Annotated in this window: 51 protein-coding genes (2 of these 51 running past the window's edge); 24 read left to right on the top strand and 27 right to left on the bottom strand. The window is 68.0% G+C overall.

Annotation, left to right across the window (positions count from 1 at the left end; all coding sequences use genetic code 11):
- A protein-coding gene (locus tag QTH86_RS10645; RefSeq protein ID WP_286644721.1) for an ROK family protein crosses the window boundary here: on the top strand, positions 1–1,132 show its 3' portion. The gene continues 119 nt to the left of window position 1, outside the view; the window shows 1,132 of its 1,251 coding nt (coding positions 120–1,251); the start codon falls outside the window, past its left edge; it ends in the stop codon at positions 1,130–1,132.
- 3 nt (positions 1,133–1,135) lie between these two features.
- Here QTH86_RS10645 and QTH86_RS10640 read toward each other — a convergent pair whose 3' ends face one another.
- Both QTH86_RS10640 and QTH86_RS10635 read right to left on the bottom strand, forming a co-directional pair.
- Positions 1,136–2,518, bottom strand: a complete 1,383-nt coding sequence (locus tag QTH86_RS10640) for a phospholipase D-like domain-containing protein (protein WP_286644722.1) — start codon at positions 2,516–2,518, stop codon at positions 1,136–1,138.
- Positions 2,515–3,183: a glutathione S-transferase family protein gene (locus tag QTH86_RS10635; RefSeq protein WP_286644723.1), complete on the bottom strand. Its 669-nt coding sequence runs from the start codon at positions 3,181–3,183 to the stop codon at positions 2,515–2,517. Before QTH86_RS10635 ends, QTH86_RS10640 begins: the two co-directional genes overlap by 4 nt.
- Before the next feature lie 250 nt (positions 3,184–3,433).
- Between QTH86_RS10635 and QTH86_RS10630 the strand changes: the two genes are divergently transcribed.
- The 6 genes from QTH86_RS10630 (at position 3,434) to QTH86_RS10605 (ending at position 8,510) form a co-directional block, all read left to right on the top strand.
- Complete coding sequence (locus tag QTH86_RS10630; RefSeq protein ID WP_286644724.1) at positions 3,434–4,612, top strand: ABC transporter substrate-binding protein; 1,179 nt, start codon at positions 3,434–3,436, stop codon at positions 4,610–4,612.
- 121 nt (positions 4,613–4,733) lie between these two features.
- Positions 4,734–5,606: a branched-chain amino acid ABC transporter permease gene (locus QTH86_RS10625; RefSeq protein WP_286644725.1), complete on the top strand. Its 873-nt coding sequence runs from the start codon at positions 4,734–4,736 to the stop codon at positions 5,604–5,606.
- The gene (locus QTH86_RS10620; protein WP_286644726.1) at positions 5,606–6,577 is read left to right on the top strand and encodes a branched-chain amino acid ABC transporter permease; all 972 of its coding nucleotides are present in this window, start codon (positions 5,606–5,608) and stop codon (positions 6,575–6,577) included. The genes QTH86_RS10625 and QTH86_RS10620 overlap by 1 nt, the downstream gene beginning before the upstream one ends.
- Entirely contained in the window at positions 6,574–7,332 is a 759-nt protein-coding gene (locus tag QTH86_RS10615; protein WP_286644727.1) for an ABC transporter ATP-binding protein, read from the top strand. The genes QTH86_RS10620 and QTH86_RS10615 overlap by 4 nt, the downstream gene beginning before the upstream one ends.
- A complete protein-coding gene (locus QTH86_RS10610) occupies positions 7,325–8,032 on the top strand; it encodes an ABC transporter ATP-binding protein (RefSeq protein WP_286644728.1) in 708 nt (235 codons plus the stop codon). Before QTH86_RS10615 ends, QTH86_RS10610 begins: the two co-directional genes overlap by 8 nt.
- Before the next feature lie 82 nt (positions 8,033–8,114).
- Positions 8,115–8,510: a hypothetical protein gene (locus tag QTH86_RS10605; protein ID WP_286644729.1), complete on the top strand. Its 396-nt coding sequence runs from the start codon at positions 8,115–8,117 to the stop codon at positions 8,508–8,510.
- Between the two features lie 23 nt (positions 8,511–8,533).
- Here QTH86_RS10605 and QTH86_RS10600 read toward each other — a convergent pair whose 3' ends face one another.
- The gene (locus QTH86_RS10600; protein WP_286644730.1) at positions 8,534–9,016 is read right to left on the bottom strand and encodes an Lrp/AsnC family transcriptional regulator; all 483 of its coding nucleotides are present in this window, start codon (positions 9,014–9,016) and stop codon (positions 8,534–8,536) included.
- Positions 9,017–9,137: 121 nt separating this feature from the next.
- On the opposite strand from QTH86_RS10600, the gene hppD reads away from it, so the two are divergent.
- Complete coding sequence (gene hppD, locus QTH86_RS10595; protein WP_286644731.1) at positions 9,138–10,226, top strand: 4-hydroxyphenylpyruvate dioxygenase; 1,089 nt, start codon at positions 9,138–9,140, stop codon at positions 10,224–10,226.
- A gap of 2 nt (positions 10,227–10,228) precedes the next feature.
- Complete coding sequence (gene phhA, locus QTH86_RS10590) at positions 10,229–11,125, top strand: phenylalanine 4-monooxygenase (RefSeq protein ID WP_286644732.1); 897 nt, start codon at positions 10,229–10,231, stop codon at positions 11,123–11,125.
- A 16-nt stretch (positions 11,126–11,141) separates the two neighbouring features.
- Here phhA and QTH86_RS10585 read toward each other — a convergent pair whose 3' ends face one another.
- The 3 genes from QTH86_RS10585 to dnaG all read right to left on the bottom strand — a co-directional run bounded on the left by QTH86_RS10585 (position 11,142) and on the right by dnaG (position 17,080).
- The gene (locus QTH86_RS10585) at positions 11,142–12,374 is read right to left on the bottom strand and encodes a multidrug effflux MFS transporter (RefSeq protein ID WP_286644733.1); all 1,233 of its coding nucleotides are present in this window, start codon (positions 12,372–12,374) and stop codon (positions 11,142–11,144) included.
- Between the two features lie 71 nt (positions 12,375–12,445).
- A complete protein-coding gene (gene rpoD, locus QTH86_RS10580; protein WP_286644734.1) occupies positions 12,446–14,806 on the bottom strand; it encodes an RNA polymerase sigma factor RpoD in 2,361 nt (786 codons plus the stop codon).
- Between the two features lie 306 nt (positions 14,807–15,112).
- On the bottom strand, positions 15,113–17,080 hold the full coding sequence (dnaG, locus tag QTH86_RS10575) for a DNA primase (RefSeq protein ID WP_286644735.1): 1,968 nt from the start codon (positions 17,078–17,080) through the stop codon (positions 15,113–15,115).
- A gap of 236 nt (positions 17,081–17,316) precedes the next feature.
- Between dnaG and QTH86_RS10570 the strand changes: the two genes are divergently transcribed.
- A complete protein-coding gene (locus QTH86_RS10570; RefSeq protein WP_286644736.1) occupies positions 17,317–18,201 on the top strand; it encodes a YihY/virulence factor BrkB family protein in 885 nt (294 codons plus the stop codon).
- Between the two features lie 109 nt (positions 18,202–18,310).
- On the opposite strand, the gene QTH86_RS10565 is transcribed toward QTH86_RS10570, so the two are convergent.
- Entirely contained in the window at positions 18,311–19,069 is a 759-nt protein-coding gene (locus QTH86_RS10565) for a 3-hydroxyacyl-CoA dehydrogenase (RefSeq protein WP_286644737.1), read from the bottom strand.
- Positions 19,070–19,184: 115 nt separating this feature from the next.
- On the bottom strand, positions 19,185–19,742 hold the full coding sequence (locus QTH86_RS10560) for a phasin family protein (protein ID WP_286646719.1): 558 nt from the start codon (positions 19,740–19,742) through the stop codon (positions 19,185–19,187).
- 220 nt (positions 19,743–19,962) lie between these two features.
- Here QTH86_RS10560 and QTH86_RS10555 point away from each other — a divergent pair, with 220 nt between their 5' ends.
- A complete protein-coding gene (locus tag QTH86_RS10555; RefSeq protein WP_286644738.1) occupies positions 19,963–20,403 on the top strand; it encodes an acyl-CoA thioesterase in 441 nt (146 codons plus the stop codon).
- A 65-nt stretch (positions 20,404–20,468) separates the two neighbouring features.
- On the opposite strand, the gene QTH86_RS10550 is transcribed toward QTH86_RS10555, so the two are convergent.
- Positions 20,469–20,873, bottom strand: coding sequence for a hypothetical protein (locus tag QTH86_RS10550; protein WP_286644739.1), 405 nt, complete (start codon positions 20,871–20,873; stop codon positions 20,469–20,471).
- A 52-nt stretch (positions 20,874–20,925) separates the two neighbouring features.
- Positions 20,926–21,159, bottom strand: a complete 234-nt coding sequence (locus QTH86_RS10545; protein WP_286644740.1) for a CsbD family protein — start codon at positions 21,157–21,159, stop codon at positions 20,926–20,928.
- Positions 21,160–21,360: 201 nt separating this feature from the next.
- Between QTH86_RS10545 and pncB the strand changes: the two genes are divergently transcribed.
- From pncB to QTH86_RS10520, 5 genes are all read left to right on the top strand, one after another.
- Positions 21,361–22,560 carry a nicotinate phosphoribosyltransferase gene (pncB, locus tag QTH86_RS10540; protein ID WP_286644741.1) on the top strand — a complete coding sequence of 400 codons (1,200 nt, stop codon included), beginning with the start codon at positions 21,361–21,363 and terminating at the stop codon, positions 22,558–22,560.
- Between the two features lie 26 nt (positions 22,561–22,586).
- The gene (locus QTH86_RS10535; RefSeq protein WP_286646720.1) at positions 22,587–23,999 is read left to right on the top strand and encodes a sodium:proton antiporter; all 1,413 of its coding nucleotides are present in this window, start codon (positions 22,587–22,589) and stop codon (positions 23,997–23,999) included.
- A 16-nt stretch (positions 24,000–24,015) separates the two neighbouring features.
- Positions 24,016–24,993: a 2-hydroxyacid dehydrogenase gene (locus QTH86_RS10530; protein ID WP_286644742.1), complete on the top strand. Its 978-nt coding sequence runs from the start codon at positions 24,016–24,018 to the stop codon at positions 24,991–24,993.
- A 93-nt stretch (positions 24,994–25,086) separates the two neighbouring features.
- A complete protein-coding gene (locus QTH86_RS10525; protein ID WP_444813805.1) occupies positions 25,087–26,367 on the top strand; it encodes a DNA recombination protein RmuC in 1,281 nt (426 codons plus the stop codon).
- Complete coding sequence (locus tag QTH86_RS10520) at positions 26,364–27,539, top strand: MFS transporter (protein ID WP_286644744.1); 1,176 nt, start codon at positions 26,364–26,366, stop codon at positions 27,537–27,539. The genes QTH86_RS10525 and QTH86_RS10520 overlap by 4 nt, the downstream gene beginning before the upstream one ends.
- Here the strand turns inward: QTH86_RS10520 and QTH86_RS10515 are convergent.
- Both QTH86_RS10515 and efp read right to left on the bottom strand, forming a co-directional pair.
- Positions 27,517–28,383, bottom strand: a complete 867-nt coding sequence (locus QTH86_RS10515; RefSeq protein WP_286644745.1) for an LOG family protein — start codon at positions 28,381–28,383, stop codon at positions 27,517–27,519. The genes QTH86_RS10520 and QTH86_RS10515 overlap by 23 nt on opposite strands.
- Positions 28,384–28,471: 88 nt before the next feature.
- Positions 28,472–29,026 (bottom strand): elongation factor P, encoded by a 555-nt coding sequence (gene efp / locus QTH86_RS10510; protein ID WP_286644746.1) that lies wholly within the window; start codon positions 29,024–29,026, stop codon positions 28,472–28,474.
- Positions 29,027–29,201: 175 nt separating this feature from the next.
- Between efp and QTH86_RS10505 the strand changes: the two genes are divergently transcribed.
- Positions 29,202–29,975, top strand: coding sequence for a fumarylacetoacetate hydrolase family protein (locus QTH86_RS10505; protein WP_286644747.1), 774 nt, complete (start codon positions 29,202–29,204; stop codon positions 29,973–29,975).
- 463 nt (positions 29,976–30,438) lie between these two features.
- On the opposite strand, the gene QTH86_RS10500 is transcribed toward QTH86_RS10505, so the two are convergent.
- The 12 genes from QTH86_RS10500 to QTH86_RS10445 form a co-directional block, all read right to left on the bottom strand.
- Complete coding sequence (locus tag QTH86_RS10500; protein WP_286644748.1) at positions 30,439–31,380, bottom strand: N-carbamoyl-D-amino-acid hydrolase; 942 nt, start codon at positions 31,378–31,380, stop codon at positions 30,439–30,441.
- The gene (gene hydA, locus QTH86_RS10495) at positions 31,377–32,846 is read right to left on the bottom strand and encodes a dihydropyrimidinase (protein WP_286644749.1); all 1,470 of its coding nucleotides are present in this window, start codon (positions 32,844–32,846) and stop codon (positions 31,377–31,379) included. The genes QTH86_RS10500 and hydA overlap by 4 nt, the downstream gene beginning before the upstream one ends.
- Positions 32,846–33,625 carry an SDR family oxidoreductase gene (locus QTH86_RS10490; protein WP_286644750.1) on the bottom strand — a complete coding sequence of 260 codons (780 nt, stop codon included), beginning with the start codon at positions 33,623–33,625 and terminating at the stop codon, positions 32,846–32,848. Before QTH86_RS10490 ends, hydA begins: the two co-directional genes overlap by 1 nt.
- Positions 33,626–33,631: 6 nt before the next feature.
- The gene (locus QTH86_RS10485; protein WP_286644751.1) at positions 33,632–35,071 is read right to left on the bottom strand and encodes an NAD(P)-binding domain-containing protein; all 1,440 of its coding nucleotides are present in this window, start codon (positions 35,069–35,071) and stop codon (positions 33,632–33,634) included.
- Positions 35,068–35,829, bottom strand: coding sequence for an SDR family oxidoreductase (locus QTH86_RS10480; RefSeq protein WP_286644752.1), 762 nt, complete (start codon positions 35,827–35,829; stop codon positions 35,068–35,070). The genes QTH86_RS10485 and QTH86_RS10480 overlap by 4 nt, the downstream gene beginning before the upstream one ends.
- Positions 35,826–36,821, bottom strand: a complete 996-nt coding sequence (locus QTH86_RS10475) for an NAD-dependent epimerase/dehydratase family protein (RefSeq protein ID WP_286644753.1) — start codon at positions 36,819–36,821, stop codon at positions 35,826–35,828. The genes QTH86_RS10480 and QTH86_RS10475 overlap by 4 nt, the downstream gene beginning before the upstream one ends.
- Entirely contained in the window at positions 36,818–38,497 is a 1,680-nt protein-coding gene (locus QTH86_RS10470; RefSeq protein WP_286644754.1) for a dipeptide ABC transporter ATP-binding protein, read from the bottom strand. Before QTH86_RS10470 ends, QTH86_RS10475 begins: the two co-directional genes overlap by 4 nt.
- The gene (locus QTH86_RS10465; protein WP_286644755.1) at positions 38,494–39,342 is read right to left on the bottom strand and encodes an ABC transporter permease; all 849 of its coding nucleotides are present in this window, start codon (positions 39,340–39,342) and stop codon (positions 38,494–38,496) included. The genes QTH86_RS10470 and QTH86_RS10465 overlap by 4 nt, the downstream gene beginning before the upstream one ends.
- Positions 39,339–40,370, bottom strand: a complete 1,032-nt coding sequence (locus QTH86_RS10460; RefSeq protein ID WP_286644756.1) for an ABC transporter permease — start codon at positions 40,368–40,370, stop codon at positions 39,339–39,341. Before QTH86_RS10460 ends, QTH86_RS10465 begins: the two co-directional genes overlap by 4 nt.
- Position 40,371: 1 nt before the next feature.
- Entirely contained in the window at positions 40,372–41,985 is a 1,614-nt protein-coding gene (locus QTH86_RS10455) for an ABC transporter substrate-binding protein (RefSeq protein ID WP_286644757.1), read from the bottom strand.
- Between the two features lie 41 nt (positions 41,986–42,026).
- A complete protein-coding gene (locus QTH86_RS10450; RefSeq protein WP_286644758.1) occupies positions 42,027–42,962 on the bottom strand; it encodes a dihydrodipicolinate synthase family protein in 936 nt (311 codons plus the stop codon).
- 194 nt (positions 42,963–43,156) lie between these two features.
- The gene (locus QTH86_RS10445; RefSeq protein WP_286644759.1) at positions 43,157–44,110 is read right to left on the bottom strand and encodes a LysR family transcriptional regulator; all 954 of its coding nucleotides are present in this window, start codon (positions 44,108–44,110) and stop codon (positions 43,157–43,159) included.
- Positions 44,111–44,241: 131 nt separating this feature from the next.
- Between QTH86_RS10445 and QTH86_RS10440 the strand changes: the two genes are divergently transcribed.
- From QTH86_RS10440 to QTH86_RS10430, 3 genes are read left to right on the top strand one after another with little or no spacing between them, the layout of a single operon-like run.
- Positions 44,242–44,910 carry an aspartate/glutamate racemase family protein gene (locus tag QTH86_RS10440; RefSeq protein ID WP_286644760.1) on the top strand — a complete coding sequence of 223 codons (669 nt, stop codon included), beginning with the start codon at positions 44,242–44,244 and terminating at the stop codon, positions 44,908–44,910.
- Between the two features lies 1 nt (position 44,911).
- The gene (locus tag QTH86_RS10435; protein ID WP_286644761.1) at positions 44,912–46,330 is read left to right on the top strand and encodes an FAD-binding oxidoreductase; all 1,419 of its coding nucleotides are present in this window, start codon (positions 44,912–44,914) and stop codon (positions 46,328–46,330) included.
- The gene (locus tag QTH86_RS10430) at positions 46,327–47,100 is read left to right on the top strand and encodes an HpcH/HpaI aldolase family protein (protein ID WP_286644762.1); all 774 of its coding nucleotides are present in this window, start codon (positions 46,327–46,329) and stop codon (positions 47,098–47,100) included. The genes QTH86_RS10435 and QTH86_RS10430 overlap by 4 nt, the downstream gene beginning before the upstream one ends.
- Here QTH86_RS10430 and earP read toward each other — a convergent pair.
- Positions 47,063–48,160 (bottom strand): elongation factor P maturation arginine rhamnosyltransferase EarP, encoded by a 1,098-nt coding sequence (gene earP / locus QTH86_RS10425; RefSeq protein ID WP_286644763.1) that lies wholly within the window; start codon positions 48,158–48,160, stop codon positions 47,063–47,065. The genes QTH86_RS10430 and earP overlap by 38 nt on opposite strands.
- A 76-nt stretch (positions 48,161–48,236) precedes the next feature.
- Entirely contained in the window at positions 48,237–50,225 is a 1,989-nt protein-coding gene (locus tag QTH86_RS10420; RefSeq protein ID WP_286644764.1) for a gamma-glutamyltransferase family protein, read from the bottom strand.
- A 129-nt stretch (positions 50,226–50,354) separates the two neighbouring features.
- On the opposite strand from QTH86_RS10420, the gene uvrC reads away from it, so the two are divergent.
- From uvrC to QTH86_RS10405, 3 genes are read left to right on the top strand one after another with little or no spacing between them, the layout of a single operon-like run.
- Positions 50,355–52,307 carry an excinuclease ABC subunit UvrC gene (gene uvrC, locus QTH86_RS10415; RefSeq protein ID WP_286644765.1) on the top strand — a complete coding sequence of 651 codons (1,953 nt, stop codon included), beginning with the start codon at positions 50,355–50,357 and terminating at the stop codon, positions 52,305–52,307.
- 47 nt (positions 52,308–52,354) lie between these two features.
- Entirely contained in the window at positions 52,355–52,921 is a 567-nt protein-coding gene (gene pgsA / locus QTH86_RS10410) for a CDP-diacylglycerol--glycerol-3-phosphate 3-phosphatidyltransferase (protein WP_262077433.1), read from the top strand.
- On the top strand, positions 52,918–53,829 hold the full coding sequence (locus QTH86_RS10405; RefSeq protein WP_286644766.1) for a DMT family transporter: 912 nt from the start codon (positions 52,918–52,920) through the stop codon (positions 53,827–53,829). Before pgsA ends, QTH86_RS10405 begins: the two co-directional genes overlap by 4 nt.
- Before the next feature lie 20 nt (positions 53,830–53,849).
- Here QTH86_RS10405 and QTH86_RS10400 read toward each other — a convergent pair whose 3' ends face one another.
- A complete protein-coding gene (locus tag QTH86_RS10400; RefSeq protein WP_286644767.1) occupies positions 53,850–54,836 on the bottom strand; it encodes a Bug family tripartite tricarboxylate transporter substrate binding protein in 987 nt (328 codons plus the stop codon).
- Between the two features lie 144 nt (positions 54,837–54,980).
- On the opposite strand from QTH86_RS10400, the gene QTH86_RS10395 reads away from it, so the two are divergent.
- Positions 54,981–55,502, top strand: partial view of an isocitrate/isopropylmalate dehydrogenase family protein gene (locus QTH86_RS10395; RefSeq protein ID WP_286644768.1) — the 5' end (the start) only. It continues 567 nt past the right edge of the window; 522 of the gene's 1,089 nt are visible here — the first part of the coding sequence; it begins with the start codon at positions 54,981–54,983; its stop codon lies beyond the right edge, outside the window.

The following is a 55,502-nucleotide window of genomic DNA, read 5'->3' as shown; positions in this document are numbered from 1 at the left end:
TGCCGCCAGCCAGACCGCCTTTCGCGCGCTGCTGGCGCAGTGGCGCAAGCGCCGGCGCCAGAAGGGCGAGGACGACCCCTTCGGCGATGTCGCATCGCGCGACCTCAGCAAGAAGGCGCTCGACCGCGTGCTCAGCCGCAAGCGCGCGTCCGAAGGTGCCGACTTGCTGGAAGGCGCGATCGAGGAGTTCGCCGAGGAACTGGCCCATGTGGTGCGACGCTTCCTGCGCGAGCCCTCCTGGGACAAGGTCCAGCGCATCGTGATCGGTGGCGGCTTTCCCGAGAGCGACGTGGGCGAGCGCGCCATCCTGCAGGCCGCGATGATCCTGCAGCACATGAAGGTCAAGGTGCCGATCGCGCGCCTGTCGCACGAGGTCGACGACGGCGGCCTGATCGGCTGGGTGCACCTGGTGCCGCCGGACATGCTGGCGGCGCACGACGCGATCCTCGCGGTCGACATCGGCGGCACCAACCTGCGCTGCGGCATCGTGAAGACGCGGCGCAAGAAGGCCGAGGACCTGTCGCTGGCCAAGGTGGTCAAGCGCATGAAGTGGCGCCACGCCGACGACAAGCCCAGCCGGCGCGGCTTGCTCGAGCGGCTGTCGGAAATGCTGCAGGTGCTCATCGACGAATGCGAACGCAAGGAGATCCGCCTGGCGCCCTTCGTCGGCATCGCCTGCCCGGGACGCATCCGCGACGACGGCTCCATCGCACGCGGCACCCAGAACCTGCCGGGCGACTGGGAAAGCGACACCTTTCACCTGCCCAGCGAGCTGAGCAAGAAGCTGCCGACCATCGGCGGGGCGCCGACCACGGTGCGGCTGCACAACGACGCCGTGGTGCAGGGCTTGAGCGAACTGCCTTTCATGCAGGACGTGAACCACTGGGCCGTGCTCACCATCGGCACCGGCCTGGGTAACGCGAGCTACACCAACACGCCCGGCCGGCTGGCGCGCCTGCAGAAGCAGGAGGCCGCCGAGCGGGCCGCCAAGGCCGTCAAGGCGGAGCAGGCCGAGCGGGAAGCGAAAGCGGCCAAGGCCGCCAAGGCGGCAAGGACTGCGAACGTCGGAAAGGCCGTGAAGGCGGTGAAGGCCGCGAAGACCGTGAAGGGCACGCAGGGCCTGAAGCGTTGAGCCTTACAGCTGGAAGGCGACGGTCAGTAGCAGCCCTTCGGCCAGGTCGCGCAGCAGGCCGGGCCGCCGCGCGCGGTAGGGCTCGCCGGCCGACGCGGTGGTCTCGATCCACTGCGCCAGCCAGTCGATGGCGGTGCGGCCGTAGAACACCACCGCGGCTTCGTGGTTCAGCAGCAGGCTGCGCAGGTCGAGGTTGATCGAGCCGCACATCGCCAGCTCTTCGTCGACCACCACAGCCTTGGCATGCGCCATGAAGGGCAGCATGCGGAAGGTCACGCCGGCGCCGGCCAGGTCGCGCATGGCCCGCGCACGCACGAAGTCGGTGAGCCGGTGGTTCGAGCGCGAGGGGATCGCGATGGTCACCTGCACGCCGCGCCGCGCCGCCAGCCGCAGCGCATTGCGCAGCCCGTCGTCGGGCACGAAGTAGGGCGTGACCGCGAGGATGCGGTGCTCGGCGCGAAAGCACGCGTCGATGAGCAGGGCGTGCGCCGTGTCCTCGGTCTGGTCGGGGCCACTCGGCAGGAACTGCGCGAGCGCGCCGTCATCGGGGGTGTCGTGTATCGGCGCGATCTCGCGCGGCGTGTCGTCGCGCACCGAGCACCAGTCGTGCTCGAACTGCCGCGCCGCCGCTTCGGCCACGCTGCCGGTCAGGTCGAAGGAGAGGTCGCGCCACGGCACCGGGTAGGCATCGTTGCCGGTGAAGTACTCGCCCGCCAGGTTGCGCCCGCCGGACCACAGCCGCGTGTCGTCGGCGATCACGAGCTTGCGGTGGTTGCGCAGGTTGCGCGGCCCGCTGCGGCGCAGGCCGAAGAAGGGGCGGAACACCGCGACCTGGCCGCCGGCCGCGCGCAGCGCGTCGAAGTGATGCGGCGGCAGCGTCAGCGCGCCGAAGCCGTCGAGCAGCACGCGCACCCGCACGCCTTCGCGCGCGCGTCGCGCCAGGCGCACCACGACTTCATGGCCGAGCGCGTCGTCGCCGATGATGAAGGTGCAGATGTCCAGGCGCACGCGGGCGGCGTCGATCACCTGCCACAGGGCGTCCCGCGCGGCAGCGCCGTCGGCATGGAAGCGCGGCGCGCAGCGCCCGGGGGCGGGCAGGCCGAAGCTTTCGATCAGCTCGGCCGCCCAGTGGCCGGCCGGCAGGCTGCGCGGCGAGCGCGGCGGGCCCACCGGGCGCAGCTTGCGCTGGCCGAACAGAAGGTAGACCGGCAGCGTGAAGTAGGGCAGCAGCAGCATGCCCATGACCCAGGCGATCGCGGTGGTGGGCGCGCGCTGCTCGCGCCGCGTGCGCGTGGTGAGCACGTAGACCAGCAGGCCGACCGCGACCACCAGGAAGTGCTGCGAGGGCGAGGGCAGCCAGTCGAGCCAGTCGTCGATGCGGTTCACGGGGCGCGGTGCGATTGGAGGAAGCGCGGCACCGGTCGGCCCTGCGAGGCCAGGAACGCCATCATCGGCCCGACCACCGCCCGCACCGCCGGGCGCTGTCCGACGCGTTCGCGCCAGGCCACGAGGCGCGGCGTGGCGTCGGTCATTCCGGCACCCTTGCGGTCCGCGAACACGTGCGCCATGTACAGGGCGATGTCGGCGTAGGAGTAGCTGCCGGCGAGGTGCTCACGATCGGCCAGCAAGGCGTCCATCGCCTCGTAGTGCCGGGCGCAGGCCGCACACGCGGCGACGGCCGGGGCGCTCTGCATGGCGTCCTGCAAACCGAAGAGCCGGACGACGTTCGGGAAGAACACCTCGTCGGCCAGGTGCTCGAGCTGGCGCGCCTGCGCCCGCGCCGCCCCCCCGGTCGGCCACAGGGCGGGTTGCGGTTTCAGGTCCTCGAGGTACTCGAAGATCTGGGTCGAGTCGAAGAGCTCGACCGCACCGTCGATCAGTACCGGCACCTGCTGCTTCGGGTTGATGCGCAGCACCTCGGGGTGCCGCGGCTGGTAGCGGTCGTCCCGGTCGAAGGGCACCATCACCTGCTCGAAGCTCAGACCTTTCTCGCGCACCGCGATCTCGGCCTTGGCGCCGAACATGCTGAGGGGGCCGGTAAACAGTTGCATGGGGTCTCCTCCAACCCCGTGTTTTACCAGCGCGGGCGGGTCGGGCGTCGCCCCAGACCTTGCGTGCCGTCTCGATCGCCAGGCGCCGCCGGGCGCGCTGCGCGGCTGCGCGATGACCGCGCACGCGGTGTGAAGATCGCGCAGAATGCCCCGTCCGCGACGCGCGCCTAGGTGATTGCCGGAGCACGCGGTGGCGTTTCATCTGGCCACAATGATGGGAAACGGCATTCCACCAACCGGAGACAAAGACATGCAACGACGCCACCTCGTCCAGGCCGCCGGCCTGGCCGCCATCGCCCTGGCCGCGCCGCTCGCCGCCCAGGCGCAGACGACGCCCTTCAAGATCGGGCTGATCCTGCCGATGACCGGCCAGCAGGCGTCGACCGGGCGGCAGATCGAGGCCGCGGTCAAGCTCTACATCGCGCAGAACGGCGACACGGTGGCCGGCCGCAAGATCGAGGTGATCGTCAAGGACGACGTCGCCACACCCGACGTGACCAAGCGCCTCGCGCAGGAGCTGGTGGTCAACGAGAAGGTCAATGTGCTGGCCGGTTTCGGCGTGACGCCGGCGGCGCTGGCCGCCGCCCCGATCGCCACGCAGTCGAAGACGCCGCTGGTCGTGATGGCGGCGGCCACGTCGAGCATCACCGAGGCCTCGTCGTACATCGTGCGCACCAGCTTCACGCTGCCGCAGGTGTCGGTGGCCATGGGCGACTGGGCGCCGAAGAACGGCGTGAAGTCGGTGGTGACGCTGGTGTCCGACTACGGCCCGGGCAACGACGCCGAAAAGTTCTTTGCCGAGCGCTTCCAGCTCAACGGCGGCAAGGTGATCGACAAGCTGCGCGTGCCGCTGCGCAACCCCGACTTCGCGCCTTTCCTGCAGAAGGTGCGCGACGCCAAGCCCGACGCGCTCTTCGTCTTCGTGCCCTCGGGCGCCGGTGCCGCCGTCATGAAACAGTTCCTGGAGCGCGGCATGGACAAGGCCGGCATCAAGCTCATCGCCACCGGCGACGTGACCGACGACGACCAGCTCAACGACATGGGCGACGGCGCGCTCGGCGTGGTCACCTCGCACCACTACTCGGCGGCGCACCCGTCGGCGGCGAACAAGAAGTTCGTCGAGGCCTTCCAGAAGGCCAACAAGAACATGCGCCCCAACTTCATGGCCATGGGCGGCTACGACGGCATGCGCGTCATCTACGAAGCCCTCAAGGCCACCGGCGGCAAGGGCGACGGCACCACGCTGCTGGAGAAGATGAAGGGCCAGATCTTCGAGAGCCCGCGCGGCCAGGTGCTGATCGACGCGCAGACCCGCGACATCGTGCAGGACGTGTACCTGCGCAAGGTCGAGAAGAAAGACGGCCAGCTCTACAACGTCGAGTTCGACGTGATCAAGGCGGTGAAGGACCCCGGCAAGAACAAGCAGTGATGCCAAGTACGCCGAGGTCTTTTCGTGAAACACCGCGGAACCGGCTTTGCCGGGCCGCTGGTGTTGCCCCCGGTAGGGGGTGGGCGCCCGACACGAAGTGCGGGCAACCTGGGGGCGAGCCTTGTTAACGATTCTCTTCGACGGCATTGCCTACGGCATGCTGCTGTTCGTGCTCGCGGTCGGCCTCGCCGTGACGCTCGGGCTGATGAACTTCATCAACCTAGCGCACGGCGCCTTCGCGATGGCCGGTGGCTACCTCACGGTGTTCGCCATGCAGAAGCTGGGCATCCCGTTCCTGCTGTGCCTGCCGCTGGCCTTCGTCGTGGTGGGGGCGGCCGGCGCGTTGCTGGAACGCACGCTGTATCGGCCGATGTACGGCAAGTCGCATCTTGACCAGGTGCTGTTCTCCATCGGCCTGACCTTCATGGCGGTGGCCGCCATCGACTACTTCGTCGGCTCGTCGCAGCAGAACATCCAGCTGCCCGAATGGCTGCGCGGGCGCACCGAGGTCGGCGACGGCGCGCTGATGCTCGGCATGGGGCACTACCGGCTCTTCATCATCGCTGTGTGCGCGGTGCTGGCCATCGTCTTGCAGCTGATTCTGTCCAAGACGCGCTTCGGCAGCCGGCTGCGTGCGGCGGTCGACGACGCGCGGGTGGCGGCCGGGCTGGGCATCGACGTGAACCGCGTGTTCCTGCTCACCTTCGCCGTCGGCTCGGGGCTCGCCGGGCTGGGCGGCGCACTGGGCGCGGAGATCCTGGGGCTGGACCCGAGCTTTCCGCTCAAGTACATGATCTATTTCCTCATCGTGGTGGCCGTCGGCGGTACCTCGTCGATCACCGGGCCGCTGCTGGCGGCCCTGCTGCTCGGCGTGGCCGACGTCGCGGGCAAGTATTTCATCCCGAAGATGGGCGCCTTCACGGTCTATCTGCTGATGATCCTGATCCTCATGTGGCGTCCGCAGGGCCTGTTCACGCGGCGAGGCGGCAAGTGATGGACGACGCTCGGACCGATGCGCTGCGCAAGCGCCTGCTCGACCCGGCGCGCTGGCGCCCGTGGGAGTTCGCCGTGTGGGCGCTGGCCTTTGCACTGCCCTTGGCCATGCCGTCGCATGCGTTGATGGTCAACGAGATCGCCATCGTCGCGCTGTTCGCGATGTCGCTCGACCTGATCCTGGGCTACACCGGCATCGTCTCGCTCGGCCATGCGGCGTTCTTCGGCTTCGGCGCCTATGCCGCGGCGCTGTTCGCCAAGCACGTCATGCCCGACCCGACGGTCGGCCTGCTGGTCGCCGTGGCGCTGTCGGCGGGCGTCGGTGCGCTGGCCAGCGTGACGATCCTGCGCGGCAGCGATCTCACGCGGCTGATGGTCACGCTGGGCACCGCGCTGCTGCTGCTCGAGCTGGCCAACAAGCTCGACGGGCTGACCGGCGGCGCCGACGGGCTGCAGGGGGTGGTCATGGGGCCGGTGCTGGGTCAGTTCGACTTCGACCTCTACGGCCGCACGGCCGCGTGGTATTCGCTGTCGGTGGTGCTGCTGCTCTTTCTGCTGATGCGGCGTCTGGTGCGCTCGCCCTTCGGCGCCACGCTCAAGGCCATCCGCGACAACCGGCTGCGCGCGATGGCGATCGGCATTCCGGTCGTCTCGCGCATGGCCGTGATCTACACGGTGGCGGCGGCCATCGCCGGTGCGGCCGGCGCATTGCTGGCGCAGACCACCGGCTTCGCGTCGCTCGACGTGCTGGCCTTCGACCGCTCGGCCGACGTGCTGCTGATGCTCGTGATCGGCGGCGTGGGCTGGCTCTACGGCGGCATCGCGGGCGCGGTCGTCTTCAAGCTGCTGCAGGACGCGCTGTCGTCCGTCACGCCGCAGTACTGGATGTTCTGGATCGGCCTGATCCTGGTGCTGCTGGTGCTGGTCGGCCGCGACCGGCTGCTCAAACCGTGGACCTGGGGGCGGCGATGAGCGACACCGTTCTTTCGGCCCAGGGCCTGGTGATGCGCTTCGGCGGCATCGTGGCCACGCACGACGTGACGCTCGACCTGCGGCGCGGGGCGCGCCATGCGCTGATCGGCCCCAACGGCGCCGGCAAGACCACGCTGATCAACCTGCTGACGGGGGTGCTCACACCGACCGCTGGGCGCATCGTGCTCGAGGGCGAGGACATCACGGGCACGGCGCCGCACCGCCGCGTCGCGCGCGGGCTGGTGCGCACCTTCCAGATCAACCAGCTCTTCGATGCGATGACGCCACTGGAGACGCTGGCGCTCGTCGTGTCCCAGCAGCGCGGGCTCACGCGGCAATGGTGGCGTGCCTTGGGCAGCGACCGGGGTGTGGTCGAGCGGGCGGGGCAACTGCTCGAGCAGTTCCGCCTGGCCGAGGTGGCGCTACAGCCCACACGCGAACTGGCGTACGGCAAACGGCGCCTGCTGGAGATCGCCATCGCGCTGGCTTGCGAGCCGCGCGTGCTGCTGCTCGACGAACCGGTGGCCGGCGTGCCCGCGGGCGAGCGCGAGGAACTGCTGCAGACGGTGGCCGCGCTGCCGGCGGATGTGTCGGTGCTGCTGATCGAGCACGACATGGACCTGGTGTTCAGCTTCGCCGATCGCATGACGGTGCTGGTCAACGGCGCGGTGCTGACCGAAGGCACGCCGGAGGCGATCGCGGGCGATCCGCGCGTGAAGGCGGTGTACCTCGGAGAGGGCGCGACCCATGGCTGACGCGTTGCTGCAGATCGACGACCTGAGCGCGGGCTACGGCGAAGCGGTGGTGCTCACCGGTATCTCGCTCACGCTGGCCGAAGGCCGCACGCTGGCGCTGCTCGGCCGCAACGGCACCGGCAAGACGACGCTGATCAACACGCTGGCCGGCGCCACGCGCCAGCACGGCGGGCGCATCGTGCTCGGTGGCGTCGAACTGAGCCGGCAGGCATCGCACCGCCGCGCCGCCGCGGGCATCGGCTGGGTGCCGCAGGAGCGCAACATCTTCAAGTCGCTGACGGTGCACGAGAACCTGACCGCCGTGGCACGCCCCGGCCACTGGACGCCCGAGCGCGTCTACGCGATGTTCCCACGCCTGGCCGAACGCAAGGGCAACCTGGGCACGCAACTGTCGGGGGGCGAGCAGCAGATGCTGGCCGTTGCGCGCGCCCTGGTGCTCAACCCGCGCCTGCTGCTGCTCGACGAGCCGCTCGAGGGCCTGGCGCCGATCATCGTGGAAGAGCTGCTGCGCGTCATCCGCCGCATCACGCAGGACGACGGGCTGGCGGCCATCATCGTCGAGCAGCATCCGCAGGCGGTGCTGGCGATCTCCGACGATGCGGCGGTGCTTGACCAGGGGCGGCTGGTGCACACCGCGCGTGCCGACGTGCTGCGCACCCAGCCCGAGGTGCTCGACCGCCTGCTCGGCGTGGCGCGTTGACGCCACGGCGACGTCGTTGCGCGAGAATGCGCCACTGTCTGCCGTGGAGGGATTCACAATGAGAGAAAACCATCGGTCCACCGTGACCGCCGCACACAAGGCATTGGCCATGGTGATCGCTGCCAGCGATCTCGACCGCCTGCCGGTGACGCACTTCGAGCCGACGGACCTGCCGGGTCTACCCGACGCCGCGCGGCGCAGCCCCGTGGTCGCGCGGGAAGACACGCAGCAGGCCAACCGCATGCGGGCGGCTTCCCACCTGTTCCTGGTCGCGGCGAGCAACGCGATGGCGGCGGCGCTCGACCTGGGCAAGGTGTCGATGGAAATGACGACCGCGGAGCGTGAAGCCATGCTGCACGCCATCGGCGCGCAGGCGACCGCCGCCGGGCACTGCGCCACGCAGGCCTCGAAGATCCTGACCGGCGAGATCGATCCACCGGAGGACGACTCCGTCGTCGTCTCGAAGCTGGTGTCTTGAGCCTCGCGCTTGGCGCTTCAGCCTCAGATCGGCAGCGCCGTCGTGCTCTTCACCCGGTCGAGCACGAAGCTGGTCTTGCAGTCCTGCACGCTCGGGTGCTTGAGCAGCGTGTCCATCACGAAGCGCGAGTAGTGGGCCATGTCGGCGACCACCACGCGCAGCAGGTAGTCCATGTCGCCGGTGAGCGAATGGCACTCGATCACCTCGGGCCAGCCCTGGATGGAGGCTCGGAAGGCGTCCATCGGGCTGCGCTTGTGGCTCTCGGTGTGCTTCTCGAGCCGAACGTTGATGTAGGCCATCAGCGGCAGGCCGACGCGCTCCGGATGCAGCAGGGCGACGTAGCCCTGGATCACGCCCGATTCCTCCAGCCGCTTGACACGCCGCAGCGTGGCCGACGATGACAGGCTGACCTGGGCCGCCAGCTCGTCGTAGGTGGCGCGGCCGTTGGCCTGCAACGCGCGAAGCACGCGCAAATCGATGGTGTCGAGTTCGACTGGAGCGCTCATGGCTGGGATTTTGCAGGAATCCTGCGTGATCGGCCATCGCAGGGCTGCAAGTTGCAGGAATCGTGTGCCGCAAGCGCCTAGCATCAGCCAGAACCCCACCTGCAATTTCTGGAGACACACGATGGCTGACCATTTCGAGAACCCCATGGGCCTGCAAGGCTTCGAATTCGTCGAGTTCGCCTCGCCCACGCCGGGCGTGCTGGAGCCGGTGTTCGAGATGCTGGGCTTCACGCTGGTCGCCAAGCACCGCTCCAAGGACGTGGTGTTGTACCGCCAGGGCGACATCAACTTCATCGTGAACCGCGAGCCCAAGAGCCAGGCCGCCTACTTCGCGGCGGAGCACGGTCCGTCGGCCTGCGGCCTGGCCTTCCGTGTGAAGGACGCGCACAAGGCGTACAACCGCGCGCTCGAACTGGGCGCCCAGCCGATCGAGATCGCCACCGGCCCGATGGAGCTGCGCCTGCCGGCCATCAAGGGCATCGGCGGCGCGCCGCTGTACCTGATCGACCGCTACGAAGAAGGCAAGTCGATCTACGACATCGACTTCGAGTTCATCGACGGCGTGGACCGCCACCCGGTCGGCCACGGCCTCAAGCTCATCGACCACCTCACGCACAACGTGTACCGCGGCCGCATGACCTTCTGGGCCGACTTCTACGAGAAGCTCTTCAACTTCCGCGAGATCCGCTACTTCGACATCTCCGGCGAATACACCGGCCTCACCTCGAAGGCCATGACGGCACCGGACGGCAAGATCCGCATCCCGCTCAACGAGGAATCCAAGAAGGGCGGCGGCCAGATCGAGGAGTTCCTGATGCAGTTCAACGGCGAAGGCATCCAGCACATCGCGCTGATCTGCGACAACCTGAAGGACGCCGTGGACAAGCTGGCCCTGGCCGGCGTGCAGACGGCCACCGCGCCCAACGACATCTACTACGAGATGCTCGACACCCGCCTGCCGGGCCACGGCCAGAACGTGCCGGAACTGCAGGCACGCGGCATCCTGCTGGACGGCACCACCGAAGGCGGCCAGCCGCGCCTCTTGCTGCAGATCTTCTCCACGCCGATGCTGGGGCCGGTGTTCTTCGAGTTCATCGAGCGCCGCGGCGACTACCGCGACGGCTTCGGCGAGGGCAACTTCAAGGCGCTGTTCGAATCGCTCGAGCGCGACCAGATCCGCCGCGGCGTGCTCGACACCGCCGAGGCCTGAGCATGTCGGCCGCCGAAGCGACCAAGCACGGGCTCGCAGCCGGCGACGCGGCCAAGCCCGACCGGCCCGATTGGACCATCGACCAGGGCTGGTCGGACTACACGCCGGCCGAGCATGCCGTGTGGAGGACGCTCTTCGAGCGCCAGACGAAGCTGCTGCCCGGCCGCGCCTGCGACGAATTCGTCGAGGGCATGAAGAACCTGCCCATCGGCGCTGACCAGATCCCGGACTTCCTGGAACTGAGCGAGGTGCTGATGCAGCGCACCGGCTGGCAGGTCGTGGCCGTGCCGGGCCTGGTGCCCGACGAGGTGTTCTTCGAGCACCTGGCCAACCGGCGCTTCCCTGCCGGCAACTTCATCCGCAAGCCGCACGAGCTCGACTACCTGGAAGAGCCCGACGTCTTCCACGATGTGTTCGGCCATGTGCCGATGCTGATGAACCCGTCGATCGCCGACTACATCCAGGCCTATGGCGTGGGCGGCCTGCGCGCCAAGAAGCTGGGCGTGCTCGACAAGCTGGCGCGCGTCTACTGGTACACGGTCGAGTTCGGGCTGATCCAGCAGAAGGACGGCCTGCGCATCTACGGCGCGGGCATCGCGTCGTCGCGCACCGAGAGCGTGTTCTCGCTGGACGACCCGTCGCCCAACCGCATCGCCTTCGACCTGGAGCGGGTGATGCGCACGCACTACCGCATCGACGATTTCCAGGAAAGCTACTTCGTCATCGACAGCCTGGCCGAGCTGCTCGAGCTGGCGACGATCGACTTTGCGCCGCTGTACGAACGCATCGCCGGGCAGCCGGAGTACCAGCCGGGCGACGTGCTGCCGACCGACCGCGTGATCACGCGCGGCACGGGCCGCTACCACGCCGCCAAGCACCAGCAGACCGTCGTGGCCTGACGGCGCGAGGCCGCGGTCAGTAGCGGGCGACCTGCCGGCCGATCTCCGGCCAGCGCCGGTGCAGCCAGACCCAGGCCACCAGGCCGATCCCCATCATGAGGATCGACGTCACGGCCAGTGCCAGCGTCGAATGCATCACCAGCGGTGCGATCACGCCGGCCACCAGGCCGTTGGCGGTCGAGCCGATGACGGCCTGCAGCGACGACGCCATGCCGCGCCGCTCGGGGTGCAGGTCGAGCACCAGCAGGGTCACCACCGGCACCATCAGCGCCCAGCCGAAGGCGAACAGGCCGATCGGCCACATGGCCCAAAGCGCATGCGGCTCGAACAGTGCATTGGCGACGACGTTGGCGGCCGAGGTCGCCAGCATGATGACGAAGCCGTCCCGGATCTGCCGCTTGGGCGCGACCTTGCCGGCCATGCGGCCGCTGGCCCAGGCGCCGGCCATGATGCCGCCGATGGTCAGCAGGAAGAACCAGAAGAACTGCGTGGGCGCCAGCCCCAGGTGGTCGCCCAGGAAGGCCGGCGCCGACAGCACGTAGAGGAACATGCCGTTGAAGGGCACGCCGCTGGCCAGCGCCAGCAGCAGGAAGCGCGGGTCGGAGCACAGGTCCCAGTAGCCGCGCATCAGGTGACGCGCATTGAACGGCTGGCGCTGCGTGGCGTGCAGGGTCTCGGGCAGCAGCTTCCAGTTGGCCGCGAACAGCACCACGCCGACCGCCACCAGGAACCAGAAGACCGCGTGCCAGCCGGCATGGACGAACAGGAAGCCGCCCACGATGGGCGCGATGGCCGGCGCCACGCCGAAGTAGATCGTGACCTGCGCCATCACCTTCTGCGCCTCGGCCGGCGGGAACATGTCGCGGATCACCGCGCGCGACACCACGATGCCTGCTCCGGTCGACAGACCTTGCAGCGCGCGGAACAGCACCAGCTGCCCGATGGTCTGCGACAGTGCGCAGCCGAGCGATGCGAGCGTGAACACGGCCAGTCCCCAGAGCACGACCGGGCGCCGCCCGAAGCTGTCCGACAGGGCGCCGTGGAACAGGTTCATGAAGGCGAAGCCGAAGAGGTAGGCCGACAGCGTCTGCTGCATCTCCACCGGTGTCGCGCCGATCGATTTCGCGATGCCCGAGAAGGCCGGGATGTAGGTGTCGATCGAGAAGGGCCCGAGCATGCCGAGCACCGCGAGCAGGATGGCCAGCGCCCATCGCGGGGCTTTCCAGAGGGTTTGGGCGTCGGGGTTCATGAGGGTCTCAACAAAAAAGCGGACTTGCCGAACGCAGGGTCCGGCAAGTCCGCTCGTGGGGGCGTCGCTGCTTACAGCGTGTCGATGAAGGAGCGCAGCTTGTCCGAGCGCGACGGGTGCTTGAGCTTGCGCAGCGCCTTGGCTTCGATCTGGCGAATGCGTTCACGCGTCACGTCGAACTGCTTGCCGACTTCTTCCAGCGTGTGGTCGGTCGACATCTCGATGCCGAAGCGCATGCGCAGCACCTTGGCTTCGCGCGGCGTCAGCGAGTCGAGGATGTCCTTGACCACGTCGCGCAGGCCGGCCTGCATCGCGGCCTCGATCGGCGCCGTGTTGCTGCTGTCCTCGATGAAGTCGCCCAGGTGCGAATCGTCGTCGTCGCCGATCGGCGTTTCCATGGAGATCGGCTCCTTGGCGATCTTCATGATCTTGCGGATCTTGTCTTCCGGGATCTCCATCTTCGCGGCCAGGATGCCGGCGTCGGGCTCGAAGCCGAACTCCTGCAGATGCTGACGGCTGATGCGGTTCATCTTGTTGATCGTCTCGATCATGTGCACCGGGATGCGGATGGTGCGCGCCTGGTCGGCGATCGAACGGGTGATGGCCTGGCGGATCCACCACGTCGCGTAGGTCGAGAACTTGTAGCCGCGGCGGTATTCGAACTTGTCGACCGCCTTCATCAGGCCGATGTTGCCTTCCTGGATCAGGTCCAGGAACTGCAGGCCGCGGTTGGTGTACTTCTTGGCGATGGAGATCACCAGGCGCAGGTTGGCCTCGATCATCTCCTTCTTGGCGTCGCGCGACGATCGTTCGCCGTCGTTCATGCGCTTGTTGATGTCCTTGAGCTCGGTCAGAGGCACCACGACGCTCGACTGGATGTCGGCCAGTTGCTGCTGCAGCTCCTGCACCGGCGGAATGTTGCGGGCCATCACCGTGCTCCACGGCTTGCCGGCGGCCGCCTGCTTCTCGACCCACTTCAGGTTGAGCAGGTTGGACGCGATGCGGTTGCCGTTCTTGTCGTAGCCGGAGAAGTCGCGGATGAAGTCTTCCTGCGGGAAGCCGCACTTGTCCACGATGATGCGGCGCAGCTCGCGCTCCTTTTTGCGGATGTCGTCGACCTGCGTGCGCACCAGGTCGCACAGCTTCTCGATGGTCTTGGCCGTGAAGCGGATGGTCATCAGCTCGTCGGACATCGCCTGCTGGGCCTTGTTGTACGCCGGTGTGCCGTAGCCTTCCTTGTCGTAGATCTTGTGGATCTTCTCGAACATGTCGGCAATGCGGTCGAAGCGCTCGAGCGCGTCGCGCTTGAGTTCTTCCAGCTTCTTGGTCAGTGCCTTGGAGCCGCCCTTGCCGTCGTCGTCGTCCTCTTCGTCGAATTCGTCGAAGTCTTCTTCGGCCACGTAGTCGTCGGCCTCGTTCGGGTTCGAGAAGCCGTCGACGATGGTCGAGATGACGACCTTGCCTTCACGGATGGTCGCGGCCATTTCCAGGATCGCGGCGATGGTCTTGGGCGATGCGGAGATCGCCTCCATCATGGCCATCAGGCCGCCTTCGATGCGCTTGGCGATCTCGATTTCGCCTTCGCGCGTGAGCAGCTCGACCGTGCCCATTTCGCGCATGTACATGCGCACCGGGTCGGTCGTGCGGCCGAATTCGCTGTCGACGGTGGAGAGCGCGGCTTCGGCTTCCTCTTCGGCTTCTTCCACCGTGGTGGCGGTCGGCGCGGTGTTGTTCAGCAGCAGCGTCTCGGCGTCGGGCGTCTGTTCGTAGACGGCCACGCCGAGGTCGTTGAGCATCGTGACCACGACTTCCATGGTCTCGGCATCGACCAGCTTGTCAGGCAAGTGGTCGGAGATTTCGCCCTGCGTCAGGTAGCCGCGGGTCTTGCCCAGCGTGATCAGCGTCTTCAGGCGCTGGCGGCGCTTGGCCATGTCTTCTTCGGACAGGACGGTTTCGTCCAGGCCGAATTCCTTCATCAAGGCGCGTTCCTTCGCCTTGCTGATCTTCATGCGCAGCGGCTTGACCTTCTCGACGGTGGTCGTGTCCGTGCCCGCTGCAGCCGCGGGTTCTTCCTCGGCGAACTCGGCCTCGACGTCGGAGAAGTCTTCTTCGATTTCCTTGGGCTCGTTGCCGGCCTTGGGCTTGCGGCCGCGCTTGGCGCCGGTGGCAGCAGGTGCGTCAGCGGCGGCGGCCTTGGGCGGGCGGCCGACCTTCTTGGCGGTGGCAGGGGCAGGTGCGGCCTTCAGGGCGGCGGTCTTGACGGGGTCGGCGGAGGGCGTTTTCGTGGGCACGGATTTCACTTTCGTTGCGGCAGTCGCCTTGGACGCGGCGGCACTCTTCTTTGCAGGTGCAGGCGATGCTGTCGCTTTCAACGGTTTGGCCGAAGCGGGCTTCTTGGCGACGGAAACGGCAGGCTTCTTTGTACTGGGCATACGACCTCGTGGAACAAGAATGAAACAAGCGGAATCACTGGCGCCACAGACCCGGCGCGGGCACGGACACAGACGGACAGGAGGAACGGATTTCCTCAGGACGGGGACCGAAGTCCCCTCAAGAAGCAAGATGTCGGGCGAACATTTGGTGTGCAGTCCTTGCGGTGTATTGACCCGTTTCCCGTCGGGAAGTGCATTGCGCGTGGGGTCGGCCCGGAGGTGCTGCTGTCGCTCTTGCCTCATTCGTCGCGAGACGAAGCCCTACATTATAGCCGGAACCCGGCTTTTCAAGAGGCTAGGCGTGTTTCAGCCCGGCACGGATGGCTTCAGGCGGTGGCGCAATTCCAGCCGCCGCGCCTCCAGCGCCTTGTAGCGTTCCAGCGCGGACGGGTCGCTTCCCACCGCGGCGATCGCCTCGCTCTGGCGCGCCTTGAGCAGGTCGTCCAGCATGAAGTCGAGCACGTTGCGCAGTTCCTTGGCGGCACCGGCGGCCTGTTCGCCCTCGGCGTCCGCGACGGAGCCGCCCTCCGGTTCGGTCATGAGCCGTTCGGCCAGGGCTTCGAAAGGCTGGCCGCGCAGGCCTTCGCGCAAGGCGGCCCAGGGCTGCACGCCGTGCTCGTGGCACTGGCCGTCGAGCCAGGTGAAGAGCTGCCCGTGCTCGCCGGGCAGGTCGCACAGCAGGCCGTGCAGTTCGTGCGACAGCGCTTCCCATTCGTGCATGTTCGACATCAGCAGGCGGGCGGCGACGTCGGCGCGCCCGGGCGGTCGCAGCCGGGTGCGGCCGACGCTGCCCGACGCCGCCGGCGCCCGCCGATCACCCCAGTTGCCGCGACCGGGCTTGTCGCCCCAGTTGCCGCGGCCCTTCCCGCCCTGTCGCCCGTAGGTGATCGGCGTGCCGTCGTCCTGGTAGCGCATGACCTCGGCGGCGGGCGGCGGCGCGGGGGGGCGGGCCGGCGGCGGTGCGGCCGTGGGGGTCCAGAGCGAGCTCAGGTCGGGCACGCCCAGCTGCACGAGTTCGGCCAGCTCCGTGAGCAGCTGCCGCTTGAGCGCGCCGTCGGGCAGGGCGCTCCACAGCGGTTTGGCGTTGGCGGCCATGTGGGCGCGGCCCTCGGCGGTGCCCAGGTCGCAGCCTTCGCGTGCCGCCTCCACCAGGAAGCGGCTGAGCGGCGTCGCCTCGTTCACGAAGCGCGCGAAGGCCTCGGCACCGTGCTCGCGGATGAAGCTGTCGGGGTCGTGCTCCGCCGGCAGGAACAGGAACTTGATGCTGCGCACGTCGGTGGCATAGGGCAGGGCGCCGTCGAGCGCCTTGCGCGCGGCACGGCGGCCGGCGGCGTCGCCGTCGAAGCTGAACACCACCGACTCGGTGAAGCGGAAGAGCTTCTGCACATGCTCGGGGGTGCAGGCGGTGCCCAGCGTGGCGACGGCGTTCGGGAAGCCGAGCTGCGCCAGCGCGACCACGTCCATGTAGCCCTCGGTGACCAGCGCGTAGCCGCGGTCGCGGAAGGCCGCGCGCGCCTCGTACAGGCCGTAGAGCTCGCGGCCCTTGCTGAAGACGGGCGTCTCCGGGGAGTTGAGGTACTTGGGCTTCTCGTCGCCCAGCACCCGGCCGCCGAAGCCGATGCATTCGCCCTTGACGTTCCGGATCGGAAACATCACGCGGTCGCGAAAACGGTCGTAGCGCTTGCCGTCCCCGTTGTCGTCGGCCTCGCCGACGATCACCAGGCCGCTTTCGGCCAGCAGCGGGTCGTCGTAGTCGGGAAAGACGCTCGCCAGCGAACGCCAGCCGGCCGGAGCGTAGCCGATGCCGTAGAGCCGCGCGACCTCGCCGGACACGCCGCGGCCCTTGAGGTACTCGATGGCGCCCGGCGACTGGCGCAGCTGCTTGCGGTAGGCCTCGCCGGCCTTTTCCAGCACCTCGGACAGCGTGGCCTGCTTCTGCCGCTGGCCGGCGGCGCGGGCGCGTTCCTCGGGCGAGGCGTCGTCCTCAGGCACCTGCAGGCCGTACTGGCCCGCCAGGTCGTGCACCGCTTCGACGAAGCCCATGCCGGCGTGCTCCATCAGGAAGCCGATGGCGTTGCCGTGCACCCCGCAGCCAAAGCAGTGATAGAACTGCTTGGTCGGGCTGACCGAGAACGACGGTGACTTCTCGCCGTGGAAGGGGCACAGCCCCATGAAATTGGCGCCTGCCTTCTTGAGCTGCACGTAGCGCCCGACGATTTCCACGACGTCCGCACGGGCGATCAGTTCCTGGATGAATGAGGGCGGGATGGTCATGGGGGAGCCGCAAATGATACGCATGCGGCTGAAATGAAACCCACCCCCCGATGCGCCTTGCGGCGCCTCCCCCTCAAGGGGGCGCACCCAGCGGCCTGGCAAAGCCAGTTCCGCGGGTGCCCTGGCATCCGGCCGCGCCGGTTCCATCGGCTTCGGGTGACGCGCAGCGCAATGGATAACTGACATGGCGCGGGCATGGGGCGCGGTCATACTGGCCCGTTCCACGCCCTCGCACCATGAACGCCCGCCGCCTTCCCCATTTGTCCCCGGTGCTGCAGCATCCGTTTCGATTCCTGTGGTCGGCCGTCAAGGGCTTCAAGGCGAACCAGGGGCTGCTGCTGGCAGGGGCGGTGGCGTACTACGCGCTGCTGTCGATGGTGCCGCTGCTCATCCTCAGCGTGATCGCGTTGTCGCATGTCATCGACCAGGGCGAGCTGCTGACCACCGTGGGCCGCTACCTCGAATGGCTGCTGCCGGGCCAGTCGCGGGCCGTGGTCGCCGAACTGCGCAACTTTCTGGCGCACCGCGATGTGCTCGGTCCGGTGCTGCTGGTGACGATGATCTTCTTCAGCTCGCTCGCCTTCACCGTGCTGGAAAGCGCCATGGCGAACATCTTCCATCACCGCAAATCGGAACGATCCCGGCATTTCCTGGTGTCGGCGGTGATGCCCTACCTCTACATCCTGAGCCTGTGCGTGGGGCTGCTGCTGGTCACCCTCGTGTCGGGCGCGCTGCAGCTCATCGGCCAGGAAAGCGTCGATCTGCTGGGCTACAGCTGGTCGCTGTCGGGCGTCTCGGGCGTGCTGCTCTACCTGCTGGGGCTGGGGGGCGAGGTCTTCATGCTGACCTCGCTCTACCTGGTGATGCCGGTGGGGCGCCTGTCGCTGCGGCATGCCCTGCTGGGCGGCATCACCGCCACCGTGCTGTGGGAGGTGACGCGCCGCCTGCTGGTCTGGTATTTCTCGACCCTGTCCCAGGTCAATGTCGTCTACGGCTCCCTCACCACCGCGATCGTGGTGCTGCTGAGCCTGGAGATCGCCGCCACGCTGGTGCTTTTCGGCGCCCAGGTCATTGCGCAGTACGAGCGTCTCGATCGCCAGCAACCGGTTCCAACGCCATAGACATTCTTCGCCAGGAACACCGCGGAACCGGCTTCGCCGGGCCGCTGGTGTTGCTCCCGGAAGGGGGAGGGCGCTGCCACACGCAGTGGGCAAGCCTTCGGGGGAGAGCTTATTTCGGTGCCAGGCGGATGGCGCCGTCCAGGCGGATCACTTCGCCGTTGAGCATGTCGTTCTCGATGATGTGCTTGGCCAGCTTGGCGTAGTCAGCCGGCGTGCCCAGGCGAGAGGGGAAGGGCACGTTGGCAGCCAGCGCGTCCTGCACCTCCTGCGGCATGCCGAAGAGCATGGGCGTGCCGAAGATGCCGGGGGCGATCGTCATGTTGCGGATGCCGCTGCGCGCCAGGTCGCGGGCGATCGGCAGCGTCATGCCGACAATGCCGCCCTTCGAGGCGCTGTACGCGGCCTGGCCGATCTGGCCGTCGTAGGCCGCCACCGAGGCGGTCGAGATCAGCACGCCACGCTCACCGGTGGCTTCGGGCTCGTTCTTCGACATGGCGTCGGCGGCCAGGCGGATCATGTTGAAGCTGCCGATCAGGTTGATCGTCACGGTCTTCGTGAAGGCCGCCAGCGCGTGCGGACCGTTCTTGCCCACGGTCTTCTCGCCGATGGCGATGCCGGCGCAGTTGACCAGGCCGAACAGCTTGCCAAGCTTGAGCGCGGCATCGACCGCCGCCTGGCCGTCCGCTTCCTGCGTCACGTCGCACTTGACGAACACGCCGCCGATGTCGCGTGCGACCGCTTCGCCCTTGTCGGCCTGCATGTCGGCCACCACCACCTGGGCGCCGTTGGCCGCGAGCATCCGTGCCGTGCCTTCGCCCAGGCCCGAGGCGGCGCCGGTGACGATGAAAACCTTGCCTTCGATCTGCATGCGTGTGTCTCCTGAGTGTGTTGAACGCACGATTATCGAAGAGCCGGACGAAAAAAAGCCCCACCGGGGTGGGGCTTGCGTCGGACCCGAGGGATCCGAGGAGGACAGCAGTGGCTCAGCGCTTGCGCGAAGCGGTCTGAGCGGTGCTCTTGGCCGCGTTCACGGCGGTGGTCTGCACCGCGTTGAAGTTGGCTTCGGCGACGTCGGTCGCTTGCTTGACGGCCTTCTGGACCGACTCAAACGCGTTGTTGGCGGCAGCCACGGCGCTCTTCATCACGGCGACGGCGGTTTCCGAGCCAGCTGGGGCGTTCTTGGCAGCGCTGTCGACCAAGCCGACGAAGGCTTGCTGGGCTTCAGCGGCCTTGCCTTCGAAGGCCTTGGAGAATTCGGCGCCGGTGCCTTGGGCGATGTCGTACAGGTGACGGCTGTAGGCCGAGGTCTTTTCAGCCAGCGGCTGGAACAGGCTGGCCTGCAGGGCGAGCAGTTCCTGCGCGTCCTTGACGCTCAGCATGGCTTGCGTGGTGCTGGCGGCTTCGCTCAGGGCGGCCTTGGAAGCGGTCACGTTCAGTTCGACGAGCTTCTCGACGCCTTCGAACGCCTTGGTGGTCAGGCCGAACAGGGTTTCGAGGTTGGCCTTTTGGGCGGCGAGGATTTGGTCAGCGGTCAGTGCCATGGTGGTAACTCCGGTAAGGATTGAGGAATGGATCACGTTCGCTGCCCCTGTCTCGTCTATGTTGCGGTGCAGCATGAGCCGAAGTATAGGCAGCTGGGCCGTGCAATCAAGCCTTTTGGCAGGCGGCGGCGCAATTTAGAAGCCGGGTTCTAAACCGGCCGTTTCGCCGGATTTCGGCCTTGTTTTCGGTCGGCGGCACGCGCTGGCAGAATCCCGCGCCATGACGACTGCGCGCCCCCGCCCCCACCACCGCGACGGCTATCGCGCCTTCCATCGCATTCCCACCCGGTGGGCCGACAACGACATGTACGGGCACGTCAACAACGTCGTCTACTACAGCTGGTTCGACACGGCAGTGAACGCGTTGCTGATCGAGCGCGGCGCCCTGGACATCCACCAGGGCCAGACCATCGGCTTCGTGGTCGAGACGCAATGCAACTACTTCGCACCGCTGGCGTTTCCCCAGACGGTGGAGGCGGGCATCCGCGTCGCGCAGGTGGGAAGCTCCAGCGTGCGCTACGAGATCGCCCTGTTTGCCGAGGGCGCCGAGACGGCGGCGGCCCAGGGGCATTTCGTTCATGTCTACGTCGACCGGCAGACGCAGCGGCCGGTGGCCTTGCCCGAAGCGCTTTTGCAGGTCGTCGCCGACCTGCGCGCTTGAAGAGAGGATTTCCATGAAAAACGGCGCCCGAAGGCGCCGTTTTTCATGTCTTCGCGGGAAGCGAATTACATCTTCTTCATGGCCTTGATGTCGGCCTTGCCCTTGGCTTCGTCAGCCTTGGCCTGCTTCACGCAGGCGCTCTTGGCGTCGCCGGTCTGGTCGTCGCACTTTTCCTTGGCGACTTCATAGGCCATGTCGACCTTTTCCTCGGCGACCTTGCGCTGGTGGGCAGCGGTCGGCTTGTAAGCCTGTTCCAACTCAGCCTTGGCGACCTTCTGGTTGCCGTCGGCTTCCTTGTTGCAGACGTCCTTGGCGTTGTCCTTCATCGTGTCGCATTGGGCCTTGGCGACCTTGTGGTCGGCCTCGATCTTTTCCTTGGCGACCTTGTACTCGTCCTTCGTCATCGCGCCGGCCTGGGCGCCGATGAAGCAGGTGGAAGCAATGGCGAGCATGAGCAGGTGTTTTTTCATGGAAGTTCTCCGTAAGTCTGTTGGATTGGTTTTGGATGCGAGCGAAAGAGGGTCAGTGCTTTTCGTACCAGAGCGCGGCCGGCGTGCGGCCTTCGGCGCTTTCCCAGGTCTTGACCTGTTCTTCGGCCTCGTCGCGGCTGATGCCATGACGTTCCTGGATGCGGCCCAGCAGTTGGTCGCGCTTGCCGGCAATGACGTCGAAATCGTCGTCGGTCAACTTGCCCCACTGCTCCTTGACCTTGCCCTTGAGCTGTTTCCAGTTGCCTTCGATGGTGTCTTTGTTCATGACGATCTCCTTCGTGAATGATGTGTTCCGCCTTTGGCTGCACCTTCTTCGGGGAAAGCGCTTTTTGGCTGGCGTGAAGGCACTGTCGTGGGTGTGGCTCGGCATGCCGGTAGGACGCCCCGGGCGGGGTCCGTAGGCACAAGCCGACGGGGACCGTGATAATCGAGCGCACGCCGACACCAGAGACACGCGCGCCGCACCATGATCATTCACAGCCTGCTCGACACCGACCTCTACAAGTTCACGATGATGCAGGTGGTGCTGCACCACTTTCCCGGTGCCCGCGTCGAATACCGCTTCAAGTGCCGCAACCCCGGCGTCGATCTGGCGCGCTTCGCCAGCGAGATCCGCGAGGAGGTCCGCGGCCTCTGCGCCCTGCAGTTCAAGGACGCCGAGCTCGCCTACCTCCGGTCGATGCGCTTCATCAAGAGCGACTTCGTCGATTTCCTCGGGCTGTTCCGCCTGAATGAGAAGTACATCGACATCACGCCGCTACCGACGGGCGAGCTCGACATCAGCATCAAGGGGCCGTGGCTGCACACCATCCTCTTCGAGATCCCCGTGCTGGCGATCGTCAACGAGGTCTACTTCCGCAACACGCAGAAGCGTCCCGACATCGAGGAAGGGCGCCGGCGGCTCGAGACCAAGATCGGCGAGCTGCAGGCCGAGGGCCTGTCCGACCTGAAGATCGCCGACTACGGCACCCGCCGGCGCTTCTCCAAGGCATGGCACGAAGAGGTGCTGCGCACCCTGACCGCCCGCCTGGGCGCGGTGACCGCACCGGTGCAACTGGGCGCCAAGTTGCCGCAGTTCGCCGGCACCAGCAATGTGCTCTACGCCATGAAGCTCGGCCTGATCCCGCTGGGCACCATGGCGCACGAGTACCTGCAGGCCTGCCAGGCCCTCGGCCCGCGGCTGCGCGACAGCCAGATCTTCGGCTTCGAGTCGTGGGCGCGCGAGTACCGCGGGGACCTGGGCATCGCGCTGTCCGACGTCTACGGCATGAGCGCCTTCCTGCGCGACTTCGACCTGTACTTCTGCAAGCTCTTCGATGGCGCGCGGCACGACAGCGGCGACCCGTTCCAGTGGGGCGAGCGCATGCTGGCGCACTACATCGCCAACCGGGTCGATCCGCTGACCAAGACGCTGATCTTCAGCGACGGCCTCACGGTGCCGCGCACCATCGAGCTCTACCGGCAGTTCCGCGGCCGCTGCCAGCTGGCCTTCGGCATCGGCACCAACCTGACCAACGACCTCGGCTACGAGCCGCTGCAGATCGTCATCAAGATGATCCGCTGCAACGGCCAGCCGGTGGCCAAGCTGTCCGACACGCCCTCCAAGAACATGTGCGACGACGAGAAGTACCTGGCCTACCTGCGGCAGGTCTTCGAGATCGCGTGACCCGCTCCCTGAAAGTGCATCCGCCGATGAAGAACGTGTCGCGCCGCCTGGCGCTGCTGGCGCTGCCCCTGCTGTCTCCTGCCCTGGCGCATGCCGCCGGGCTCGACGGCGCCCGCCTGTCGCCGCTGTGGGGCGTGCCTTTCGCAGGCCTGCTGCTGTCGATCGCGCTGATGCCGCTGCTGGCGCCGTCGTTCTGGCACCACCACTTCGGCAAGGTCGCTGCGGCGTGGGCGCTCGCGTTCCTGCTGCCGTTCGCCGCCGTCTTCGGGCCGGCATTGGCCGGCACGCAGCTCGCGCATGCCCTGCTGGCGGAATACATTCCCTTCATCATCCTGCTCACCGCGCTGTTCGCCGTGGCGGGGGGGATCCACATCCGGGGCAACCTGCACGGCGCGCCGGGGCTCAACGTGGCGATCCTGGCGATCGGCGCGGTGCTCGCGAGCCTGATGGGAACGACCGGCGCGTCGATGCTGCTGATCCGCCCGCTCATCCGCGCCAACGACAACCGGGTGCACAAGGCGCACGTGGTCGTGTTCTTCATCTTCATCGTCTCGAACGTGGGCGGCTCGCTCACGCCGCTGGGTGACCCGCCGCTGTTCCTGGGCTTCCTGAAGGGCGTGGAGTTCTTCTGGACCGCACGCAACATCCTGCCCGACACGCTCTTCGTGACCGGCGCGCTGCTCGCGATGTTCTGGGTCATCGATCGCCATTACTACCGCAAGGAGGGCGTGCTGCCGGTCGACCCCACGCCCGACACCCCGCGCATCGGCTTCGACGGCGCCATCAACTTCTGGCTGCTGGCGGCCGTGATCGCGCTGGTGCTCATGAGCGGCACCTGGAAGTCCGACGTCGTCTTCGACATCTACGGCACGCCGGTCGGCCTGCCGGGGCTGGTGCGCGATGCCGGCCTGGTCGCCATCACGCTGCTGTCGCTGAAGATCACGCCCGCCGCGGTGCATGCGGACAACCAGTTCAGCTGGGGTCCGATGGCCGAGGTCGCGAAGCTCTTCGCCGGCATCTTCCTGACCATCGTGCCGGTCATCGCGATGCTCAAGGCCGGCACCCAGGGGCCTTTTGGCGCCGTGGTGGCGGCCGTGACGCGGCCCGACGGGCAGCCCGACCCCGCCATGTACTTCTGGGCGACGGGCGCGCTGAGCTCCTTCCTGGACAACGCGCCGACCTACCTCGTGTTCTTCAACACAGCGGGTGGCGATCCGGCTGCGCTCATGACGACCTACGCCAGCACCCTGGCCGCCATTTCGGCCGGCGCCGTCTTCATGGGCGCCAACAGCTACATCGGCAACGCGCCCAACCTCATGGTCAAGGCCATCGCCGAAGACCGCGGCGTGCGCATGCCCAGCTTCTTCGGCTACATGGCCTGGTCGGGGGCCTGCCTGATCCCGCTGTTCATCGCCGTCACCTTCCTCTTTTTCCGCTGATCCACTGGAGCCGTTCATGTCCAAGCCCCACGTCCTCGTCACCCGCGCCGTCTTCCCCGAAACCATCGAGAAGCTCAAGCAGCATTTCGAGGTGGAGGCGAACACCGACGATGCGGACTGGTCGAGCGAGGAACTGATCCGCCGGCTGCAAGGCAAGCAGGGCGCCTTCACCACCGGCAGCGTCAAGATCGACGAGGCCGTGCTCGCCGCGTGCCCGGACCTGAAGATCTGCGCCAATATGGCCGTGGGCTACAACAACTTCGACGTCGATGCGATGGTGCGCCACGGTGTGATGGCGACCAACGCGCCCGACGTGCTGACCGAGACCACGGCCGATTTCGGCTTCGCGCTGATGATGGCGACCGCGCGCCGCATCACCGAGAGCGAGCATTTCCTGCGTCGCGGCGAATGGAAGAAGTGGCGCTACGACATGTTCGCCGGCGCCGACGTGCATGGCAGCACGCTGGGCATCCTGGGCATGGGCCGCATCGGGCAGGGCATCGCCCGCCGCGGTGCGCTGGGCTTCGGCATGGACGTGATCTATCACAACCGTTCGCGGCTCGACGCCTCGATCGAGTCCGAGCTGAAGGCCACCTACGTCAGCAAGGAAGAGCTGCTCAAGCGCGCCGACCACCTGGTGCTGGTGCTGCCGTACTCGCCCGCGGCGCACCACGCCATCGGCGCTGCCGAACTCGCGCAAATGAAGCCGACCGCCACGCTGGTGAACCTGGCGCGCGGCGGCATCGTTGACGACGCGGCCCTGGCCGAGGCGCTGCGCAACAGGACCATCGCGGCAGCTGGCCTCGACGTGTTCGAAGGCGAGCCCTCGGTGCACCCTGCGCTGCTCACTGTGCCGAACGTGGTGCTGACGCCGCACATCGCGAGCGCGACCATTCCCACCCGCCGCGCGATGGCGGACTTGGCCGCCGACAACCTCATCTCGTTCCTGAGCGGCAAGGGCCCGCTCACGCCCATCGTCTCCCCCAAGAAGTAAACGGATTCCCCTCACGTGTCGACTGCCGAAATCGGACTCTGGATCCTGCTGGGCCTTGCCGCCCTCACCGTCATCCTTCTCGTCGCGCTGCTGATGCGCCGGCCTGCCCCCGACCGCCACGCCGAACTGCTGGCCACCCTGGCGGACGGCACCGAGCGCAGCGAACGCGCCCTGCGACAGGAGGTGGCCGACTCCGCACGCAGTACGCGCCAGGAACTGGGCCAGAACTTCGCCAGCTTCCAGGCCGCGCTGGTGCAGCAGGGGGCAGAAGCCACGCGCACCCAGAACGCCCAGATCGACGCCTTCGCGCAGCAGCTCACGCTGATGCAGAAGACCCTGGCCGACACGCTCAACACGCAGCTGCAGGGCCTGAGCGAATCGAACGCGCGGCGCCTGGCCGAGGTGCGCACGACGATGGAGACGCAGCTCGCCCAGCTGCAGCAGACCAACACCGCCAAGCTCGACGAGATGCGCAAGACCGTCGACGAGAAGCTGCAGAGCACGCTCGAGGCGCGGTTGGGCGAGAGCTTCAAGCAGGTGGCCGACCGGCTCGACCAGGTGCACAAGGGCCTGGGCGAGATGCAGACGCTGGCCATCGGCGTGGGCAGCCTGCAGCGCGTGCTGACCAACGTGAAGACGCGCGGCGTGTTCGGCGAGGTGCAACTCGAGGCGTTGCTCGAGCAGGTGCTGACGACCGAGCAGTACGCCAAGCAGGTGGAGACCAAGCCGCGCAGCGGCCAGCGTGTCGACTTCGCGGTGCGCTTTCCCGGCCGCAGCGCCGACGGCGCACCGGTGTGGCTGCCGATCGATGCGAAGTTTCCGCGCGACGACTATGAGCGCCTCATCGACGCCCACGAGCGCGCCGACGTGCTGGCGGTCGAAGTGGCCGGCAAGGCGCTGGAGGCGCGCATCCGCAGCGAGGCGAAGTCCATCGCCGACAACTACCTGGCCGCGCCGCACACCACCGACTTCGCGATCCTCTTCCTGCCGGTCGAGAGCCTCTACGCCGAAGTGCTGCGCCGCCCCGGCCTGATGGACGCGGTGCAGCGCCAGCACCGCGTGACGCTGGCCGGCCCGACCACGCTGCTGGCCATGCTCAACAGCCTGCACATGGGCTTCCGCACGCTGGCGCTGGAGCAGCAGGCGTCGGAGGTGTGGAAGGTGCTGGGTGCGGTCAAGACCGAGTTCAACCGCTTCGGCGAATGGGTCGAGCGCATCAAGGAACAGGTCGCCAAGGCTTCCGACACCATCGACAAGGCCGATACCCGGCAACGTCAGATGCGCCGCGCACTCAAGGGTGTGGAAGCGTTGCCCGAACTGCAGGCGCAGGCGCTGTTGCCGGCGGTCGATCCCGAGGACGACGGCGCGCTGTGAGAGGGGCTGAGCTGCTTCGGCTGATCGCGGCACAGGTCTTCCTGCACGCGACGATGGCCGGCATGCGGCTGGCCACGCCGTTGCTGGCGCTGCAGCAAGGCTACAGCGCGGCGGCGGTCGGCGTGTTGATTTCGCTGTTCGCGCTCACGCAGGTGTTTCTCGCGCTGCCCGCGGGCCGCTTCGCCGACCGCCACGGGCTGCGGCGGCCGCTGGCGCTGTCGGTGGTCGCCGCGTCGCTCGGTGCCGGCCTCGTGCTGGTGTGGCCGGTCTTCCCGGTCATGTGCGTTTCGGCCTTGCTGACCGGCGGCGCGACCGGCGCCACCGTGATCGCCCTGCAGCGCCATGTCGGGCGCGCCGCGCAAAGCCCCAACGACCTCAAGCGCGTGTTCAGCTGGCTGGCCATCGCCCCGGCCGCGGCGAACTTCGTCGGTCCGTTCGTGGCGGGGCTGCTCATCGACCACGCGGGGCACGTGCCCGCCGATCTGCTGTCGTTCCGTGTGACCTTCGCGGTCATGGCGCTGATGCCGGTCGTGTGCTGGCTGTTGGTGCGTTCGGCCAAGGAGCCCGAGCCGACCCCGCTGCCGGCCGGCGCTGCGGCCACCCGCGCCTGGGATTTGCTGCGCGAACCGCTGTTCCGCCGCCTGCTCTTCGTGAACTGGCTGCAGTCGTCGAGCTGGGACGTGCATGCCTTCGTGCTGCCCATCCTCGGCCATGAGCGGGGCCTGGGCGCGTCGGTCATTGGCAGCATCCTGGGGGCCTTCGCCATCGCGGCCGCGGCGGTGCGCCTGGCGCTGCCGCTGTTCGCCAACCGGACCTCGGAGCGTGGCGTGATCCTCACGTCGACGCTGGTCACCGCTTCGCTGTTCTGCGTCTACCCGCTGCTGCACTCGGCCTGGGCGATGGCGCTGTGCTCGGTGGTGCTGGGCTTCTCGCTGGGCGCGGTGCAGCCGATGATCATGAGCATGCTGCACCAGATCACGCCGCACCATCGCCATGGCGAGGCGCTGGGCCTGCGGCTGATGACCATCAACGCGTCGAGCGTCGCCATGCCGATGCTCTTCGGTGCCGCTGGCGCGGTCATCGGCATCGCCGGCGTGTTCTGGATCGTCGGCGGTGTGGTGGCCATGGGCAGCCACACCGTCTGGAAGCTCAAAGCGCGTAGAAGCGCTTGATCGCGTCCCAGGCGTCGCCGGGCGTGTCGACGTATTCGAAGAGCTTGACGTCCTCGGGCGAGATCACGCCTTCGTCCGCCAGGAAGGCGAAGTCGATCAGCCGCTTCCAGTAATCGGAGCCGTACAGCACGATCGGCACCTGCTTGGCTTTGCGCGTCTGCACCAGCGTGACCACCTCGAACAGCTCGTCGAGCGTGCCGAAACCGCCGGGGAAGGCCACCAGCGCCTTCGCCCGCATCATGAAATGCATCTTGCGGATGGCGAAGTAGTGGAACTTGAAGCTCAGCGCCGGCGTGACGTAGGGGTTGGGTTCTTCTTCCATCGGTAGCGCGATGGCCAGGCCGATGTTGAGGCCGCCGCCTTCGTAGGAGCCGCGGTTGGCCGCTTGCATGATGCCCGGGCCGCCGCCGGTGCAGATGAAGAGCTTGTCTTCCGGCTCCTTGTCGTTGCTGTACTGCGCGACCATCTTGCCAAAAGCACGTGCCTGCTCGTAGTAGTGCGAGTTGCGCGCCAGCTTGCGCCAGCGCTCGGTCGCGGCCGTGTCGCCGGCGGCCTCGGCCTGGGCGATCAGGGCGCGGGTTTCTTCCTCGCTGCGAAAGCGCGCGCTGCCGAAGACGACCACGGTGTTCTCGATGCCGTGCTCGCGCATCTGCAGGTCGGGCTTCATCAGCTCGAGCTGCATGCGCAGGCCGCGGGTCTCGCGGCGCAGCAGGAATTCGGGGTCGGCGAAGGCCAGGCGCGACGGGTCGCGGTCGAGCGGCAGGCCCTTGTCCGAGTGGGCCTGCAGCGTCGCCCAGGCATCGGCCAGGCGCTTGTCGTGGAGATCGTGGGTCTTGCTGGTCATGCGGGGCTCCGGAGCAATCTTCGGGCCGCCTCGGGGCGGCGCCATGAAAAAAGGCTCCCGTCAGGAGCCTTGGTGGTGTGCAGGTCGCTCAGACGCGCTTGCGGTATTCACCCGTGCGGGTGTCGATTTCGATGCGGTCACCCTGTGCGACGAAGAGCGGAACCGGCACTTCGAAACCGGTGGCGATCTTGGCCGGCTTGAGCACCTTGCCCGACGTGTCGCCCTTGACGGCGGGTTCGGTCCAGGTGATTTCGCGCTCGACGCTGGTGGGCAGTTCGACCGAGATGGCCTTGCCTTCGTAGAACACCACTTCGACGGCCATGCCGTCTTCGAGGTAGTTCAGGGCGTCGCCCATGTTCTCGGCTTCGACTTCGTACTGGTTGTACTCGGCGTCCATGCAGACGTAGAGCGGATCGGCGAAGTAGGAGTAGGTGCAGTCCTTCTTCTCGAGCACGATCTGGTCGATCTTGTCGTCGGCCTTGAAGACCACTTCGGTGTTGAAGTTGGCCACCAGGCTCTTCATCTTCATGCGCACGGTGGCGGAATTGCGGCCGCCGCGGCTGTATTCGGTCTTGAGGACGACCATCGGGTCCTTGCCGTGCATGATCACGTTGCCGGCGCGGATTTCTTGAGCGATTTTCATAACGTTGTCTGGCTGGTTGGCCGCTGCGCGCGGCAGGCCGTGGCGCTATTGCAGTTCTGCCGCATCGAAAACGAATTCCCGAAATTGCAGTTGAAAAGCGGCGGCAAATTTTGGATAGCCAGCGATTTTAGCGGGTTTCTCACGGACAGGCCAATTCGGGCAGACTTCGACGGTGATGAACGACACCCTCCAAGACCTTGCGGCCGCCCTGGTGGCCGCCCGCCGCAGCGGCATTCCCGCCGACGACACCCCCTGGCACGACACGCCGCTGTCGCCGGACGACATCTACGCGCTGCAGGATCACGTGGCCGCCGAACTCGGCTGGGATGCCGACCCTGCCGCACCCAGCACCTGGAAGGGCGGCGGCCCGACGACCACCTCGGTCGCCACCTTTGCCCGGATTCCAGCGCCTTTCGTTTTGACCTCCCCTGGCCGCCTCGAAGCGAAGGATTTTCACCGCCTCGGCATCGAGATCGAGGTCGCGTTTCGCCTGGCGCGCGACTTGAGCGCGCCGGACCTCGCGGCCCGCGCCGTGCAGGCACCCGAAGCGCTGTTCGACGCCATGACCGTCTCCATCGAACTGGTCGACTTCCGCTGGATGGGGGCGGACAAGGCGCCTGCGCCGCTTCGGCTGGCCGACGTCCAATCGAATGGGGCGCTGGTGTTGGGTGACTGGGTGCCGATCCGTGCGGTCGACTGGGCGGCGCAGGTCGCCACGCTGCAAGTCGATGGCAAGCCAGTCGGCCGCTACCAGGGCGCGCATCCCTGCGGCGACCCGATGTGGATGGCGCCGCAGTGGCTGCAGCATGCGGTGGCGCGCCATGACCGGTTGGCGGCGGGCAGCGTGCTCACCACGGGGTCCTGGTGCGGGATGGTGTGGCTCGATGGGCCTGCTTCGGTGCGTGCTTCGTTTGATGGGATTGGTGAGGCGGTGTTGACGCTGGTTTAGTTTCCCTGGGTGAGGGCGCCCGGCAGGCGGTGCGGGCCGATCGACCCCGGTGCGCCGGCCGCTTCGCGGCTGCCTTGCGGTGCTCGCCTTTCGCGGGGTCTCGCTCGAACTCGCTTCGCTCAGACAATCGCGAGCCCTGATCCGCGAAAGGCTGCGCTCCTCAGCGACGCACAGGGGATCGCCCGGCCCGCACCGCCTGCCGGGCTTGGTGGCGCGCAATCGCTGCGCTCGCTACAAGGGATGCATAACCGTCGCGTCCACGTCGGTGGGCGGTATGCCTGCGGGCGGCTGTTGAGGCTCCGGCGAGCACCGCAGGGGCAGGCGGATCAGGGCCGCGCGTGTCTGAGCGAAGCGAGTTTGCGCGGACCCCGCCTGACGCGAGGAGCAGCAGCGAAGCCCGAAGGGCCGGAGACGTCTGCCGCCCGCAGGCATGCCGCCCGCCGACGCCCCCAACGAAGGCAGCTCACCCCTCGCGAGTCAAAGGCGCGCCGACGCCCGTGCGCTCAAGAATCAACCCATAGTGCTCCGGCCGCCGATGCTTCGCGAAGTTGAAGACGTTGTTGCGGAAGTTGTCGCCCAGCGTCATGTCGACCGCCGCGAAGATCACCTCGTCGTCCTCGCTCTGCGACTGCGCCACGATCTCGCCGGTGGGCGCCACGATGGCCGAGCCGCCGATCATGTGGAAGCCGTCTTCCGAGCCGCACTTGGCCGCGGCACCGATCCACAGCGCGTTTTGGTACGCGTTGGCCTGCAGCGACAGCAGGTGATGGAACATGCGCAGGTGCGGCGGCTCGGTCCAGTGGATGTTCCACGATGGCGTGTTGTAGCCCAGCACCACCAACCGCGCGTCCTGCAGACTCATCACGCGGAAGGTCTCGGGCCAGCGGCGGTCGTTGCAGATGCACTGGCCGACGTTCGTGCCCAGCATCGGCCACACGCCGAAGCCGTCGTTGCCGACCTCGAAGAACTTCTTCTCCAGATGCTGGAAGGGCGCCTCGGGCTTGTGGTCCGAATGGCCGGGCAGGTGGATCTTGCGGTAGCGCCCGACGATGTTCGCCTGGTCGTCGACCAGGATCGACGTGTTGAAGCGCTGCCCGTCGGTGGTGCGCTCCGCATAGCCCAGGTAGAAGCCGATGCCCAGCGACTTCGCCAGGTCGAACAGCGGCTGTGTCGCGGGGCCGGGCATCGCAGGCTCGAAGAAGCGTGCCTCGGCTTCTTCCTCGCTCATCCAGTAGCGCGGGAAGAAGGTCGTGAGCGCGAGCTCGGGGAACACGACCAGCTTCGCACCGCGGCCCGCCGCCTCGCGCATCATTTCCATCAGCCGCGCGACGGCCGATTCGCGGCTGTCGTTCAGGTGGATGGGGCCGAGCTGGGCTACGGCCAGGCCGAAACGTTCCTTGGTCATGCGGTCATTCCTTTCGTCCATGCGGAGAGGGCCCCCTTGCTGGTGACGGCCGCCTTGTGTTGCATCGGCTCCGGCTTGCCGCGTGGCACGTAGCGCCCCGAGCCACGTTCGGCATTCAGCGTGTTGTCCTTGACCACCACGCGGCCGCGGCTGAGCACCACTTCGGGCCAGCCGCGCAGCGTGCGGCCTTCGTAGGGCGTGTAGCCGACGTTGTCGTGCAGCATCGACCAGGTGATCGTCGTCTCGCGCGCCGGGTTCCACAGCGCGAGGTCGGCATCCGCGCCGATGGCGATGCTGCCTTTCTTCGGCGCCAGGCCGTACATGCGCGCATGGTTGGTCGAGGTCAGCGCGACGAACTGCTCGATGGTGATCCGGCCCGTCATCACGCCTTCGGAGAACAGGAGCGGCATGCGCAGCTCGATGCCCGGCACGCCGTTGGCCATGTCCTTGAAGCCGGTCTGCTCGCCCTTGGGCAGCTTGCCGGTCTCGTCGAAACGGTAGGGCGCATGGTCGGACGAGAACACGCCCAGCGTGCCGTCCTTCAGGCCCTCCCACACGGCCTCCTGCGATGCACCATCGCGAGGCGGCGGGCTGCAGCAGAACTTGGCGCCTTCGAGGCCCGGCTGGTCGAGGTCGTCGGCCGTGAGGAAGAGGTACTGCGGGCAGCTCTCGGCGTGCACCTGCGCACCGAGCGCGCGCGCGTCGCGAATGACCTTCACCGTTTCCTGGCCCGCCACGTGCACGATCAGCACCGGGACGTCGAGCAGGCGCGACAGCGACACGGCGCGGAAGGTGGCCTCGGTCTCGGCCAGCGGGTTGTGTGCGACGCCGTGGAACTTGGGCGCCTTCAGCCCGCGCTCGATGAGGCGCTGCGCGAGCCAGCGGATCATGTCGTGGTTCTCGGCGTGAAGCATCACCAGTGCGCCTTCGCGGTCGGCGAGTTCCAGTACGTCGAGCAGCTGGTAGTCGTCGAGCTTGAGCCTGTCGTAGGTCATGTAGACCTTGAGCGAGGTGATGCCGTTGCGGATCGCCTCGGGCAGGTCGACCGTCAGCGCTGTTTCGTCGGGGTTCGCCAGGATCAGGTGGAAGCCGTAGTCGATCACGGCCTTCTCGCGCGCAAGGCGGCTGTAATCGGCGATCACCGCCGGGATGTTCATGCCGCGGTGCTGCGCCGCGAACGGGATGATCGTGGTGGTGCCGCCGAACACGGCCGACACGGTGGCCGAATGGAAGTCGTCGGCGCACATCACGCCCATGCCCGAGAGTTGCTCGACGTGCACATGGCTGTCGATACCGCCCGGCAGCACCCAGCGGCCGGCGGCGTCGATGTCGTCGCGGCCGAGCGAGAGCTTCTTCTCGATCGCGACGATAACGCCATCGCGGATGCCGATGTCGGCCTCGAAGGTCTGGGTGTCGGTGGAGATGCGCCCGTTGCGCACCGTCAGGTCGAAGGGTGTGTCGCTCATCAGAAGGTCCCCGGGTAGTGGCCGCCGTCCATCAGCAGGTTCTGGCCGGTGATGAAGCCGGCCTGCGCGCTGCAGAGGTAGGCGCAGGCGTCGCCGAACTCGGCCGGCGTGCCGAAGCGGCCCGACGGATTGCCGGCTCGGCGCTCGGCCAACACCGTCTCTTCGCTCTTGCCGCTCTGCTTGGACCATTGCCGCGCGGTCTCGCGCAGGCGGTCGGTCTCGAAGGGGCCGGGCAGCAGGTTGTTGATCGTCACGTTGTGCGCCACCGTCTTGCGCGCCAGCCCGGCGACGAAGCCGGTGAGGCCGGAGCGCGCACCGTTCGACAGGCCGAGGATGTCGATGGGCGCCTTCACCGCGCCCGAGGTGATGTTGACGATGCGGCCGAAGCGGCGTTCGATCATGCCGTCGACGGTGGCACGGATCAGTTCGATGGGTGTGAGCATGTTGGCGTCGAGGGCCGCGATCCACACGTCGCGGTCCCAGTCGCGGAAGTCGCCGGGCTTGGGGCCGCCGGCGTTGGTCACGAGGATGTCCGGCGCCGGGCAGGCGGCCAGCGCGGCGGCACGGCCGGCGGGCGTGGTGATGTCGGCGGCCACGGCCGTCACCGTGGCACCGGTGGCGGCGCGAATGGCCGCGGCGGCGGCTTCCAGCGCTTCGGCGCCGCGCGCGACGAGGGTCACCGCCACGCCTTCGCGTGCGAGCGATTGCGCGCAGCCGAGGCCGAGCCCCTTGCTGGCGCCGCAGACCAGCGCCGTGCGTGTCGAGAGTCCGAGATCCATGTTTGTCTATCCTGGTTGGCGTGGCGTGATGATGGCTTGCGGCACGTCGTAGGCGCGCAGCGAGGCCCAGTGCTGTTCGACATCGTCGCGGAACAGGCCGCGGGTGATGCCAGACACCAGCTTCGGGATGGCGGTCGTCAGGGCATTGATCGACGAGCCCGACGCGCCGAAGCTCATCGTCGAGCCGATCGCGAAGAGGTGCACGTTGCGCAGCCACGGCGTGGCGCCGGCGCTGCGCTCGCTGAAGGCGTAGTCGTCGGCGAGGTACGGGAAGGCGGCCAGCCGTGCGTCCTGCTCGTCGGCGGGCGGTGTATAGCGGTCGCCCCAGGTGGCGATGTTGTGCGCGAATGCACCCAGCTCGGGGCGGGCCGCGAAGTCGACGTCGATGCCGGTCGCGCTGATCACGAAGTCGGCGTGCATCGCGCCTTGCGTCGTGTCGAGTTCGATGCGGTCCTCTGCGCCGTCGAAGCGGCTGCCTGTCACGCTGCTGCCGGTGTGCAGGTGGAAGTTGGCGTGCGTCGCACAGCGGTCGTAGGTCGGCTGTGGGAAGCCTTCGCGCAGGCCCAGGATGTGCCGCATGAAGCGCCAGCGCCAGGTGTCGTCGAGGTCCGACAGGTGCCGGAGGAACCCGCGGAAGGTGAGCCAGCGGTAGGGCTGCACCACCTGCGGTTCGAGCCGGCGGCACAGCAGGTGCACCTCGGCCGCACCAGCCTCGAGCGCGGTTGCCGCGTTGTCGAAGGCCGATGCGCCGGCGCCGATCACGACCACTGTCTTGCCACGCACCCGTTCGAAGTCGAAGGGTTGCGACGAATTCACGCAGCGGTCGGCGGGTAGGCCTGCGAGCGTCGACGGGATGGCCCAGCGGCCCACGCCTTCCTGGCCGGTGGCCAACACGATCTTGCGGGCGTACAGCGTGCGACCCTGGCCAGCCGATTCGACTTCGGCTGCGAGCAGGTCGCTGCCTTCGACCGGCGCGATGCGCAGCAGCCGCGTGTCGTTCTGCACCGGCACCTTCGTCACGCGGCGCACCCACAGCAGGTACTCGGCCCACAGGCCCTTGGGCAGCATGTCGAGCGCGTCCCACGCGGCCTCGCCGAAGCGCGCCTCGTACCAGGCGCGGCAGGTCAGGCTCGGGATGTCGAGGTCGGGGCCGGTGTAGTCCTTCGGGTTGCGCAGCGTGTGCATGCGCGCGTAGGTGGTCCACGGGCCTTCGCCGGCGAGGGGCGCCGCATCGATGGCGAGGATGTTGTCGACCTTCGAGCGCAGCAGGCCGAAGGCCGTGGCGCTGCCCGACTGGCCGGCACCGACGATCAGCACGTCGAGGGCCGGCTGCCCGTCGGGGCCGGTGCGCGGCGTGAGCCAGGGCTGGTGCGGGTGGGCGATGCTGGCGAGCTCGCGCGCGACCCGGGCTTCCAGCGCGTCGAGTGCGCTCGGTGGCGTGCTCATGCGGCCAGCCATCCGCCGTCGACCACCATCGTGGTCCCGGTCGTGAATGCCGACGCGCTGCTGGCCAGGTGCAGCGCCGAGTTGGCGATGTCTTCCGCGCGCCCGAAGCGGCCCAGCGCATGGCGCTGGCGCGAGGCCTCGCGTGCCGCGTCCGGGTCGGCCTGGCGGCCGAAGCCGCGTGCCAGCATCGGCGTGTCGATGGCGCCGGGCGCGATCGCGTTGACGCGGATGCCGTCGGCCGCGAAGTCCAGCGCCATGGTGCGCGTGAGGCTCATGATCGCGCCCTTGGCCGCGATGTAGGCGCTGTTGCCGCGGCCGCCGGCCAGCGCCAGTTGCGACGCGAAGGTGATGATCGACCCGCCGCCCTGACGCTGCATGGCCGGGACCACGGCGCGGGCCCACAGCCAGGTGCCGCCGACGTTGGTGCGGAAGACCGCGTCCCAGTCTTCCGGGGCGGTCGTCAGCACGGTGCCGCCGCAGGAGAAGCCGGCGGCGCACATCAGCACGTCGATGCGCCCCCAGTGTGCGAGCACCGCGGCGGCGTTGGCGTCCGCCGTGCCGGGCGCGCCGACGTCGGCGCCGAAGGCCATCGCCTCGCCGCCTTCGGCCTGGATCCGCTTGGCCGTGTCTTCTGCCGCCGCCAGTTCGCGGTCGACGATCGCCACGCGTGCGCCTTCGCGCGCAAAGAGCAGGGCCGAAGCCTGCCCGATGCCCGATCCGCCACCGGTGACGATGGCGACCTGTTCTTTCAATCTCACGGGGTTTCCTTGATGGGCGATGCGTGGTGCTGTCGGCACCAGGCGTCGAGATGATCGGCGGATGCCGCCATGGCACAGGCTGCTTCCCAGCCGAGCTCGGCGTGCAGCCGCGCGGTCGACAACGGCGCACGGTCGGTGGGTGCGTGCAGGTCGATGGTCGGCGTCTCGCCGTCGCGCGACAGCCGGCATTCGAAGCCAGGGCGTAGCGCGGCCAGGCGTTCGCCCCAGGCCAGCGCCGACCAGCTCACGGGCGACGACACGTTGTAGAGGCGGTGCTGCAGCGAAGGCGCCTGCGCCACTGCGTGCACCGCGCGCGCCACGTCGGGCGCATAGACCCAGTCGCGCAGGCCGGGCCGCGCCAGCAGCGCGGGCGTGCCGCGCCGCGCCGCCTCGGTGATCTGGAACTGCGGGCTGGTCGTGTCGCGTACGCCGGTAGCGCGCTCCCACGGACCGAACACGCCGCTCAGGCGCAGGCTGACGAAGTCCAGCGACCACAGGTCCGCAAGACGGCCGCCGATCATCTCGGAGCCGAACTTGGTGATGCCGTAGAGGCCGACCGGCTGCGGTGGCGTGTCTTCGTCGACCATGGCCCCGCCCATCGCCGCACGACCATAGGCGGCCGCTGAACTGAGGTTGATGACCCGCCGCACGTCCGCATCGCGGGCCGCGCGCAGGATGGGCGTGAGCGCCAGCAGGTTGACCTGCAGGATCGTCTCCGGGTCGCGCGCCTCGCGCGCCGCGTCGGCCGTGACGGCGGAGCCGAGCACCACGGTGTCGATCTCGTAGGTCATCGCGCGCGTGATGGCGTCGACGTTGGTCACGTCGCCCTGCAGCACTTCCAGTGAGCCCGGCAGCGCCGCGAACGTGGCCGTCGCCGCAGCCGGCAGCGGCAACCGGTCGAACAGCACCACGGCCTCGCCCTCGGCCAGCAGCCGCTCGGCGATGTTGAGCCCGACGAATCCGGCGCCGCCGAAGACCAGCGTCTTCCTCATGCCGGCACCGCCTCGAAGGCCACGGGTGCCGCGTGCGGTTCGAAATGCGGGATGGCGGCCAGCAGGGCCTGCGTGTACGCCGACTTTGGCGCGCGGAACAGGTCGGCGCTTAGGCCTTCTTCCACCACCTCCCCGTTGCGCAGCACGATCGTCCGCTCGCACATCATGCGCACCACGTTGAGGTCGTGGCTGACGAACAGGAAGGCCAGGTCTTCCTCGCGGCGCAGGCGGTCGAGCAGTTGCAGGATGACCGCCTGCACCGACACGTCGAGCGCCGCGGTCGGCTCGTCGAGCACCAAGAGGCGTGGCTTGCAGGCGATGGCGCGTGCGATGCCGATGCGCGCCTTCTGCCCGCCCGAGAGCTGATGCGGAAAGCGCTCGAGCAGTTCGAGCGGCAGGCCGACGCGCAGCGCGCAGTCGTTGACGGCCTTCGTGAGCGCAGCGCCCGACGACATGCCTTCGAGCCGGCGCAGCGGATGCGCGATGCAGTCGAAGGCGTTGAAGCGCGGGTTCAGGCTGTCGTGCGGGTCCTGGAAGACGATCTGGATGTCCTTGCGCAGTGGTGACTTGTGGAAGTCGTTGGCCTTGATCTGCCCGATGCTGCCGCCGTCGAACAGGATGTCGCCCTCGCTCCCGTCGATCAGCCGGCACAGCATGCGCGAGATGGTGCTTTTGCCGGAGCCCGATTCGCCCACCAGGCCGAGGCTCTCGCCGCGCGCGAGCCGGAACGACACGTTGTTCACCGCCGTGATGCCGCCGGGGTAGTGCTTGGACAGCTTCTGAACCTCGAGCAGCAGCGGTGTGCCGGGCGGCAACGGCGCCTTGGGCGCAGCGACGACCGGCAGTGCGTCACCGCCATCGATCACGAGGTCGGCGATGGTCGATGTCAGCGTCGGCGACGCCGCCACCAGCCGCTTCGTGTACGGATGCGCGGGCGCGCTGAAGAGCTGCAGCGGTGGCGCGTCTTCCACGACCTGGCCGCGTTCCATCACGACCACGCGGCTGCAGTACTTGGCCGCCAGGCCGAGGTCGTGCGTGATCAGGATGGTCGCCATGCCGCGCTTGGCGGTGATGGCGGCCAGCAGGTCCATCACGGTCTTCTGCGTGGTCACGTCGAGGCCCGTGGTGGGCTCGTCGGCGATCAGCAGGGCCGGTTCGCTCGCGATCGCCATCGCGATCATGATGCGCTGGCACATGCCGCCCGACAGCTCGTGCGGGTAGGCATCGAGCCGTTTCTCGGGCTCGCGGATCAGCACGTCCTTCAGCAGGTCGAGCGCACGTGCGCGGGCTTCTGCGGGCGTGAGGTTGGTGTGGACCTTCAGCGCATCGGCGATCTGCAGGCCGACCGTGCGGATCGGGTTGAGCGCCGCGCGCGGGTTCTGGAAGATCATCGAGATGGCCGCGCCGTGCGTCGAGCGCAGCCTCTTCCAGGTCGCATGCGTGATGTCCTGGCCGCGATAAAGGATCTTCCCGCCGACGATGCGGCCGGCCGCTTCGAGCAGGTGCGTCACGGCGAAGGCGGTGACCGACTTGCCGGAGCCGCTTTCGCCGACGATGCCCAGCGTCTGGCCCACGTCCAGCGACAGGCTCACACCGCGCACCGCCTCGACCATGCCGCGCCGGGTGGAGAAGTTGACGCGCAGGTCGTCGATATCCAGGAGTCTTTCTGCGCTCATGTCCGCATCCTCGGATCCAGGATGTCGCGCAGGCCGTCACCCAGCAGATTGAAGAAGAGCACGGCGATCATCAGTGCGAAGCCGGGGCAGGCCACCAGCCACCAGTTGCCGGTGGAGATGAAGCGCGCACCCTCGGCCACCATGATTCCCCACTCGGGCGTCGGCTGCTGCACGCCCAGGCCGATGAAGGACAGGCCCGCCGCGTTCAACACCGCCCAGCCGAGGTTCAGCGAGATCTGCACCGCCATCGCCGGCAGGATGTTCGGCAGCAGGAAGCGCAGGATCACCGACAGGTGCGAGTCGCCGCAGGCGCGGGCAGATTCCACCCAGCCCGCGTTGCGCCGCACGTTGACCTCGGCCCGCGCGAAGCGGATGTAGAAGGGCAGGTTGATGAAGGCCGTGGCGATCACGATGTTCTCGACGCGGTTGCCCAGCGCCGCCACCATCGCCATCGCCAGCACGAAGAGCGGGAAGGCCATCAGCACGTCGACGAAGCGGCCGACCATGCGGTCGAGCCGGCCTCCCACATAGCCGCAGATGCTGCCGATGACCGCGCCGACCACGAAGGACAGGCTCACGGCCGACGCGGCGATCATCAGGTCGAGCCGGGCCGCAACGACGGTGCGGCTGAACACGTCGCGCCCCAGCTGGTCGGTGCCGGCCCAGTGCAGCGCGCTGGGTGCCTGCAGGGCGATCGCGACGTCGGACGCGGTCGGGTTGTACGGGACGATCCACGGCCCGATGGCCGCCAGCACGCACAGGATGGCGACGCCGACCGCGGCGACCGCCGTCAGCGGATTGCCGCGCAACACCCACGCGACATGGTTCAAGGTGGCAGTGCTCATTCGATGGAGATGCGAGGGTCGGAGATGCTGTAGAGGATGTCGACCGTCAGGTTGACCATCACGAAGATCGAGGCCATGAGCAGCACGAAGCCCTGCACCGGCGCGTAGTCGGATGCGAGCAGCGCGTCGAGCGCATACGACGCCACGCCCGGCCACGAGAACACCTTCTCGACCAGCACGTTGGCGCCCAGCATGGTGGAGAAGACGATGCCCAGGATGGTCAGCACGGGCAGCACCGCATTGCGCAGCGCGTAGGTGACGACGATGCGCCAGGCCGGCAGGCCGATGGAGCGCGCGGTGCGCACGAAGTCGCTGCCCAGCGCGGCCAGCATCGAGGCGCGCGTGATGCGGGCGATCGGTGCCAGCACGAAGAGCGCCATCGTCAGGGCCGGCAGCACCAGCTGCTTGGCCGCGGCCCACCAGCCGGCCATGTCGCCGGCGATGAGGAAGTCGATCAGCAGGAAGCCCGTGACCCGCGGCGCCGCGCTGGTGAAGACGTCGAGCCGCCCGGTCGGGTCGGGCGCGATGCCGAACATGTAATAGAAGACGTAGACCAGCAGCAGGCCCGACACGAAGGTGGGCACGCACACGCCGACCACGCAGAACATGCGCACCGCGTGGTCGATGAAGGAACCGGCGCGCAGCGCGGCCAGGATGCCCAGCGGCACCGCACTGACCAGCGCGATGAGCAGGGCGGTGAAGGTGAGTTCGAGCGACGCGGGCAGCCGCTGCCGGATGTCGGCCACCACCGGCTGGCCGGTGGTGAGCGAACGGCCGAGCTTGCCGGTGCCCACGTCCTTCAGGTAAAGGAAGAGCTGCTCGGGGATGGGTTTGTCCAGCCCCATCTGCTTGCGCACCATCTCGATCTCTTCCTTGCCCGAGTTGGCCCCCGAGGCGAAGAACACCGCCGGGTCGCCGGGCAGCACGCGCATCAACAGGAAGGTGAAGACGAGCACACCGAACAGCGCCGGCAGCGAGGAGACGAAACGCCGGCCGGTGCGGCGCAGAGTGGTGGCGAGCAGGCTCACGTTACTTGCGGCTCACGTCGCGGAAGTCGACCTGGCGGTGGAATTGGTAGACGTAGCCGTCGAGCGACGGCACCATCACCGCGTCCTGGCTGGCCTGCCAGATCGGGATCTGCGCCATCAGGTCGAAGGCCATCGCGTTGAGCTGCTTGGCGTAGGCCGCGTACTTGGCCGGGTCGGTCTCGAAGCGCGCCTTCTCGGCGATCTCGACCAGCTTCGGGTCGTTCAGCGAGCTGTAGTTCCAGCGCTGGTTGCCGGTGTAGAAGTTGCGGTAGAAGTAGTCGTTCGACGGCAGCCAGGCCACGATGTTCTCGGTGAAGAAGGGTGCCTTCTTCTCGTTGATGAGCGTGGACATCTGTGCGTCGGGCAGCTTCTGGATGTCGACCTTGATGCCGATCTTGGCGAGCGATTCCTTGATGAGGGCGGCCATCGGCTCGGCGATGTTGGCCTGGCCGAGGTTGAAGGCGAAAGGCGTCTCGAAGCCGTTCGGAAAGCCCGCTTCGGTCAGCAGCTGCTTGGCCTTCGGCAGGTCGAGCTTCACGGGTTGTGCGATCGGGAAGTCGGCGCTCGGCGGGCCATCTTTCCAGGTCGCGTTGAACAGCGGCTTGCCGCGGCCGAACAGCGCCGCCTTGAACATGTCGTCGTAGGGCAGCGCATAGGCGATCGCCTGACGCACCTTGACGTTGTCGAAGGGTTTCATCTGCGTGTTGAACGAGATGAAGCTGACCGCGTTGTACTGCGGCGTCGAGATGACCTTGACCTTGCCCTTGGTGGCGAGCGAGGCGGCATCGTTGGCCTGCAGATCGATGGCCAGGTCGGCATCGCCGCGCTCGACCAGGTTGGCGCGCGTCGCGGCTTCGGGAATCGTCTGCGCGATCACGCGCTTGAAGGGCGCCGGCTTGCCGTCGGCGCTGCGCGTCCAGGCCTCGTTGCGCTTGAGGATGATCTGCTCGCCCGGCTTGAAGGTCTCGACGCTGTAGGCGCCGCTGCCGGCGGTGTTCTCCTTGAGCCAAGTCTGCGCCCACGGGTCTTCGGCCGTGGCGTGCGACTTGGCGACCTTCGAATTGATGATGATCGGGTAGACGGTCGCCAGGTTCGACAGCGCCAGGCGGTCGGGTTTGGGCAGCGTGACCTCGAAGGTGCTGGCGTCGATCACCTTGAACTGCTCGGGCTTGGTCATCGAGCCGGTCAAGAGCTGCGCGGCGGCCAGCGACTTGGCGCTGACGGCGCGGTCGAGCGACCACTTCACGTCGTCGGCAGTGACGGGCGTGCCGTCCTGGAACTTCGCGTCCTTGCGCAAGTAGAAGGTGATCTTCAGGCCATCGGGGGCGATGACGTAGCGCTCGGCCAGTTCACCGCGGATGTTCTCCAGGTCGAACACCCAGTTGTCGCCCTGCTTCTTCTTGCCGAAGGACACCAGGCGGTCGTAGGTGCTCATGCCGACGGTGAAGGCCTCGCGCGTGGTGCCGAGCATCGTCGGGTCGAGCGTGTTGACGGTGCCGCCGGTGACGAAGCGCATCGTCTCGGTACGGCTCTGCGCGGACGCGGGCGCGCTCAACAGCGCGACCGACATCGCGATGGCGGAGGCAACGAAGAAGGGGAGTCGCTGGGTCTTCATGGTTTCGCTCTCGATCAGGGAGGGTGGAGATGGCAGGGAGGTCAGAACCGGAGCGGCGGCGCATCGATGGCGAGGCCGACGCGCTGGACCACGGCTTCGAGTTCGCGCGTGGTGATGTCGTCGATGCGCATGCCCGGCGAGCGGATTGCGTTGCAGGCGATGGCGCCGCGGCGCATGTAGATGTACTTGCGCAGGGCTAGGCCGATCTTGGGCTGGAACTCGTAGCGGATCAGCGGGCAGTACTTGTCGCACACGGCCGCGGCGCCGGCTTCGTCGCCGGCCGCGAAGCGTTCGTAGATGGCCGCGAGGATCTCGGGGAAGGCGAAGCCGGTCATGGTGCCGACGGCGCCGCGCTGCAGTTCCTCGAGCAGGTACACGCCGCCCAGGCCGCCGAAGATGCGCATGCTGTCGCCGGCGAGTTCGCGGATGCGCGTGATCTTCTGGCCGACCGGCGGCTCTTCCATCTTGATCATGCCGACGCCGCCTTCGCGGCCGAGCCTGGCCACGACCTCGGCCTTGATCTCGGTGCCGAAGGAATCGGGGAAGTCGTGAATGATCACGGGGATGGCAACGGACTTGGCGAGCGTGGCGTAGTACTCGAACTGCATCGCGTCCGATGCGCCGTCGAGCGGGGCTGCGAAGACGGCCGTCGCGCCCAATTCCTGCGCCTCGCGCGCCTGCTCGATGGCGCCCGCCAGGCCGAGCGCGCGCACGCCGACCCACACCGGCAGCCGGCCTTCGGCGCAGCGCACGAAGGTCGCGACGACGGTGCGACGCTCCTCGCTCGACAGCTTGTGGGCCTCGCCGAGGAATCCCAGGATGGCCAGGCCGGCGACACCGGCACTCACCTGGAATTCGACCAGCGTGCCGATGCTGGCAAGGTCGAGCGTGCCATCGGCCTGGAAGGGCGTGGGGCAGATCACGTAGACGCCCGAGGGCGCAGCGAGAGAAGCGTTGGCAGGGGCAGTGACAGTCATGAAGGCTCCGTGGCGTCGGTCATCGCACGGGATGGCCGGGGTCGTGTGCATTCTTGATGTCGGCTCCGCGCATGTCGCGTGCCTTTGTGTGCGGCATCCTTAACCTGCTGTTAAGCACCTTGCTTGCCGAGCCGAAGCGGTGCGCAGCGCGCACCAACACGGTGGCGCCGTTCGCGAACGTGGTGCGCCGGGGCTCAGTGCGCGGCGCCCGCCAGCGCAGCGGTCGGCAGGTGGCTGGCATCGTGCGGGCTCTCGAAGCCCTGGCGCTGCATCAGGTCGCGCAGCACGCGCACGAAGCGCTGCGCCAGCGTCGACAGCGGGTCGAAGCGCGGGTGCACGAGGTTGGCCTGCAGCACCGGCGCGTTAACCACCGGCCGCACGATGAGCTGGTGGGTCGGCCAGTTGCGCACCGAGAACTCGTCGACCAGGGCGATGCCGGCGCCGGCCTGCACCAGCGAGCAGGCGTTCTGCGGCGAGCCGACCTCGATGGCGGACTTGAGCGCCTCGTCGGCCGCCTCGTACATGCGCTCGAGGATCACGCCGAAGGGCGTGGCGCGGTCGTAGGAGATGAGCGGGTACGGCCGCATGTCGGCCAGCGTGAGCGTGGAGAGGCGCGACAGCGGGTGGTTGTACGGGCAGATGCACACCAGCTGGCCCTGGGCCAGCGGCGTGACGTCCAGGTTCGGGTGGTCCACCGGAAGAATGGTCACGCCCAGGTCGGCCTGGTGGTTGAGGAGCCGTTCCTTCAGCGGCACGTAGCCGAGGTACTGGAAGGTGAGCTTGACCTGCGGGTGATCCTCCCGGAAGGCGGCGATGGCCTGCGGGATCATCATCTGCCCGATGCTCGGGCTCGACACGATGTTGAGGATGCCTTCGCGGTTCTCGGCCAGTTCCTGCGCCAGCTCGTTCACGCGCTGCACGCCTTGGTACATGCGCTCGATTTCGTGGAACAGCTTCTTGGCCTCGGGCGTCGCGTAGAGCCGGCCCTTGATGCGCTCGAACAGCGCGAAGCCGACGCGGCTCTCGGTGTGCGACAGCAGCCGGCTGACGGCCGGTTGCGAGACGAACAGCAGCTCCGACGCGCCCCGGATCGAGCCGGTGGTCATGACGGAACGGAACACTTCGATTTGACGCAGATTGATCGACATGGCGGCGGCTGCTGCACGCGACGCCATTGCGCAGAATGCATAACCAAACGTTAAGGGTGGCCGATGAAAAAGCAAGGAGCGTGCCCCTGGGCCGCACCTAGACTGGACTGCATCCCCAGGAGCGCGCCCGCATGAAACCGCCCATCTACGTCATCAACCCCAACAGCAGCGAAGTGGTCACGGCCGGCATCGACACCGCCATGGCGCCGCTGCGCATGGCGGGCGGCCCGGAGATCCGCTGCCTGACGTTGGCCGAAGGGCCGCCGGGCATCGTCACGCACTTCGACGTGCAGTCGGTGGCGCAGCCATTGGCCCTGCGCGCCGATGCGCTGGCCGCGGAAGCGTCGGCCTTCGTCATCGCCTGCTACAGCGACCCCGGCTTGTATGTGCTGCGCGAGCGCCTGAAGCAGCCGGTGCTTGGCATCGGCGAATGCGGTGTGCTCACCGCGCTGACGCTGGGTGAGCGCTTCGGCGTCATCGCCATCCTCGATCAGTCCATTCCGCGTCATCTGCGAAGCTACGGCGCCATGGGCGTGATGGGCCGCTTCGCGGGCGAATTGGCCATCGGCCTGAACGTGCAGGAACTCGCGCAATACGACCGCACCTTGGCGCGCATGACGGAAGTCGGCCGCCGCCTGCGGGACGAGCGCGGCGCCGACGTGATCGTCATGGGCTGCGCCGGCATGGCCGCCTACCGCGCGCCGCTGCAGCAGGCGCTGGGCATCGCGGTGGTCGAGCCGACGCAGGCGGCGGTCGGCATGGCGATCGCGCGGGTACAACTTGGCTGGTCGGCGGGCTGACATGTCCGAGCAAGCCACCCAGCGGCTGATCAACAAGCTGCATGCGCTCGTTGGCCCCGCCGGCCTGCTGACTGACGCCGAAGCGCAGGCGCCGTACCTCACCGACTGGCTCGGCAAATGGAAAGGCGCCACGCCGGTCGTCGTGCGTCCCGCCAATACCGCCGAGACCGCGGCGGTGGTCAGGCTGTGCAGCGAGACCCACACGCCGATCGTCACGCAGGGCGGCAACACCGGCATGAGCGGCGGCGCGACGCCCGATGCCAGCGGTGCGCAGGTGGTGCTGAGCACCACGCGCATGAACCGGGTGCGCGCGATCGACCCGATCAACAACACGCTGACGGTGGACGCCGGCGTGATCCTCGCGCATGCGCACGACGCGGCGCGCAGCGTCGACCGCTTCTTCCCGCTCAGCCTCGGCGCCCAGGGCAGCTGCACGGTCGGTGGCAATGTCGCGACCAACGCCGGCGGCATCGCGGTGCTGCGCTACGGCAACACGCGCGACCTGGTGCTCGGGCTCGAGGTGGTGCTGCCGGACGGCCGCATCTGGCATGGACTGCGTGGCCTGCGCAAGGACAACACGGGCTACGACCTCAAGGGGCTCTTCATCGGCTCCGAGGGCACGCTGGGCGTCATCACCGGGGTCGTGCTCAAGCTGTTCCCGCAGCCGACGGCGCATGCCACCGCCTGGGTCGGCGCCGAGTCGCTCGAGAAGCTGGTCGACTTGCTGAGCCTGATGCGCACGCGCTGTGGTGAGCGCCTGACGGCCTTCGAGATGATGACCGCCGCGTCGTTGCAACTGGTGCTCGACCAGGTGACCGACACGCGCGCGCCGCTCGCGCAACCGGCGCCATTCAACGCGCTGATCGAACTGAGCGACACCGACGAAGCGGGGTTGCGCGACCTGCTGGAGGAATCGCTCGGCGAATCGATGGCAGCCGGCCTGACGAACGACGTGATGCTCTCGGCCAGCGAGGCGCAGACGATGGCGCTGTGGAAGCTGCGCGAGGGCATCTCGCAGGCGCAGGTGCGCGCGGGCAAGGCGATCAAGCACGACATCGCGCTGCCGATCTCGTCGCTGGCGTCCTTCGTCGCGCAGGCCGGGCAGGACGTGCTGGCCTGCATGCCCGATGCGCGCATCGTCAACTTCGGCCACCTCGGCGACGGCAACCTGCACTACAACGTGCTCATGCCGCCCGACGCCGGCGACGATGCGCTCAAGCGCCGCACGCACGAACTCAACGGCGTGGTGCACCAGCTGGTGACCGACTACGGCGGCAGCATCAGCGCGGAGCATGGCGTGGGCCAGCTGCGGCGCGACGAGTTGCGCCTCTACAAGTCGCCGGTCGAGATGGAGCTGATGCTGCGCATCAAGCAGGCCATGGACCCGAACCACCTGATGAACCCGGGCAAGCTGCTGTGAACGCGCAGCACCCCATCGACACCCGGCTCCCGGAGATGCTGCGCAGCGGGCGCCTGCTGCGCGGCGTGTTCAACGGCATCCCGTCGCCGGCGATCGTCGAGATGTGCGCCTTCGCGGGCTTCGACTTCGTCCTGCTGGACAACGAGCACGGCAGCGCGGGTCTGGAAACCACGGAGCACATGCTGCGCGCGGCGCGCGCCAGCGGCATCCCCACGGTGGTGCGATGCCTCGAACAGGACATGGCGCGCACGCTCGACCTGGGCGCGAGCGCGGTGCAGATCCCGATGGTCGACACCGCGGCGCACGCCGCTTCGCTGGTGCAGCGTGTGAAGTACCCGACACGCGGCCAGCCGGGCCTGCGCGGCGCGGCCTTCTCCACGCGCGCCGCCGGCTACGGCGCCTTCGGTGGCACGGCGCACACGGCGCTGAGCAACGACGGCGTCGCGTTGATCGTGATGATCGAGACGCCCGAAGGCGTGGCCAACGCCGCGGCCATCGCGGCGGTGTCGGGCGTGGATGCGGTCTTCGTCGGCCCCAACGATCTGGCGCACAGCATGGGCTTCGACAACCGCTGGAACGAGGCGCCGGTGCAGGCCGCCATCGAGAGCGCGCTGAGGGCGGTCGCTGCCGCTGGAAAGTGCCCCGGCATCCTGGCGCTCACGCCGGAAGAGGAAGCGCGCTACGCCGCCTGGGGTGCGCGCTATGTCGCGAGCAACACGGCGGGGATCCTTCTCAAGGCGCTGCGCGACGTGGCCCGGCAGGGTCGCTGAGCGCATCGACGAAGCGCACGAGCTGGGTGGCCAGGTCGTCCTGTGCCAGCAGGCGAGCGCGCGCCTGCTGCGCCGCGCCGGTCCAGTCATCGTGGGTGGCGGCGTCCGGCCAGGTGAGCACCTCGCCGTCGGCGTCGTTCCAGGCGCGGTGGAACGTGCGCCATGCGGGCGGCGCCTCGAGGGTGTCGAGAAAGGCCTCGAGCTTGATGTGGTGCACGTCGTCGTCCTGCGGGTAGATCTGCCAGGCGAAGGCGTGGCCTGCCCACAGCGCGCGGATCACCGAATCTTCCCCGCGCACGAAGTTGAAGTCGCAGGCCCACAGCAGTTCGTCATAGCCGTGCTGGGACAGCATGGGCAGGAAGGATACCGACAGCGCACCGTGCTGGCTGTTCGGCGATGGCCACACGGCGCGCACCGCGGCGGTCGCACGACCGGCCGTGACCAGCAGGCGATGCGGTGTCGGTGCTGCGGCCAACTGGTCGAGCAGGCGCCCGAGCGCCTGGGGTTCGTAGCAGAACAGCGAGACGAGCCCCTCGCCTTGCCACGCCATGCCATGGTCTTTCAGCCAGGCGCTGCGGTCGAACGCGGCACGGCGCGCCGGCAGATCGTCCTCGCGCAGCAGGCCGCCGGTCGCGGGCGTGAAGCCGGGATAGAAGAAGTGCTTGGTCAGTCCTTCGCCGGGGCCGCGGAAGACGGGGGAGGGAAGCCGGTGCAGGCGCTCCACGTAGGGCTCTGCGGAGAGGTATTCGAGGTTGATCCAGGTCCGGCGGCCGCAGGCGGCGAAGCGCGCGAGCAGTTCAGGTGCCGGGTCGCAGCCGAAGGCCTCGATCAGGACGTCGGGCACCGCCTCCGCGGCGGCCAGCGCCACGGCGACCGGGTCGGACCAGGGGATGACGGCGACACCGTCGCACCCCTGCGGTGCGAGCCAATCCAGCGCCGACGGATCGTCGACCCAGAGCCGCACCCGCGCGCCGCGCTGCGCCAGCTGGCAGGCCAGCCGCCAGCTGATCGCGATGTCGCCGAAGTTGTCGATGACCTTGCAGAAGATGTCCCAGCGCATGCGCATCCCGTCATGAAAAAGCCCCCGCGGCCTCGCGACCTCGGGGGCTTCGGGGTGCCGAGCCGGCGCGCTGGCGTCAGGGCGTGAAAGTATCGCCGAGCACGATGCCTTCGCGGCGCGGGTCGGCGCCGCCGGTGAGGATCGGGCCGCCGCTGGCCGGCTTGCGGATGATGGTGCTGATGCCGCTCGACTGGGAACCCGTCGCCACGGTGTGGCCGAGCGCACGCAGCCCGAGGATCAGCGGGTCGTTGTTGCCGCCGTTCGTGATGTCCACGTTCGGATGCTCGCCGCCGACGTTGGTGCTCGGGCTGTTGGTGGCACCGAAATCGACCAGCGAGGTGGCCTGTTGGGCATCCAGGCCCCAATCGAGCGCGCCGACCACGGTCTTCACCACGTACTGGATGATGGTGCCGCCGCCGGGCGAGCCGGTCGCCATCAGGAAGTCACCGGGCTGGTTGCCGTTGAACACCAGCGTCGGCGCCATCGTGCTGCGCGGGCGCTTGCCCGGCGCGACACGGTTGGCCACGGGCGCATTCGTCACCGGGTCGATCGGGTTGGCGCTGAAGTCGGTCAGCTGGTTGTTCAGCATGATGCCGTGGCTCATGTGGTACGAGCCCAGCGTCGATTCCACCGTCGTGGTCATCGAGGCCACGTTGCCCTCCTTGTCGACGATCGAGTAGTGCGTGGTGCCATGTTCGACCGTCTTGTCGATGCCGACCGGCGGCACGCCGAAGTCGCCGGCCACCGCGGTGCCCATGCTCTTGCTGAAGTCGATCAGGTTGGCGCGCGAGCGCATGTACGTCTTGTTGAGCAGGGTGTCGGCGCTGCCGCCGGGCAGCGGCACGAAGTCGGTGTCGGCCACGTACTTGTCGCGGTCGGCATAGGCCAGGCGCTCGGCCTCGGCCACCAGGTGCACGCCCATCACCGACGGCTTGCCACCTTCGAGATCGACCTGCGACGGCGCGTGCAGCCCCATGTTGAAGTTCTCCAGGATGCCCAGCGTCGACAGCACGCCGATGCCGCCCGAGGACGGCGGTGACATGCTGCACACGTAGTAGGCCCGGTAGGTGGTGCAGACCGGTTCACGGCGCATCGGCTTGTAGTTCTTCAGGTCATCCAGCGTGGTCTTGCCGGGTGTGATCACCGAGCCGTCGGCACCGGCCGTGATCTGGATCTTCGCCACGATGTCCTCGGCGATCTTGCCGGTGTACAGCGCATTCGCGCCCTGGCTGGCCATGGCCTTCAGCACCTCGGCGTAGGCCGGGTTGGTGAGCGTGGTGCCCAGCGGCTTGGGGTTGCCGGCGGCATCGAGGAAATAGGCCGCCGCCTCGGCGTCGCGCTTGAGGTTGGAGGCCGACGACGCGATCGCCGCCGCCATGCGCCCGCCGATCTTGAAGCCGTCGCTGGCCAGGCGGGTGCCTTCGCCGAACAGGTCTTTCCACGCCAGCTTGCCATGGTCGCCGTGGGCCATCTCGAGCATGCGCATCACGCCCGGTGTGCCGATGGAACGGCCGCTGGCGCGAGCGCTGGGCTTGGGCAGCGTCTGGTCGGTGGTGTCGTCGACGTAGCGCAGGTAGTTGGCGGTGGCGGCGGCCGGTGCGGTCTCGCGGCCGTCGTAGGCCTGCACCTTTTTGGTCTTGGCATCGTAATAGAGCATGAAGGCGCCACCCGCCAGACTGCTCGACTGCGGCTCGACCAGGCCGAGCACGGCCTGCACCGCGATGGCGGCATCGGCAGCGCTGCCGCCGGCCTTGAGCACGTCGCAGCCGGCCTTGGTGGCCAGCGGATGGTTCGCCACCACCATGAAGGTCTTGGCGCTGACGATCTTGTGGCCGACGACGTAGCCGGACGCGGGTTCCGGTGCGGCCGGATCGCCGGCGTCGCCCGAGCCGACCACCACCGGCGTGGCGGTGGTGCTGGTCAGGCAGCTGTTGTCGACCGCGACCGGCGGTGGCGTGGGGGTGGCCGGGGCGCTTCCGTTGTCGGAGCCGCCGCCGCCGCAGGCGAGCAGCGTGAGGGCCAGGGCGGTCGGGGTCAGGGCCCTCCAGGGCAGGTTTCTCTTCATAAGTGTTATCGAGTTGTTATCGTTGAAAAGCCGTGCAGAACTGCCGGCCCGCGAGTGGAGCACATGCCGTGCCAGCTGAGCGGGGTCCGGTGTCAGCGAGGCGACACGGCCCGCGAGACAATAGCCGCCATGTCCGACGTGCATTCCGATCAACTGCTCAGCGAAGTCGCAGCCCTGCCCAACCTGCCCGGTGTCTACCGCTATTTCGATGCGGCGGGTGCCGTGCTCTACGTGGGCAAGGCGCGCAACCTGAAGAAGCGGGTCGCCAACTACTTCCAGAAGAGCCATGGCGGCACCCGCATCGGCCACATGATCAGCAAGATCGTGCGCATGGAGACGACGGTGGTGCGCTCCGAGGCCGAGGCGCTGCTGCTCGAGAACAACCTCATCAAGACGCTCAAGCCGCGCTACAACATCCTGTTTCGCGACGACAAGAGCTATCCGTACCTGAAGATCGCCTCGCACACCTTCCCGCGCCTGGCCTACTACCGCGGCGCGACCGACCGCAAGCACCGCTACTTCGGGCCGTACCCGAGTGCCTGGGCGGTGAAGGAATCGATCCAGCTGCTGCAGAAGGTGTTCAAGCTGCGCACCTGCGAAGACACGGTGTACGCCAACCGCACGCGGCCGTGCCTGCTCTACCAGATCAAGCGCTGCACCGGGCCGTGCGTGGGCTACATCACGCCCGAGGCCTACGCGCAGGACGTGGCGAATGCCGAGGCCTTCCTGATGGGCGACACGCAGGTGGTGCTGAGCCAGCTCGAATCGCGCATGACGATGCATGCCGAGAAGCTGGAGTTCGAGCAGGCGGCGGAACTGCGCAACCAGATGTCGGCGCTGTCGCGCGTGCTGCACCAGCAGTCGATCGAGATCGCGTCCGACAAGGACGTCGACATCCTGGCGGTGCAGGTGCTGGGCGGACGCGCCTGCGTCAACCTGGCGATGGTGCGCGGAGGCCGGCACCTGGGCGACCGCGCCTACTTCCCGGTGCACGTCGACGACGCCGCGCAAATGCATGACGGCGCGCTCGAAGCCGAGGAGGGTGCCGACACCCTGTCGGTCGAGTCGCAGGTGCTCGAGGCCTTCATCGCGCAGCACTACATCGACGTCCCGGTGCCCGCCACGCTCGTGCTGAGCGAACAGGTCGGCCGCGAGCTGATCGAGGCGGTGTCCCAGCAGGCCGGCATCCGCATCACCGCGGTGTTCCAGCCGCGCGAGCAGCGCCGCCACTGGCTCGAGATGGCGCAGAAGAACGCGCAGCTGCAGCTGGCGCGGCTGCTGGCCGAAGAAGGCTCGCAGCAGTCGCGCACGCGCGCGCTGGTCGACGCGCTCGAACTGGCCCCCGACGACCTCGACAACTTCCGCGTGGAGTGCTTCGACATCTCGCACACCGCCGGCGAGGCGACGCAGGCGTCGTGCGTGGTGTTCGAGCACCACGCGATGCAGAACCGCGAGTACCGCCGCTACAACATCGACGGCATCACGCCCGGCGACGACTACGCCGCCATGCGCCAGGTGCTGCACCGCCGCTACGGCAAGCTGGCCGAGGTGATGGCCGCCGAAAGCGATGCCCCGCCGCCGGGCGATGCCGAAGGCGCGGGCAGCGACGCGCCGCCCACCACCAAGGCCGCGCGCATGCCCGACCTGGTGCTGGTCGACGGCGGCAAGGGCCAGGTGTCGATGGCCCGTGAGGTGTTCGGCGAGTTGGGCCTGCCGCTGTCGCTGATCGTCGGGGTCGAAAAGGGCGAAGGGCGCAAGGTCGGCCTGGAAGAACTGGTGTTCGCCGACGGCCGCGAGAAGGTCTACCTCGGCCGCGATTCGGCCGCGCTGATGCTGGTCGCGCAGATCCGCGACGAGGCGCACCGCTTCGCCATCACCGGCATGCGGGCCAAGCGCGCCAAGGTGCGCGTCGGCGGCAGCCAGCTGGAAGACATCCCGGGCATCGGACCGAAGCGCCGGGCGAGGCTGCTGCAGCGCTTCGGCGGCATCCGGGGCGTGGCGTCGGCCAGCGTGGAAGACATCGCCTCGGTCGATGGCATCGCCATCGACCTGGCCGAAGAAATCTACCGCGCGCTGCACTGAGGCCGCAGCCTACGAGAAGGGACATGCGGGTCATGCACAATCGCGGCATGTTCTGGACCCTGCCAACGATCATGACCTGGACGCGTATCGTCGCGATACCGTTGATCGTCGGCGTGTTCTACCTGCCCATCGCCGAGCCGATGCGCAACCTCATTGCCACGGTGATGTTCATCGTGTTCGCGGCCACCGACTGGCTGGACGGTTTCCTGGCACGCAAGCTCAACCAGACCTCGGCCTTCGGCGCCTTCCTCGACCCGGTGGCCGACAAGTTCCTGGTCTGCGCGTCGCTGCTGGTGCTGGTGCACCTCAACCGAGCCGACGTCTTCGTCGCCCTCATCATCATCGGCCGCGAGATCGCCATCTCCGCGCTGCGCGAATGGATGGCGCAGATCGGCGCCGGCAAGAGCGTGGCGGTCCACATGATCGGCAAGGTCAAGACCGTCGTCCAGATGGTGGCCATCCCCTTCCTGTTGTTCGACGGCGTGCTGTTCGGCGTCATCGAGACCGGCGTGTGGGGCCAGTGGCTGATCTGGATTTCGGCCGTGCTGACTGTCTGGTCGATGGTGTACTACCTGCAGAAGGCCATTCCCGAGATCCGGGCCCGCGCGAAATGACAGCCGCCGCGCGCGCCGCCGGCTGGCTGCGCGTGATGCCGGGCGTGTTCGTCCTCATCTGGGCGACCGGCTTCATCGTGGCGCGCTACGGCATGCCGTATGCGCCGCCGCTCAAGTTCCTGGCCGTGCGCTATGCGCTGACGTTCGCCGCCTTCGGGCTGTGGGCGGCGCTGGCGCGCGTCGCCTGGCCGGTCACGCGTGCGCAGTGGGGCCATTTGATGGTGACCGGCGTGCTGGTGCAGGCCGGCTACCTGGCCGGTGTCTGGGCCGCGGTGCGTGCCGGCATGGGTTCGGGCCTCATCGCGCTGCTGGTGGGCCTGCAGCCGGTGCTCACCGGCGTGTGGCTGTCGATGCGCGGCGGCCGCATCACGCAGCGCCAGTGGGCGGGGCTGCTACTGGGCCTGACCGGCCTGGTGCTGGTGGTGTCGCGCAAGTTCGGCGACGGCGGCGAGGTCAGCCTCCAGACCCTGTCGCTGGCCGTGGCGGCGCTGCTGTCGATCACGGCGGGCACGCTCTACCAGAAGCGCTTCGTGGCGCCTTGCGACGTGCGCAGCGCGAGCGTGGTGCAGTTCGCCGCGGCCATGGTGGCGACGCTGCCCCTCGCGTCGATGGAGACCGCGCCCATCGTCTGGAACGTCTATTCGATCGGCGCCATGGCCTGGTCGGTGCTGGTGCTGTCGCTGGGCGGCAGCTCGCTCTTTTACATCCTGATCCAGCGCGGTTCCGCCGCAGCCGTGACCAGTCTGCTGTACCTGGTGCCGCCGACCACCGCGATCATGGCCTGGCTGCTGTTCTCGGAGCCGATCACGGCAATGACGCTGCTCGGCACCGCCATCACGGCGGTGGGCGTCAGCCTGGTCGTGCGCGAAGGGCGCGCCGCCTTGCCGGCCAAGCAGCGCACCCCATAGACGGCGCGCGCGATGCCGCGCTACTTGCTCGCCGCGGCCGCGTCGTTCGCAAACGCACCCGACTTGGCGAGTGCGGCGACGCGATCGCCGTCCCGGGCGATCACACGACGGAAATGCGCCGGTCCTTGCTCGCTGTCCGTGGGGGCCTGCGCGGCCAGTAGCGCCAGCCGACTCTTGAAATCAGCACTGCCGACCACCGCGGACAGGGCCCCCGTCAACTTCGCGACCGCCTCCGGCGGCGTCCCCTTGGGCGCCATCAGCCCGTTCCAGATCGCCAGGTCGAAGGCGGGCAGCCCCGATTCGGCGAAAGTGGGAATCTCCGGATGCTGCGACAGGCGTGCGCCACCGGTCACCGCGATCGCCTTGACCCGGCCGTCCTTGTGCAGGGGCAGCATGGTCACCGTCTGGTCGATCACGGCATCGATCGTGCCCGCCATCAGGTCGCTGAGCGCAGGGCCGGTGCCGCGGTACTGGATCATCTCGCCCTGCACGTCGGCCAACTTCAGGAACAGCGCTTCGGCCAGATGCGCCGTGGTGCCAGGCCCGCCGGAGCCGAAGTTCACCTTGCCCGGCGATTTCCTCATCTTCTCGACGAGCGCTGGGAGGCTGGTCACCCCGGCCGCGTTGCTGACCGAGAGCACCATCGGCACGGTCGCGACGATCCCGATCGGCTCCATGTCGGTCGATGCGCCGTACGCCGACTTCGGATGCAGGTGCGGAAGGATCACCAGCGACTGATTGATGAACAGCACCACGCTGCCGTCGGCCGGGGAGCGCAGGAACTTCTGCATCCCGACGAGTCCGCCGGCGCCGGTGACGTTTTCGACCACGACCGATCGATCCAGGCGCGTGGCGAGCATGCCGGCCGTCAGGCGTGCCAGCGCGTCGGAGCTTCCGCCGGGCGGCACCGTGACGATCATCGTGATCGGCCGATCGGCGGGCACCTGCCCATGGGATGTCGAGAACGACAGGCTCAGCGCGATGAGGATGGCGAATTTTCTGAACACGGCTTGTCTCCTTTTGTAGGTCTGATACGCCGAGACATCGTACCAATTGATCATACAAATCAGATGGAGGAAAACCCGGTTCGCCTGGCATCGGAGTGCCCGTACATTTGTCATACAACTTAACGATCCATTCCAATGATGACCATGCAAACCTACGACATCGCGACCATCGAGGGGGACGGCATCGGGCCCGAGGTCTGCCGATCGGCCGTGGCGGTTCTGACGGAAGCGTGCGGATCCCGGCGTCTGCGCTTCCACCCGTTCGACGGCGGTGCGGCGCACTACGCTCGAACGGGTGAGGTTCTTCCCGACGACACCTATGCCGCCTGCAAGTCGATGCACGCCATCCTGCACGGTGCCGCGGGGCTGCCGGGGGTGACCTATGCCGACGGCACGGAAGTCGGCAACGACCTGCACCTGCAGTTGCGCTTCCGGCTCGACCTGTTCGCCAACGTCCGGCCGATCCGGCTGTACGACGGCGTGCAGTCGCCGTTGAGGGACTGGAAGCCCGGGCAGATCGACTATGTGATCGTGCGCGAGAACACCGAAGGGCTCTATGCCAGCCGGGGTGGTGGGGTCAACCTGCGTGGCGAGGTCGCGACCGACACGCTGGTGATGACGCGCAAGGGCGTGGAGCGTGTCGCCCGGTTTTCCTTCGACCTGGCG

The sequence above is a fragment of the Variovorax sp. J2L1-78 genome (assembly GCF_030317205.1).
Classification (GTDB): domain Bacteria; phylum Pseudomonadota; class Gammaproteobacteria; order Burkholderiales; family Burkholderiaceae_C; genus Variovorax; species Variovorax arabinosiphilus.
Note: the sequence above shows the minus strand (reverse complement) of the source record. Positions and strands in the feature narration are given on the sequence as shown.

Excerpts from the sequence above, each read along its gene's own strand:
- QTH86_RS10600 (WP_286644730.1), bottom strand. The coding sequence starts at position 9,016 with ATGAGCGCTCCAGTCGAACTCGACACCATCGATTTGCGCGTGCTTCGC.
- QTH86_RS10620 (WP_286644726.1), top strand. The coding sequence starts at position 5,606 with ATGGACGACGCTCGGACCGATGCGCTGCGCAAGCGCCTGCTCGACCCG.
- QTH86_RS10525 (WP_444813805.1), top strand. The coding sequence starts at position 25,087 with ATGCGCCGGCCTGCCCCCGACCGCCACGCCGAACTGCTGGCCACCCTG.
- QTH86_RS10615 (WP_286644727.1), top strand. The coding sequence starts at position 6,574 with ATGAGCGACACCGTTCTTTCGGCCCAGGGCCTGGTGATGCGCTTCGGC.
- QTH86_RS10545 (WP_286644740.1), bottom strand. The coding sequence starts at position 21,159 with ATGAACAAAGACACCATCGAAGGCAACTGGAAACAGCTCAAGGGCAAG.
- QTH86_RS10470 (WP_286644754.1), bottom strand. The coding sequence starts at position 38,497 with ATGAGCGCAGAAAGACTCCTGGATATCGACGACCTGCGCGTCAACTTC.
- QTH86_RS10420 (WP_286644764.1), bottom strand. The coding sequence starts at position 50,225 with ATGAAGAGAAACCTGCCCTGGAGGGCCCTGACCCCGACCGCCCTGGCC.
- rpoD (WP_286644734.1), bottom strand. The coding sequence starts at position 14,806 with ATGCCCAGTACAAAGAAGCCTGCCGTTTCCGTCGCCAAGAAGCCCGCT.
- QTH86_RS10560 (WP_286646719.1), bottom strand. The coding sequence starts at position 19,742 with ATGGCACTGACCGCTGACCAAATCCTCGCCGCCCAAAAGGCCAACCTC.
- efp (WP_286644746.1), bottom strand. The coding sequence starts at position 29,026 with ATGAAAATCGCTCAAGAAATCCGCGCCGGCAACGTGATCATGCACGGC.
- dnaG (WP_286644735.1), bottom strand. The coding sequence starts at position 17,080 with ATGACCATCCCGCCCTCATTCATCCAGGAACTGATCGCCCGTGCGGAC.
- QTH86_RS10485 (WP_286644751.1), bottom strand. The coding sequence starts at position 35,071 with ATGAGCACGCCACCGAGCGCACTCGACGCGCTGGAAGCCCGGGTCGCG.
- QTH86_RS10565 (WP_286644737.1), bottom strand. The coding sequence starts at position 19,069 with ATGCAGATCGAAGGCAAGGTTTTCATCGTCACCGGCGCCGCCTCGGGC.
- QTH86_RS10435 (WP_286644761.1), top strand. The coding sequence starts at position 44,912 with ATGTCCGAGCAAGCCACCCAGCGGCTGATCAACAAGCTGCATGCGCTC.
- earP (WP_286644763.1), bottom strand. The coding sequence starts at position 48,160 with ATGCGCTGGGACATCTTCTGCAAGGTCATCGACAACTTCGGCGACATC.
- hppD (WP_286644731.1), top strand. The coding sequence starts at position 9,138 with ATGGCTGACCATTTCGAGAACCCCATGGGCCTGCAAGGCTTCGAATTC.
- QTH86_RS10535 (WP_286646720.1), top strand. The coding sequence starts at position 22,587 with ATGAAGAACGTGTCGCGCCGCCTGGCGCTGCTGGCGCTGCCCCTGCTG.
- QTH86_RS10405 (WP_286644766.1), top strand. The coding sequence starts at position 52,918 with ATGACAGCCGCCGCGCGCGCCGCCGGCTGGCTGCGCGTGATGCCGGGC.
- QTH86_RS10555 (WP_286644738.1), top strand. The coding sequence starts at position 19,963 with ATGACGACTGCGCGCCCCCGCCCCCACCACCGCGACGGCTATCGCGCC.
- QTH86_RS10610 (WP_286644728.1), top strand. The coding sequence starts at position 7,325 with ATGGCTGACGCGTTGCTGCAGATCGACGACCTGAGCGCGGGCTACGGC.
- QTH86_RS10465 (WP_286644755.1), bottom strand. The coding sequence starts at position 39,342 with ATGAGCACTGCCACCTTGAACCATGTCGCGTGGGTGTTGCGCGGCAAT.
- QTH86_RS10515 (WP_286644745.1), bottom strand. The coding sequence starts at position 28,383 with ATGACCAGCAAGACCCACGATCTCCACGACAAGCGCCTGGCCGATGCC.
- phhA (WP_286644732.1), top strand. The coding sequence starts at position 10,229 with ATGTCGGCCGCCGAAGCGACCAAGCACGGGCTCGCAGCCGGCGACGCG.
- QTH86_RS10500 (WP_286644748.1), bottom strand. The coding sequence starts at position 31,380 with ATGACCAAGGAACGTTTCGGCCTGGCCGTAGCCCAGCTCGGCCCCATC.
- QTH86_RS10635 (WP_286644723.1), bottom strand. The coding sequence starts at position 3,183 with ATGCAACTGTTTACCGGCCCCCTCAGCATGTTCGGCGCCAAGGCCGAG.
- uvrC (WP_286644765.1), top strand. The coding sequence starts at position 50,355 with ATGTCCGACGTGCATTCCGATCAACTGCTCAGCGAAGTCGCAGCCCTG.
- QTH86_RS10440 (WP_286644760.1), top strand. The coding sequence starts at position 44,242 with ATGAAACCGCCCATCTACGTCATCAACCCCAACAGCAGCGAAGTGGTC.
- QTH86_RS10530 (WP_286644742.1), top strand. The coding sequence starts at position 24,016 with ATGTCCAAGCCCCACGTCCTCGTCACCCGCGCCGTCTTCCCCGAAACC.
- QTH86_RS10505 (WP_286644747.1), top strand. The coding sequence starts at position 29,202 with ATGAACGACACCCTCCAAGACCTTGCGGCCGCCCTGGTGGCCGCCCGC.
- QTH86_RS10550 (WP_286644739.1), bottom strand. The coding sequence starts at position 20,873 with ATGAAAAAACACCTGCTCATGCTCGCCATTGCTTCCACCTGCTTCATC.
- QTH86_RS10450 (WP_286644758.1), bottom strand. The coding sequence starts at position 42,962 with ATGACTGTCACTGCCCCTGCCAACGCTTCTCTCGCTGCGCCCTCGGGC.
- QTH86_RS10475 (WP_286644753.1), bottom strand. The coding sequence starts at position 36,821 with ATGAGGAAGACGCTGGTCTTCGGCGGCGCCGGATTCGTCGGGCTCAAC.
- QTH86_RS10630 (WP_286644724.1), top strand. The coding sequence starts at position 3,434 with ATGCAACGACGCCACCTCGTCCAGGCCGCCGGCCTGGCCGCCATCGCC.
- pncB (WP_286644741.1), top strand. The coding sequence starts at position 21,361 with ATGATCATTCACAGCCTGCTCGACACCGACCTCTACAAGTTCACGATG.
- QTH86_RS10570 (WP_286644736.1), top strand. The coding sequence starts at position 17,317 with ATGAACGCCCGCCGCCTTCCCCATTTGTCCCCGGTGCTGCAGCATCCG.
- pgsA (WP_262077433.1), top strand. The coding sequence starts at position 52,355 with ATGTTCTGGACCCTGCCAACGATCATGACCTGGACGCGTATCGTCGCG.
- QTH86_RS10490 (WP_286644750.1), bottom strand. The coding sequence starts at position 33,625 with ATGGATCTCGGACTCTCGACACGCACGGCGCTGGTCTGCGGCGCCAGC.
- QTH86_RS10445 (WP_286644759.1), bottom strand. The coding sequence starts at position 44,110 with ATGTCGATCAATCTGCGTCAAATCGAAGTGTTCCGTTCCGTCATGACC.
- hydA (WP_286644749.1), bottom strand. The coding sequence starts at position 32,846 with ATGAGCGACACACCCTTCGACCTGACGGTGCGCAACGGGCGCATCTCC.
- QTH86_RS10455 (WP_286644757.1), bottom strand. The coding sequence starts at position 41,985 with ATGAAGACCCAGCGACTCCCCTTCTTCGTTGCCTCCGCCATCGCGATG.
- QTH86_RS10585 (WP_286644733.1), bottom strand. The coding sequence starts at position 12,374 with ATGAACCCCGACGCCCAAACCCTCTGGAAAGCCCCGCGATGGGCGCTG.